The 57,671-nt window shown below is 73.6% G+C and carries 40 protein-coding genes, 1 tRNA gene and 2 pseudogenes (2 of these 43 only partly in view); 28 read left to right on the forward strand and 15 right to left on the reverse strand.

Features of this window, described 5'->3' with window-relative positions:
* From ABT092_RS00590 to ABT092_RS00610, 5 genes are all read right to left on the reverse strand, one after another.
* Nucleotides 1–865 carry the 5' portion of an alpha/beta fold hydrolase gene (locus tag ABT092_RS00590; RefSeq protein WP_351238174.1) on the reverse strand. Its footprint begins 80 nt before the window's first position, so the window shows 865 of its 945 coding nt (coding positions 1–865); its start codon is at nt 863–865; its stop codon lies off the left edge, out of view.
* A complete protein-coding gene (locus ABT092_RS00595; RefSeq protein ID WP_351238176.1) occupies nt 862–1,344 on the reverse strand; it encodes a phage holin family protein in 483 nt (160 codons plus the stop codon). Before ABT092_RS00595 ends, ABT092_RS00590 begins: the two co-directional genes overlap by 4 nt.
* Before the next feature lie 120 nt (nt 1,345–1,464).
* The gene (gene nhaA, locus ABT092_RS00600) at nt 1,465–2,859 is read right to left on the reverse strand and encodes a Na+/H+ antiporter NhaA (protein WP_351238178.1); all 1,395 of its coding nucleotides are present in this window, start codon (nt 2,857–2,859) and stop codon (nt 1,465–1,467) included.
* A 298-nt stretch (nt 2,860–3,157) separates the two neighbouring features.
* On the reverse strand, nt 3,158–5,116 hold the full coding sequence (gene acs, locus ABT092_RS00605) for an acetate--CoA ligase (protein WP_351238180.1): 1,959 nt from the start codon (nt 5,114–5,116) through the stop codon (nt 3,158–3,160).
* 199 nt (nt 5,117–5,315) lie between these two features.
* A complete protein-coding gene (locus ABT092_RS00610) occupies nt 5,316–6,113 on the reverse strand; it encodes a carbonic anhydrase (protein ID WP_502968359.1) in 798 nt (265 codons plus the stop codon).
* A gap of 298 nt (nt 6,114–6,411) precedes the next feature.
* Between ABT092_RS00610 and ABT092_RS00615 the strand changes: the two genes are divergently transcribed.
* The gene (locus ABT092_RS00615) at nt 6,412–7,683 is read left to right on the forward strand and encodes a polysaccharide deacetylase family protein (protein WP_351238182.1); all 1,272 of its coding nucleotides are present in this window, start codon (nt 6,412–6,414) and stop codon (nt 7,681–7,683) included.
* Between the two features lie 49 nt (nt 7,684–7,732).
* On the opposite strand, the gene ABT092_RS00620 is transcribed toward ABT092_RS00615, so the two are convergent.
* Nucleotides 7,733–8,710, reverse strand: coding sequence for an ATP-binding protein (locus tag ABT092_RS00620; protein ID WP_351238184.1), 978 nt, complete (start codon nt 8,708–8,710; stop codon nt 7,733–7,735).
* A 101-nt stretch (nt 8,711–8,811) separates the two neighbouring features.
* Between ABT092_RS00620 and ABT092_RS00625 the strand changes: the two genes are divergently transcribed.
* Nucleotides 8,812–9,636 (forward strand): Fic family protein, encoded by an 825-nt coding sequence (locus ABT092_RS00625; protein ID WP_351238186.1) that lies wholly within the window; start codon nt 8,812–8,814, stop codon nt 9,634–9,636.
* Between the two features lie 366 nt (nt 9,637–10,002).
* Here ABT092_RS00625 and ABT092_RS00630 read toward each other — a convergent pair whose 3' ends face one another.
* On the reverse strand, nt 10,003–10,845 hold the full coding sequence (locus ABT092_RS00630; RefSeq protein WP_351238188.1) for an HAD family hydrolase: 843 nt from the start codon (nt 10,843–10,845) through the stop codon (nt 10,003–10,005).
* A 678-nt stretch (nt 10,846–11,523) separates the two neighbouring features.
* Here ABT092_RS00630 and ssd point away from each other — a divergent pair.
* The 7 genes and pseudogenes from ssd to ABT092_RS30985 form a co-directional block, all read left to right on the forward strand.
* Complete coding sequence (gene ssd / locus ABT092_RS00635; RefSeq protein WP_351238190.1) at nt 11,524–12,690, forward strand: septum site-determining protein Ssd; 1,167 nt, start codon at nt 11,524–11,526, stop codon at nt 12,688–12,690.
* Nucleotides 12,687–13,847 (forward strand): TadA family conjugal transfer-associated ATPase, encoded by a 1,161-nt coding sequence (locus tag ABT092_RS00640; RefSeq protein WP_351238192.1) that lies wholly within the window; start codon nt 12,687–12,689, stop codon nt 13,845–13,847. The genes ssd and ABT092_RS00640 overlap by 4 nt, the downstream gene beginning before the upstream one ends.
* A complete protein-coding gene (locus ABT092_RS00645) occupies nt 13,844–14,734 on the forward strand; it encodes a type II secretion system F family protein (RefSeq protein ID WP_351238194.1) in 891 nt (296 codons plus the stop codon). Before ABT092_RS00640 ends, ABT092_RS00645 begins: the two co-directional genes overlap by 4 nt.
* 53 nt (nt 14,735–14,787) lie before the next feature.
* A complete protein-coding gene (locus ABT092_RS00650) occupies nt 14,788–15,585 on the forward strand; it encodes a type II secretion system F family protein (protein WP_351238196.1) in 798 nt (265 codons plus the stop codon).
* 243 nt (nt 15,586–15,828) lie between these two features.
* Nucleotides 15,829–15,963 (forward strand): DUF4244 domain-containing protein, encoded by a 135-nt coding sequence (locus tag ABT092_RS00655; protein WP_351238198.1) that lies wholly within the window; start codon nt 15,829–15,831, stop codon nt 15,961–15,963.
* Complete coding sequence (locus ABT092_RS00660) at nt 15,950–16,366, forward strand: TadE family type IV pilus minor pilin (RefSeq protein WP_351238200.1); 417 nt, start codon at nt 15,950–15,952, stop codon at nt 16,364–16,366. Before ABT092_RS00655 ends, ABT092_RS00660 begins: the two co-directional genes overlap by 14 nt.
* A gap of 77 nt (nt 16,367–16,443) precedes the next feature.
* Nucleotides 16,444–16,647, forward strand: a pseudogene (locus tag ABT092_RS30985) (Rv3654c family TadE-like protein); the annotation flags it as partial.
* A gap of 135 nt (nt 16,648–16,782) precedes the next feature.
* Here ABT092_RS30985 and ABT092_RS00670 read toward each other — a convergent pair.
* Entirely contained in the window at nt 16,783–19,233 is a 2,451-nt protein-coding gene (locus ABT092_RS00670; RefSeq protein WP_351238202.1) for a DEAD/DEAH box helicase, read from the reverse strand.
* Between the two features lie 194 nt (nt 19,234–19,427).
* On the opposite strand from ABT092_RS00670, the gene bldG reads away from it, so the two are divergent.
* From bldG to ABT092_RS00725, 11 genes are all read left to right on the forward strand, one after another.
* Nucleotides 19,428–19,769, forward strand: a complete 342-nt coding sequence (gene bldG, locus ABT092_RS00675; RefSeq protein ID WP_351238204.1) for an anti-sigma factor antagonist BldG — start codon at nt 19,428–19,430, stop codon at nt 19,767–19,769.
* 104 nt (nt 19,770–19,873) lie between these two features.
* Nucleotides 19,874–20,278 (forward strand): ATP-binding protein, encoded by a 405-nt coding sequence (locus ABT092_RS00680; RefSeq protein WP_351238206.1) that lies wholly within the window; start codon nt 19,874–19,876, stop codon nt 20,276–20,278.
* A gap of 476 nt (nt 20,279–20,754) precedes the next feature.
* Nucleotides 20,755–23,067: a sodium/proton-translocating pyrophosphatase gene (locus tag ABT092_RS00685; RefSeq protein ID WP_351238208.1), complete on the forward strand. Its 2,313-nt coding sequence runs from the start codon at nt 20,755–20,757 to the stop codon at nt 23,065–23,067.
* Nucleotides 23,068–23,252: 185 nt separating this feature from the next.
* The gene (locus ABT092_RS00690) at nt 23,253–23,822 is read left to right on the forward strand and encodes a small secreted protein (RefSeq protein ID WP_351238210.1); all 570 of its coding nucleotides are present in this window, start codon (nt 23,253–23,255) and stop codon (nt 23,820–23,822) included.
* A 281-nt stretch (nt 23,823–24,103) separates the two neighbouring features.
* Nucleotides 24,104–25,582, forward strand: coding sequence for a DUF7059 domain-containing protein (locus ABT092_RS00695; RefSeq protein WP_351238409.1), 1,479 nt, complete (start codon nt 24,104–24,106; stop codon nt 25,580–25,582).
* Between the two features lie 178 nt (nt 25,583–25,760).
* Nucleotides 25,761–25,958 carry a hypothetical protein gene (locus ABT092_RS00700; protein WP_351238211.1) on the forward strand — a complete coding sequence of 66 codons (198 nt, stop codon included), beginning with the start codon at nt 25,761–25,763 and terminating at the stop codon, nt 25,956–25,958.
* A gap of 315 nt (nt 25,959–26,273) precedes the next feature.
* The gene (gene topA / locus ABT092_RS00705; protein ID WP_351238213.1) at nt 26,274–29,108 is read left to right on the forward strand and encodes a type I DNA topoisomerase; all 2,835 of its coding nucleotides are present in this window, start codon (nt 26,274–26,276) and stop codon (nt 29,106–29,108) included.
* A gap of 146 nt (nt 29,109–29,254) precedes the next feature.
* On the forward strand, nt 29,255–32,569 hold the full coding sequence (tmk, locus tag ABT092_RS00710) for a dTMP kinase (RefSeq protein ID WP_351238215.1): 3,315 nt from the start codon (nt 29,255–29,257) through the stop codon (nt 32,567–32,569).
* Nucleotides 32,570–32,686: 117 nt separating this feature from the next.
* Nucleotides 32,687–33,904, forward strand: a complete 1,218-nt coding sequence (locus ABT092_RS00715) for a DNA polymerase III subunit delta' (protein WP_351238217.1) — start codon at nt 32,687–32,689, stop codon at nt 33,902–33,904.
* 219 nt (nt 33,905–34,123) lie between these two features.
* Entirely contained in the window at nt 34,124–35,815 is a 1,692-nt protein-coding gene (locus tag ABT092_RS00720) for an alpha/beta hydrolase (protein WP_351238219.1), read from the forward strand.
* Between the two features lie 73 nt (nt 35,816–35,888).
* Nucleotides 35,889–35,962, forward strand: a tRNA-Thr gene (locus tag ABT092_RS00725).
* A gap of 128 nt (nt 35,963–36,090) precedes the next feature.
* On the opposite strand, the pseudogene ABT092_RS00730 reads toward ABT092_RS00725, so the two are convergent.
* Nucleotides 36,091–36,984, reverse strand: a pseudogene (locus ABT092_RS00730) (site-specific integrase); the annotation flags it as partial.
* 197 nt (nt 36,985–37,181) lie between these two features.
* Between ABT092_RS00730 and ABT092_RS00735 the strand changes: the two are divergent.
* Nucleotides 37,182–38,204: an NAD-dependent epimerase/dehydratase family protein gene (locus ABT092_RS00735; protein ID WP_351238221.1), complete on the forward strand. Its 1,023-nt coding sequence runs from the start codon at nt 37,182–37,184 to the stop codon at nt 38,202–38,204.
* Nucleotides 38,205–38,219: 15 nt separating this feature from the next.
* On the opposite strand, the gene ABT092_RS00740 is transcribed toward ABT092_RS00735, so the two are convergent.
* The gene (locus ABT092_RS00740; RefSeq protein WP_502968360.1) at nt 38,220–39,542 is read right to left on the reverse strand and encodes an NsdA family TPR-like regulatory protein; all 1,323 of its coding nucleotides are present in this window, start codon (nt 39,540–39,542) and stop codon (nt 38,220–38,222) included.
* 448 nt (nt 39,543–39,990) lie between these two features.
* Between ABT092_RS00740 and ABT092_RS00745 the strand changes: the two genes are divergently transcribed.
* From ABT092_RS00745 to ABT092_RS00765, 5 genes are all read left to right on the forward strand, one after another.
* Nucleotides 39,991–40,188, forward strand: a complete 198-nt coding sequence (locus ABT092_RS00745; protein WP_351238225.1) for a hypothetical protein — start codon at nt 39,991–39,993, stop codon at nt 40,186–40,188.
* A gap of 284 nt (nt 40,189–40,472) precedes the next feature.
* Nucleotides 40,473–40,832, forward strand: coding sequence for a hypothetical protein (locus ABT092_RS00750; RefSeq protein ID WP_351238227.1), 360 nt, complete (start codon nt 40,473–40,475; stop codon nt 40,830–40,832).
* Between the two features lie 4 nt (nt 40,833–40,836).
* Nucleotides 40,837–42,138 carry a radical SAM protein gene (locus ABT092_RS00755; protein WP_351238229.1) on the forward strand — a complete coding sequence of 434 codons (1,302 nt, stop codon included), beginning with the start codon at nt 40,837–40,839 and terminating at the stop codon, nt 42,136–42,138.
* Entirely contained in the window at nt 42,135–43,013 is an 879-nt protein-coding gene (locus tag ABT092_RS00760; RefSeq protein WP_351238231.1) for a radical SAM protein, read from the forward strand. The genes ABT092_RS00755 and ABT092_RS00760 overlap by 4 nt, the downstream gene beginning before the upstream one ends.
* 113 nt (nt 43,014–43,126) lie before the next feature.
* Nucleotides 43,127–43,810 carry a hypothetical protein gene (locus ABT092_RS00765; protein WP_351238233.1) on the forward strand — a complete coding sequence of 228 codons (684 nt, stop codon included), beginning with the start codon at nt 43,127–43,129 and terminating at the stop codon, nt 43,808–43,810.
* Between the two features lie 63 nt (nt 43,811–43,873).
* Here the strand turns inward: ABT092_RS00765 and aspS are convergent, their stop codons facing one another.
* The 3 genes from aspS to ABT092_RS00780 all read right to left on the reverse strand — a co-directional run bounded on the left by aspS (nt 43,874) and on the right by ABT092_RS00780 (nt 46,027).
* Entirely contained in the window at nt 43,874–45,190 is a 1,317-nt protein-coding gene (aspS, locus tag ABT092_RS00770) for an aspartate--tRNA(Asn) ligase (protein ID WP_351238235.1), read from the reverse strand.
* Between the two features lie 241 nt (nt 45,191–45,431).
* A complete protein-coding gene (locus tag ABT092_RS00775) occupies nt 45,432–45,896 on the reverse strand; it encodes a hypothetical protein (protein ID WP_351238237.1) in 465 nt (154 codons plus the stop codon).
* Complete coding sequence (locus ABT092_RS00780) at nt 45,893–46,027, reverse strand: hypothetical protein (protein ID WP_351238239.1); 135 nt, start codon at nt 46,025–46,027, stop codon at nt 45,893–45,895. The genes ABT092_RS00775 and ABT092_RS00780 overlap by 4 nt, the downstream gene beginning before the upstream one ends.
* Before the next feature lie 788 nt (nt 46,028–46,815).
* Between ABT092_RS00780 and ABT092_RS00785 the strand changes: the two genes are divergently transcribed.
* Both ABT092_RS00785 and ABT092_RS00790 read left to right on the forward strand, forming a co-directional pair.
* The gene (locus tag ABT092_RS00785) at nt 46,816–49,398 is read left to right on the forward strand and encodes a GmrSD restriction endonuclease domain-containing protein (RefSeq protein WP_351238241.1); all 2,583 of its coding nucleotides are present in this window, start codon (nt 46,816–46,818) and stop codon (nt 49,396–49,398) included.
* A gap of 379 nt (nt 49,399–49,777) precedes the next feature.
* Nucleotides 49,778–54,823: a DUF3320 domain-containing protein gene (locus tag ABT092_RS00790; RefSeq protein WP_351238243.1), complete on the forward strand. Its 5,046-nt coding sequence runs from the start codon at nt 49,778–49,780 to the stop codon at nt 54,821–54,823.
* A 22-nt stretch (nt 54,824–54,845) separates the two neighbouring features.
* Here the strand turns inward: ABT092_RS00790 and ABT092_RS00795 are convergent, their stop codons facing one another.
* A complete protein-coding gene (locus ABT092_RS00795; protein ID WP_351238245.1) occupies nt 54,846–56,165 on the reverse strand; it encodes a cation:proton antiporter in 1,320 nt (439 codons plus the stop codon).
* 366 nt (nt 56,166–56,531) lie between these two features.
* On the reverse strand, nt 56,532–57,671 hold the 3' portion of the coding sequence (locus ABT092_RS00800) for an AMP-binding protein (protein ID WP_351238247.1). It continues 588 nt past the right edge of the window; only the last 1,140 of its 1,728 coding nucleotides appear in the window; its start codon lies beyond the right edge, outside the window; its stop codon occupies nt 56,532–56,534.

Consider the following 57,671-nt stretch of genomic DNA (forward strand, 5'->3'; position numbering starts at 1 on the left):
GCCCCACCCCGTCGAAGAGTCGCCAGCGGTAGGGCGCTTCCACGTACTGCCCGGAGCCGGCCGCGCTGCGGGTGCGCATCACCGGGTCGAGGGAACCGTGCAGGTGCAGGGTCGGCACCCGCACCGGGCGCTTCATCCGGCGGTTGAACTGGAAGCCGTCCGGCCGGGCCAGGGAGCGCACCAGCCACCGGTACGGCTCGATCGAGCAGTGCGCGGTGGACGGGATGCACATCGCCCGCCGGTACGCCTCCAGCACCGGGTCGGGGAAGGCGTCGATCCGGGGCCCGGACCAGTCCTGGATCAGCTCGCCGACCAGGGCGCCCTCGTCGGCGACGAGCTGACGCTCCGGCAGCCAGGGCCGCTGGAACCCCCAGACGTGCCGGCCGGCCGCGGTCTGCCGGACGTCCGACAGCATCGCCGACCGCCAACGCCGGGGGTGCGGCATCGAGGAGACGGCGAGCCGCCGCACCAGCTTGGGCCGCATCACGGCCGCCGTCCACGCCAGGTAGCCGCCGAGCCCGTGCCCCACCAGCGCGGCGTCGGGCTCGCCGAGGGAGCGGACCACCCCGGTGATGTCCAGGGCGAGGTTCGCCGGGTCGTAGCCGCGGGGGGTGCGGTCGCTGCCGCCCACCCCGCGCAGGTCCATCGCCACCGCCCGGAACCCGGCGTCGGCGAGGTCCACCAGCTGGTGGCGCCAGGCCCACCAGAACTGGGGGAAGCCGTGCAGCAGCAGGACCAGGGGCCCCTCGCCGAGTTCCGCGATGTGGAAGCGCGCCCCGTTGGCGGCGACGTCGCGGTGCGTCCAGGGGCCCTCGATCCGTACGAGCGGGGGCTGCTGCGACGAGGGGGTGGCCGGGTCGGTCATGAGGACGAGCGTGCCACAAGCTCGGGTGCGTCGAAGAACTCGTCCTCCGCGGCCGGCCTCGGGTGCGGCCTGGCGTGCTGGAGCACCGCCGCGGTCTGCTTGGCGGAGGCGGCGACCTTCTGCGGCCCCTTGCCCTTCTTGGCCTTCTTGGCGAAGGCCAGGCCGACCAGGCCGAGCACCACCGCGACCAGGACGTTGGCGGCGAACGACAGCAGGAAGCAGACGGACAGGTGCCAGCCGCTCCACGCCTGGATGCCGTGGGCGAGCGCGAAGCTCAGCATCGGCAGCGAGAACAGCAGCACGGTGCCGGCGGCGATGAAGGCGCCGCCGCTGACCACGCCGCGCTTGACGTCCTGCCGCAGTTGGGCCTTGGCCAGGGCGATCTCGTCGTGCACCAGCGCCGACATCTCGCTGGTGGCGTTGGCCACCAGCGTGCCGAGGCTGCGTTCGGCGCCCACGGGGGCCTCCGGTGCGCTCATCGCGTACTCCCTCTGTCCGGTGTTCCGGTACGTGCGGTCAGGGCGGCGGCAGCTCCGGGGTGGGGCGCGCCGACCGGGCGCCCTCGTCGCACCGTGCGGCGATGACGCTGTGATGTCCGATCATGCCGGACTGTCGTCCCGGTCGCCCGCCCCGGCCGTCACCCGCGCGAGCCTGCGGTGCTCCGCGGCCTTGCGCTCGTGGATCTCCGCCATGCGCAGGTGGTACTCGGGCTTGTCCTGCTCGTACACGTCGGGGATGCCGTCGAGGTCCTCGTCCCGGTTCTCGTCGTCCCACAGGGCACGGTACTTGGCGTTGCGGACCTTCAGCAGGACGCCGGCGAGGAGCGCCGCGATCAGGGAGCCGGTCAGCACCGCGGCCTTCACCTCGGCGGTGAGCGCCGGATCGTCGGCGAAGGCCAACTCCCCGATCAGCAGCGAGACGGTGAAGCCGATGCCAGCCAGGGTGGCCACCGCGAACACGTCGGGCCAGCTGAGGTCCTCGCTCAGGGAGGCGCGGGTGAAGCGGGCGGTGAGCCAGGTCCCGCCGAAGATGCCGAGGGCCTTGCCGACCACCAGGCCGAGGACCACCCCCAGCGTCTCGGGCTGGGTGAACACCTCGGCGAGCGCCCCGCCGGACACCGGGACCCCGGCGCTGAAGAGCGCGAACAGCGGCACGGCCAGCCCCGCCGAGACGGGCCGCACCAGGTGCTCGACGTGCTCGCCGGGGGAGACCGTCTCGCCCTCGCGGCGGGTGCAGCGCAGCATCAGGCCCATGGCGACTCCGGCGATGGTGGCGTGCACGCCGCTGTTGTACATCAGCCCCCAGACGACCAGGGCCAACGGCACGTACACGTACCACCCGCGGACGCCCTTGCGCAGCAGCAGCCAGAACACGACGAGCCCCAACAGGGCGCCGCCGAGGGCGGCGAAGTCCAGGTCGCTGGTGAAGAACACCGCGATGATGAGGATGGCGAACAGGTCGTCGACGACGGCGAGCGTCAGCAGGAAGGCGCGCAGCGCGGACGGCAGCGAGGTGCCGATGACGGCCAGCACGGCGAGTGCGAAGGCGATGTCCGTGGCGGTGGGCACCGCCCACCCGCCGGTGTCGCCGCCGCCGGCGAGGTTGGTGACCAGGTACACCAGCGCCGGTACGGCCATGCCGCACAGCGCGGCGACCACCGGGAGGACGGCGGCCCGGGGGTCGCGCAGGTCGCCGGCGACGAGTTCGCGCTTGAGTTCGATGCCGGCGACGAAGAAGAAGACGGCGAGGAGGCCGTCGGCCGCCCAGTGCTGCACGGAGAGGTCCAGGCCGAGTGCGGCGGGCCCGAGGTGGAAGTCCCGCACCGACTGGTAGCTGTCGCTCAGCGGGCTGTTCACCCAGACCAGGGCGGTGACCGCGGCGACCAGCAGGAGGACCCCGCCGACCGTTTCGGTGCGCAGGGCTTCCGCGACGAAGTTCCGCTCGGGCAGCGAGAGTCGTCCGAGGATCTTGCGGGGGGTGCGGGGCGCGGCCACGGGGTGCAGACCTCCAGGTCGTGTTCGACGGCCCAGTCAGCGGTCGCCGACTGCGCTGCCGACCAGACTTCCCGGCGCACCCGTACTGCCGCGTCGAGGAGGTCGGACGGTCCGGTGGCACCCCGATGGGGCGTCCACCGCGATCTTTACGCGACCTTGACGCGACGTACAGCCTACCTGGTGGTCCGACGGGCGTACTGGATGATCTGCACCTTACGCGCGGAAGGGGCGTCCGGCGCGCGCGAGCGGGGTGCGCTCACGGGCCGGTACGCCCCTTCCGACGGGTCGTGCCGGAGGCTCAGTCCTCGCTGGGGGTGGCCGGCAGCTCGGTCTGGATGAGGTCCATGACCGAGGAGTCGGTGAGCGTGGTGACGTCGCCCAGCTCGCGGTTCTCCGCCACGTCGCGCAGCAGTCGCCGCATGATCTTGCCGGAACGGGTCTTGGGCAGTTCCGCCACCGGCAGGATGCGCTTGGGCTTGGCGATCGGGCCGAGGGTGGCGCCCACGTGGTTGCGCAGGGCGGCGACGAGGCCCTCGTCCTCGGGGTCGGCGTTGCCGCGCAGGATCACGAAGGCCACGATGGCCTGGCCGGTGGTCTCGTCCGCCGCGCCGACGACCGCGGCCTCGGCGACCGAGGGGTGGGAGACCAGCGCGGACTCGACCTCGGTGGTGGAGATGTTGTGCCCGGAGACCAACATCACGTCGTCCACCCGGCCCAGCAGCCAGATGTCGCCGTCCTCGTCCTTCTTGGCGCCGTCACCGGCGAAGTAGGTGCCCTCGAAGCGGGACCAGTAGGTGTCGAGGAAGCGCTGGTCGTCGCCCCAGATGGTGCGGAGCATGGACGGCCACGGCTCGGTGAGCACCAGGTAGCCGCCGCCCCCGTCGGGGACCTCGTTCGCCTCGTCGTCCACCACGGTCGCGGAGATGCCGGGCAGCGGGCGCTGTGCCGAGCCGGGCTTGGTCTCGGTGACCCCCGGCAGCGGCGAGATCATCATGGCGCCGGTCTCGGTCTGCCACCAGGTGTCGACGATCGGACAGCGGTCGCCGCCGATGTGCTTGCGGTACCAGACCCACGCCTCGGGGTTGATCGGCTCGCCGACCGAACCGAGCACCCGCAGGCTGCTCAGGTCGAACTTGGCCGGGATGTCGTCGCCCCACTTCATGAAGGTGCGGATGGCGGTGGGCGCCGTGTAGAGGATCGTCACGCCGTACTTCTGGACGATCTCCCAGAACCGGCCCTGGTGCGGGGTGTCCGGGGTGCCCTCGTACATGACCTGGGTGGCGCCGTTGGCGAGCGGGCCGTAGGTGATGTAGGAGTGGCCGGTGACCCAGCCGATGTCGGCGGTGCACCAGTAGACGTCGGTCTCCGGCTTGAGGTCGAAGACGGCGTGGTGGGTGTAGGCGGCCTGGGTGAGGTAGCCGCCGGAGGTGTGCAGGATGCCCTTGGGCTTCCCGGTGGTCCCCGAGGTGTAGAGGATGAACAGCGGGTGCTCGGCGTCGAACGCCTCGGGGGCGTGCTCGGTGGACTGGCGGCCGGTGATCTCGTGCCACCACACGTCGCGGCCCTCGGTCCAGGCGACGTCCTCGCCGGTGCGGCGGACGACCAGGACCTTCTCGACGCCCTCCACCCGGGTGAGCGCCTCGTCCACGGCGGGCTTGAGGGCGGACGGCTTGCCGCGGCGGTAGCCGCCGTCCGCGGTGATGACGACCTTGGCGTCGGCGTCCCGGATGCGGGTGGCGATGGCGTCGGCGGAGAAGCCGCCGAAGACCACCGAGTGGGTGGCGCCGATGCGGGCGCACGCGAGCATCGCGACGACCGCCTCCGGGATCATCGGCAGGTAGACCGCGACCCGGTCGCCCGCGCGCACGCCCAGCTCGGTGAGGGCGTGGGCGGCCTGCGAGACCTCGTCCTTCAGCTGGGCGTAGGTCACGGCACGGCCGTCGCCCGGCTCGCCCTCGAAGTGGATGGCGACCCGGTCGCCGTTGCCGGCCTCGACGTGCCGGTCGACGCAGTTGTAGGCGACGTTCAGCTTGCCGTCCTGGAACCACTTGGCGAACGGCGGGTTCGACCAGTCCAGGGTCTCGGTGGGCTCGGTCGCCCAGGTCAGGCGGCGGGCCTGCTCGGCCCAGAAGCCGAGCCGGTCAGCCTTGGCCTGCGCGTACGCCTCCGCCGTGACGTTGGCGTGCGCGGCCAGCTCCGCGGGAGGCGAGAACCTGCGCTCTTCTCGCAGCAGGTTGGCCAGGCTTTCGTTGCTCACGACTTCTCCCTTTCCCAGGAGGTCCGATCCGCTGTGTCCCGCGCCACAGCTCACCAGAACCAGGGGTGCGCTGACAAGGGCTGGCAGGAAATTGGTTTAGACCTATGTGACGTTCCTCTCGGCTGGGTGACGGGGGTGACGCGGGTGGTCCGGGGGGTGTCCCCGCCCGTGGTGGGGCCGGGCGGGGGCGGACTTCCGGTCAGCCGCGGGGGACGGTCGCGAGGGGGTCGGTGCCGTGCCCGACGGGGGTTCCGTCGGATGGTTCCTCCGGTGCGTCCACTCGGGTGAAGGTGGTTCCGCACGGGTCGAGCAGATAGGACTGGGCCTCGCCCACGTGGAAGTACATCCCGTACAGGGCGAGGGAGCGGTCGGCGAGCCGACGGGCCACCGACTCGTGTGCGCGCAGATGGGCGAGTTGCTGCACCACATGGGTGAGGCAGAGCCGTTCGAGCGGGTCGCTCGGGGCGGTGCGGCGCCCGCGGAGTCGGGGCGCGGGGTCGGCGGAGCGCATCCGGTGCAGGCTGGGCAGGCCGTGGCGCAGCCAGCGGCGCAGCGGGGTGCGGCCGTCCTCCTGGGGGGTGTCGGTCGCGAGCAGCGCCTGCATGGCGCCGCAGCCGGAGTGCCCGCAGACGGTGACGGAGCGGACCTCCAGGACGTCCACGGCGTACTCGATGGCGGCGGCCACCGAGTCGTCGGCGCCGGTGGCGCCGGGCGGAGGCACCAGGTTGCCGACGTTGCGCACCACGAACAGCTCGCCGGGCCGGCTGGAAGTGATCATCGAGGTGAGCAGGCGGGAGTCTGCGCAGGCGAGGAAGAGCTGGGAGGGGCGCTGCCCCTCGCGGGCGAGCCGGGCCAGTTCGCCGCGGACCAGGGGGGCGGTGTGGCGTTGGAAGGCGCCGATCCCGCTGGCGAGCGGGTGGGCGTCGGGGGGCGGGTCGGCGGTGGGGTGCGGGGGCGGACCGTGGGGTCCGGTGCAAGGGGTGGGGGTGGTCGGCATGTCCCGTCTCCTCCGGGCGGCGCGGTCGCGGACAGGGGCCCGACCGGGCCCGTGGGGGCGCGGTGCGGGCGGCTCGCGGCCGTGGGGTCACGGCGTTGCAGCGGCGGGATGGATCAACGTTGGGTAAACGGATCGTCATCCAGAGTAAAGAACGGGACCGAACACCTGCATCAAAAGGGGGAGTCGTTCACCTGGAGGGGTGAATGAGTAATTTAGTCGGCTTGTCATACAAAAGGATCGGTATTCCCGTGCGACTTTGGCCGCGCCCAGATTTGTCGTACAGGAAGAAGGTGGGCGGATGGCCGCCACCCAGAGGTTCGCCGCGGGCATCGCCGTGACCGCGGCCTGCGCCGTGGCCCTGTCCGGCTGCGGCGACGCCGAGCACACCGGTGCCGAGCGGGTCGCAGCCCCGGAGAAGAAACCGGCCGCAGCGCCCAAGACCGCGGTCCGGCTGATCGGCGACGGCTCCACCGCCTTCACCGGCGCCCAACCGAAACTGCCGCGCCCCGAACGGCTGGCGCCCGGTCAACGCCCGCCCCAGTTCGTGGTCTTCTCCTGGGACGGCGCGGGCGAGGACGGTCAGCGGCTGTTCTCGCACTTCCGCAAGGTGGCGAAGGCCAACAACGCCACCATGACCTACTTCCTCAGCGGGGTCTACATGCTCCCGGAGGAGAAGCGGAAGCTCTACGACCCGCCCCAACACAACGCCGGCAGCTCCGACATCGGCTTCAACGACGTCGAGGGGATCAGGGACACCGTCGAGCAGTTGCGCGGTGCCTGGCTGGAGGGCAACGAGGTCGGCACCCACTTCAACGGCCACTTCTGCGGGAGCAGCGGCGGGGTCGGCGAGTGGTCGGTCCAGGAGTGGAAGAGCGAGATCGCCCAGGCCAAGTCCTTCGTGACCTCCTGGAAGACCAACGCCGGCCTGAAGGACGTCGAGCCCCTGCCGTTCGACTACGAGAAGGAACTCATCGGCGCCCGCACCCCCTGTCTGGAGGGGCAGAAGAACTTCATGGCCGCCGCGCGTGAGTTGGGCTTCCGCTACGACACCAGCGGGGTCAACGACCAGGTGTGGCCGAAGAAGAAGGACGGGTTGTGGGACCTGTCCATGCAGTTGGTCCCGGTCCCCGGGCGGTCCTTCGAGACCCTGACGATGGACTACAACTTCATGGTCAACCAGTCCGGTACGACCTCGCAGGGCGATCCGTCGATGCACGAGTACTGGGGCGACCAGATGCGTGACGGGCTCCTCCAGGGCTTCGACCGCGCCTACGCGGGCAACCGCGCGCCCCTGATCATCGGCAACCACTTCCAGTCCTGGAACGGCGGCACCTACATGCGTGCCATCGAGGAGACCATCGAGACGGTGTGCAACAAGAAGGAGGTGCGTTGCGTGTCCTTCCGCCAACTCGCCGACTGGCTCGACGCCCAGGACCCCGCGACGCTCGACCGGCTGCGCACCCTGAAGGTCGGTCAGGCGCCGCCGGGCGGCTGGGCGGCCTACCTCTCGGCCCGGCCGGCGCCCGCCCCGAAGGGCGTGCCCGGCGCGCCCGCCGACGGGGAGCGCTGAGCCGGCGCGGCGCCGGGCGGGGCGGGGCGCGTGCCGCCCCGCCCGGGCCTCATCCCACCGGCTGCTGCTCGCGCAGCACGAACGCCGGGTCGACCTGGGAGGCGAGGTCGATCCCGGTCCGCCCGTTGCCCCAGGACCGCGCGTTGCGCAGGTGGAACTGCACCATCTGGCTGGTGTAGCGGTCCCAGTCGCGGGCGGCGTACGTCGCGTCGACGGCGTCCTTGAGGGTGCGCAGGGCGGTGCGGTCGGCGGGCTCCAGCAGCTCGAAGCGGCGCGGGCGCCCCTTCTCCATGGAGCGCACCCAGTCCGAGTGGCCCACGGTCACCAGCAGGTCGTCGCCGACCTCCTGGCGCAGGAAGTCGACGTCGTCCGGGCCCTGGACCTTGTTGCCGACGACCCGGAGGGTCACCCCGAAGTCCCGTGCGTACTCCTTGTACTGGCGGTAGACCGAGACCCCCTTGCGGGTCGGTTCGGCCACCAGGAAGGTCATGTCGAAGCGGGTGAACATGCCCGAGGCGAAGGAGTCCGAACCGGCCGTCATGTCGACCACCACGTACTCGTCGCGCCCGTCGACCAGGTGGTTCAGGCACAGTTCCACCGCGCCCGTCTTGGAGTGGTAGCAGGACACCCCCAGGTCCGCTTCGGTGAACGGCCCGGTGACCATCAGGCGCACGGCGGAGCCGTCGAGTTCGACGGGACGGGCGCAGGCGTCGTACACCGGGTTGTTCTCGCGGACGCGCAGCAGGCGCGAACCCTCACCGGGCGGCGTGGTCTTGATCATCGTGTCGGCGGAGGCGATCCGCGGGTTGGAGCCCCGCAGGTAGTCCTTGATCAGCGGGAGCCGGGCGCCCATCGCGGGCAGCCGGGCCGCGGTGTCGTCGTCGAGGCCGAGGGCGGCGCCCAGGTGCTGATTGATGTCGGCGTCGACCGCGATGACCGGCGCCCCGGTCGCGGCGAGGTGCCGCACGAAGAGCGAGGACAGGGTGGTCTTGCCGCTGCCGCCCTTCCCAACGAAAGCAGTTTTCATGTTCAGTAAGCCTACTGGTCGACCGGCGCCCGACCGTGAACACGCGTGAAGAAGACCACTCCATCGTGGGGTGCGGCCGGTGGGTGCGTAGGGTCGTACTCATGAGTACGACAGGTGCCCGCCCCGATCCGCTGGCCGCCCTCGGGGAACTGCCCCGGGTGACCGAATCCGTGGCGGCGGTCCGTCGCGCGGTGGACCGCGCCTACGGCCACCGCGTCATGCGGCGGCGCAGCAACGAGGTCGCCTCGGAGGCGGCACTGCGGGGCGCGCGCGGTTCGGCCGCGCTCTCGGGGGCGGACTGGGCGCTGGAGGAGGTGCGCCGGCGCAGCGACTTCGGGGTGGACGAGCAGGCGCGCACGGTCGGCGCCGCCCTGCGGGTCTCCGCCGAGGCGGGCCAACTCCTGTCCGTCTGGCGCCAGTCCCCCCTGCGGGTGCTGGCGCGACTGCACCTGGTGGCCGCCCCGGACCGGGGCGCCGCGGCGGGGCGCCCCCGCCTGCCGGGCGAGCCGGTGGACGAGCCCCTCGTCGAACTCCCGTTGCCCGAGGCGGACGAGGTCGCCGCGCGGCTGGACGGGCTGGCGGAGCTGGTCGTCGCGGGCGGTTCGGCGCCCGCGCTGGTGACGGCCGCGGTGGTGCACGGGGAACTGCTGGCGCTGCGCCCCTTCGGCTCCCGCAACGGGCTGGTCGCACGGGCGGCGGAACGGATCGTGCTGATCGGCAGCGGCTTGGACCCCAGGGCGATCTGCCCGGCGGAGGTGGGCCATGCCGAACAGGGGCGCGCCTCCTACGCGGCGGCGCTGGCCGGCTACGCCTCGGGCACGGCGGAGGGCGTGGCGGGGTGGATCGCGCACTGCGGCCGGTCGGTGGAGCTCGGCGTGCGGGAGTCGACCGCGGTCTGCGAGGCCCTGCAACGGGGCGCCGCCTGAGGCGGCTTCCCCGGGCGTGGAGGGCCCGGAAAGGGTTGCGGCGACACGAGTGCTCGTGTCGCCGCTGGCACGTCCACCGGGTTACCAGGCGTCCTCGATGTGTTGCCCATCAGGGCGGGGACTTCGCCCGTCACCTGGTGCGGCTGGCCCGTATTCGACGGGTCGACGTCGCGTGGGTGCCCGGTCTCCGTGCTCGGTCCGTGGGGCCTCGGTTGCTGTCCGGGGTGATCCTCTCGGATGCCCCTGGTCTCGCGGGCCGTTGACTCCTTTGTACTCCTGCGGCGAAGGAAGCGGAACCCTTTGCCTCACTTCTTTACCCTCACCCTCAAAAGGTGCGGAAACGGACGGTCCGTGCACGCGGCCCGGTCAGGCCGCCGTCGGTCGCCGCCTGCTGGCGTACCAGACCAGCCCGGCCGCCGCCGCCGCGCCCACCGCCGCGGCGGCGATCAGGGCCGGGCGGCGCGGCACCCGCAGGGCGGGGATGCGCTGCTTCAGCCGCACGGGTCGGTGGAAGTCGAGGATCGGCCACTCGCGGGCCAGCGCCTCCCGGCGCAGCGCCCGGTCGGGGTTCACCGCGTGCGGGTGGCCGACCGCCTCCAGCATCGGCAGGTCGGTGACCGAGTCGCTGTACGCGTAGCAGCGGGCGAGGTCGTACCCCTCGGCCCGGGCCAACTCCCGGATCGCCTCGGCCTTGGTGGGGCCGTAGGCGTAGTACTCGATCTCCCCGGTGAAGCAGCCGTCCTCGCCCACGACCATCCGGGTGGCCACCACCCGGTCGGCGCCGAGCAACTCCCCGATGGGCTCCACGACCTCGGCGCCCGAGGTCGAGACGATCACCACGTCGCGGCCGGCGGTGTGGTGCTCCTCGATCAGGGAGGCGGCCTCGTCGTAGATGATCGGGTCGATGAGGTCGTGCAGCGCCTCGGCGACGATCTCCTTGACCTGTTGGACGTTCCACCCCCGGCAGAGCGCGGAGAGGTACTCGCGCATGCGCTCCATCTGTTCGTGGTCGGCCTCCCCGGCGAGGAACACGAACTGGGTGTAGGCGGTGCGCAGCACGGCCCGTCGGTTGATCAGGCCGCCGTGATAGAAGGACTTGCCGAAGGTGAGCGTGCTCGACTTCGCAATGACCGTCTTGTCCAGGTCGAAGAAGGCGGCTGTGCGGGGCAACGAGTGGTTTTCCACGGCTTGAGCATAGGCGCCCACCATTCGGCGTAAGCCCCGGCGCGTGGGTTTGCCTGAGAGGGCCTTCGGGTACACCATGGAAGTCACGGATCGTTCGCGACCGTGCTAACCCGGCCCGACTCCTCCCCCCCCGAGTCGGCCGTGGGGACGACCCCCGCTCTCCCCCCCGGCGGGGGTCGTCGCATGTCCCGACCGATTTCGTCCCATTTTTCCGACACGTGTGTGCGAGCGTTGCTGCTCGACGACGGGCGGGCACTCCGGTGCCCGCCCGTTCGCACGTCCGGTCGGGCCCGTCCGCGGTCACGCTGGGTCATGGCTCCGGCCGGTGTCGAGGGGTTAACCGCGGGGTCCGGTCGTCACCGGTTCGAGTGATGAAGTTATTCACAGGTCGGCCTCCGTCCACGGTTTTTGACCAAGATCCACACGATTTCCGGGATCGGCGCATCGTGATTCCGGCGCGGTCGACCGTGGAGTTCCACGGTGCGCCGGGTGGTGGTTCGCGCGGCCGGATTCCGGTGCTCGCGAGCGACGAACGGAACGGAACTCGGAACTCCGCGCCACGGGCGCGGGGATTGCCGGGCCCGGAACGCCCCGGCCCCGCGGTCGCGCCGCAGTGAGGACGCGCGCCGTGCCCGCCCGGCGGGCACCGCGTCCGACGACGGCGACGGGCCCTGCGCGGGCCCGGACGGAACGGGGGACGAGATGGGCAGGGACACGACCACGGGACGGGGCGGCGGACGGGGCCGGAGCACGGCGCCGGCACGGGGCGCCCCCGGTGCCGACCGGACCGAACCCGGAGCACCGCTGGTGCTCACCGAGGACCCGGACCTCCTCGACGACCTGCTGCGGCTCTGCGCGGCGGCGGGCACCCGGGCCGCGGTCCGGCCCGGGCCACCGGACACCGCAGGGTGGGAGAGCGCCCCGTTGGTCATCGTCGGGGACGACGCCGTGCCCCGGGTCCGGGGCGCCGCGCGCCGCCCGGACGTGCTGTTGGTGAGCCGTGCCCCGGACGACCCCGGGCGCTGGCGGCGCGCGGTCGAGGTCGGCGCCCACCACGCCCTCCTGCTGCCGCAGGACGAACCGTGGCTGGTCGACCGGATCGCCGATGTCGCCGAGGGCGCCGGACGCCCCGCCCTGACGGTCGGGGTGCTCGGCGGCACCGGCGGAGCCGGGGCCTCCACCCTCGCCTGCGCCCTCGCCCTCGCCTCGGCCCGCAGGGGCCGCCGCACCCTGCTGGTGGACGCCGACCCGCTCGGCGGCGGCCTCGACGTCCTGCTGGGCGGCGAAGCCGCCGAAGGACTGCGCTGGCCCGCCTTCGCCGGCTCCCGGGGCCGGGTCGGCGGCGGCGCGCTGGAGGAGGCCCTGCCCGCCCTGCACGGCCTGCGGGTCCTCAGCTGGGGCCGGGACGGGGACGCGGCCCCGGTGCCCCCGGACGCGGTGCGCGCCGTCCTGGCCGCCGCCCGCCGGCGCGACGGCACGGTCGTCGTGGACCTCCCGCGGCGGGTCGACGCCGGAGCGGCCCAGGTGCTCGCCCAACTGGACCTCGGGCTCCTGTTGGTGCCCCGCGGGCTGCGCCCGGTCGCGGCCGCCGGGCGGATGGCGACCGCGGTCCGCCCCGTGCTGCGGGACCTGCGGGCGGTCGTGCCGGCCGGACGGCGGCCCCCGGGCGGCCCGGACGGCGCCGGCACCGCCCGGCTGCTCGACCTGCCCTACGCGGGAGAACTCCCCCGGGAACCGGGGCTTCGGACGGCCCGGGAGGCCGGCCGGCCGCCCGGCCACGACCCGCGGGGACCGCTCGCCCGGTTCTGCGCGGCCTTCTGGGACCGGGTCGCGCCCGTCGCCCCCGGCCCGGACGGAGCGGGCGCATGAGCGCGACAGCCGGCGGGCACCTCCTCGACGGCGTGCGCCAGTGGCTCGCCCGCAGCGGGCTGGACGCCACCCCGGCCCATGTCGCCGAAGCGCTGCGGGCCCAGTCCGTCGTCCTCGGTGACGCCGAACTCCTCGGCACCACGGAGCGGTTGCGCTCCGAACTGGTGGGCACCGGACCGCTGGACCCCCTGCTCGCCGACCCGGAGGTCACCGACGTCCTGGTCTCCGCGCCCGACCGGGTGTGGGCCGACCGGGGGCGCGGACTGCACCTGACCGGGATCGCGTTCCCCGACGCCGCAGCGGTCCGCCGGCTCGCCCAACGCCTCGCCGCCGCGGCCGGCCGCCGACTCGACGACGCCCGCCCCTGGGTCGACGCCCGACTGCCCGACGGCACCCGGCTGCACGCCGTGCTGCCGCCCGTCGCGGTCGGCTCGACCTGCCTGTCCCTGCGGGTGGCCCGACCCCGCGCCTTCACCCTCGACGAACTGGTGGCCGCCCGCACGGTGCCCCCGGGCGGCGACCGCCTCCTGCGGGCCCTGCTGGACGCCCGGTTGTCCTACCTGGTCAGCGGGGGCACCGGCACCGGGAAGACGACGCTGCTGAGCACCCTGCTCGGGCTCGTCGCCCCCGGCGAACGCATCGTCCTCGCCGAGGACTCCGCGGAGCTGCGCCCCGAGCACCCCCATGTGGTCAGGCTGGAGGCCCGGCCCGCCAACCAGGAGGGCGCGGGCCTGGTGAGCCTGCGGGACCTGGTGCGCCAGGCACTGCGGATGCGCCCCGACCGCCTCGTGGTCGGCGAGGTGCGCGGCGGCGAGGTCCTGGACCTGCTCGCCGCGCTCAACACCGGTCACGAGGGCGGCTCGGGCACCCTGCACGCGAACGCCGCCGCCGCGGTACCGGCCCGGCTGGAGGCGCTCGCCATGGCCGCCGGGCTGGGCCGGGCCGCCCTGCACAGCCAACTCGCCGCCGCGGTGTCGGTGGTGCTCCACCTGGTGCGGGACCGCCGGGGAGGGCGCCGGGTCGCCGAGGTGCGGGTACTGGAACGCGACCCCTCGGGCCTGGTGGTGACGGCCCCCGCGCTGCGGTGGGCGCCCGGTGGGTTCACCCGCGAGCGGGGCTGGCCCCGGCTGCGGGAACTGCTCGGGGAGGCCCTGTGACCGCCCCGACCCCCGGCGCACCCGGATGGACGGCCCTGTTCTGGGCGCTCGCGCTCTGCGCCGCCGCCCTGGCGACGGCGGCCCGGGCCCGTCGGGCGGGGCGTGCCCGGCACAGGCGGGTGCTCCTCGCCCCGCCGGGGGCGGCCGAGGCACCGAACCCGTACGGAGCCGCTGTCGCGCGTCTGCTCGGACGGGCGCGGGGACGGGTCGGAGGCGAGGCGTGGCTCCTGGCCGGCGGCGCGGTGCTGGCCCTCGCGGGAGGCTCGCCCGTCCCGCTGGTCCTGGCCGTGCTGGCGGTGCCGCCGGCCCGGCGGGCGCTTCGCGGACGGGCCCGGCGGATCGCCCGGGAGCAGCGGGCGGACGAGGTGATCGCGCTGTGCGCCGCGCTGGTGGGCGAGGTGCGGGCCGGACGCCAGCCGGGCGAGGCCCTGGTGGCACTGACCGGGGCGTCCGGCAGCGGACTCGGCGGCCACCGCGAACGGGTCCTGGCCGCCGCCCGGTTCGGCGGGGACGTGCCCCGCACCCTGGCCGGCGCGGCCCTCGAACCGGGGGCCGAGGGGTTGCGCGGGCTCGCCGCCTGCTGGCGGGTGGCGGTCGACCGGGGCGCGGGGCTCGCCGCCGGACTGGAACGGGTGGAGAACGCGCTGCGGGCGGAGCGGGAGCGGCGCGGTGAACTGCGCGCCGGGTGCGCGGCGGCCCGGGCGACCGCGGTGCTGCTCGCCGGACTGCCGGCGGTGGGGCTGCTGTTCGGCTGGGCGCTCGGCGCGCAGCCCCTCCGGGTGCTGCTGCACACCGGCGCCGGGCTGCTGTGCCTGGGCGCGGGGGCGGCCTTGGAGACGGCGGGGCTGTGGTGGGCGTCGCGGATCGTACGGGGCGCCGAGCGGTGAGGGCCCGCCTCCGGCGGACGGGCCGGGCGGGAGCGGTCGACGAGGAGGACCTGATGGGCACGGGACGGGGCGAGCGGGCCGTGCGGTGGGCCCGCGTGGCGGAGCAACTGGCCCGGGCGGGACGCCCGGTGGACCCGGGCCGGGTGCTGGACACCGGCGGAGGCCGGCCGGACCGTCCGGCGAGCCGCTCTCCGGGGCCGGGGCGGCCGGGGGGCCGGCCCGCACCCGGCCGGCACCAGCGCTGGATGGTGCCCGCGGGGGCCTGGTGCGTCGGGTTCCTCTGGGCCGAGGGGATCGTCGGGGTCCTGGTCGGGGCGGTGGCCGCGGTCGCCGCCGGCTGGTTCGACCGCAGTAGGCCACCGGGGCCGGCCGCACCCGAACCGGACCCCGAACTCCCCCTGGCGGCCGACCTGCTGGCCGCGTGCGTGGCGGCCGGCGCGGACCCGGTGACGGCCGCCCGAGCGGTGGGGGAGTCGCTGGTGGGACCGCCGGACGGTTCGACGGACGGCTCGGTGGGGGCGGCCCTGGTGCGGGGCGCGGCGGAGGTGCGGCTCGGCGCCGCACCGGGCGAAGCCTGGCGCGCGTTGGCGGCACTGCCGGAGGCGGGCGGGTTGGCCCGGTTGCTGGCGCAGGCGACCGAATCGGGGGCCCCGGCCGCGGCTCCCGTGGCCCGGTACGCCGCGGAGGTCCGGGCCGCACGCGGACGGCGACGGGCCGCCCGGGCCCGGCGGGCCGGAGTCCTGATCACGGCGCCCGTGGGGCTGTGCTTCCTGCCCGCGTTCCTCGTCATCGGGGTGCTGCCGGTGGTGATCGGACTGGCCGAACGGATGTGGGGGCCCGGCGCGGGCTGAGCGAGGACCACGACACGCGTCGACGTGACGCCCGTCGAGGAACGGGCCGAACGAACGGAACGACGCGCTCCGGAACCGGAGCGCGGGAACGGGGAGACGGACATGGACGAGGAAGGCACGACGAGCACCGGACGGAGCCCGGCGCGGCCGGCGGCGAGGGCGCGGGCCCGGACCCGGAGCGGGACCCCGACCGGTCCCCGGAGCGGCGCGGCCCGGTCCCGGGCGAACACCGATCGCGGGGTCGTGACCTCCGAGTACGCGGTCGGGCTGATCGCGGCGGTGGGGTTCGCCGGGGTGCTGTACAAGGTGGTCACCAGCGACCGGGTGAGTGCGGCGCTGTACGGCCTGGTGGAACGGGCCCTCGATGCCGCGCCGTGAGGCCGGGCGGGAGCCGGGGGCGCCGGTGGGCACGGGCCCGCCGCCGGCCCCCCGGTCGCCCGATCGCGGCTTCGTGACGGCGGAGTCGGCGGTGGTCCTCCCGGTCCTGACGGTGTTCGCCCTCGCCCTCGTGTGGGCGCTGCTGGCGGCCGCCGCCCAGATCCAGTGCGTGGACGCGGCCCGGGCCGGAGCCCGGGCCGCCGCCCGGCAGGACCCGGACGCGGTGGTGGTGGACCGGGCCCGTCGGGCGGCCCCCGAGGGCGCACGGGTCACGGTGCGCCGGGCGGACGGACTGGTGCGGGTGGAGGTCGTCGCGCCCCCGCCCGGGCCGGACGCGGTGCCCCTGCGGCTGCGGCACACGGCGGTCGCCGCGGCCGAGGAGGACGCGGAGGTGCTGCCGTGAGGGCCCCGCACCACCGCCCCCGCCCGGGCGACCGCGGTGCGGCGACGGTGTGGGCCGTGACGGGGATCGCCGTGCTGATGGTGGTGTTCACGGCGGTGCTCGCCCTGGGCCAGGCGGCGACCGTGCGGCACCGGGCCGCCGCGGCGGCCGACCTCGCCGCGCTCGCGGCGGCGGACCGCTGGGCGGACGGCCCGGCGGCCGCCTGCGCCCGGGCGCGCACCGTCGCCGGCGCCAACGGGGCCCGGGTCCTGCGGTGCGCGCTGGCCGGAGAGGTCGCCGAGGTGCGGGTGGCGGCGGGCCGGGCCCCGCTGGTCGCCGAGGACCGGGCCCGCGCGGGCCCGCCCGGAGCGCTGCCCCTCCCGGCCGTGCCCGTCCCCGGGGCCCGGACCGCGCCGGGCCGGGGCGGGGCCGGCTGCTCAGCCGGTGGAGGGCGTCCCGGCGGCCCGTCCTGGGTCCGGGGCCCCGGACAGGAGTGCCGTCAGCAGCCGCACCGCACCCCGCTTGTGCAGGGGGTCGTTGCCGTTGCCGCATTTGGGGGACTGCACGCAGGAGGGGCACCCGGCCGTGCACTCGCAGACGGCGATGGCCTCCCGGGTGGCGGTCAGCCACTCCCGGGCGGTGTGGAAGGCGCGTTCCGCGAACCCCGCCCCACCGGGGTGGCCGTCGTACACGAACACGGTGGGCAGCAGCGTGTCCGCGTGCAGCGGGACCGACACCCCGCCGATGTCCCAGCGGTCGCAGGTGGCGAAGAGCGGCAGCATGCCGATCGAGGCGTGCTCGGCGGCGTGCAGGGCGCCGGCCAACTGCTCCGGGCCGATCCGGGCGGCGTCCAACTGGTCCTCGGTGACCGTCCACCACACCGCGCGGGTGCGCAGGGTGCGCGGCGGCAGGTCCAACTTGGTCTCGCCGAGCACCTCGCCCGTCACCAACCGGCGGCGCAGGAACGACACCACCCGGTGGGTGACCTCCACCGACCCGTAGCAGAGCCGGCCGGCCCCCCAGGGGACCACGAGGTCGGTCTCCAACACGGACACCGAGGTCACGTCCCGCGCGACCGTGGAGTAGGTGGGGGCGGCCGGTTCCACCAGGGCGACGGAGTCGTCGAGGTCCAGGCGCCGCACCAGATAGCTGCGCCCCTGGTGCAGGTGGACGGCGCCCTCGTGGACGGAGGAGTGCGCGGCCGAAGCGTCCACCGTGCCGAGCAGCCGCCCGCTGTCCGCCTCCACGATCTGCACGGGCGTCCCGCCGCCGCCCCGGATGTCGGTGAGGTCGGCGGCGCGCTCCCGCCGCGTCCAGTGCCAGGCGGCGGTGCGCCGGCGCAGCAGCTTCGCCGCCTCCAACTGGGGCAGCAGCCCGGGCGCCGCCGGGCCGAAGAGCGCCAGGTCCCCGTCGGTGAGCGGAAGCTCCGCCGCGGCGGCGCACAGATGGGGGGCGAGCACGTACGGGTTGTCCGGGTCGAGCACCGTCGACTCGACCGGTTGGTCGAACAGGGCCTCGGGGTGGTGGACGAGGTAGGTGTCCAGGGGGTCGTCTCGGGCGACCAGGACGGCCAGCGCGCCCTGCCCGGCGCGTCCGGCCCGGCCCGCCTGCTGCCACAGGGAGGCCCGGGTTCCCGGGTAGCCGCAGATCAGGACGGCGTCCAGCCCGGACACGTCCACGCCGAGTTCGAGCGCGGTCGTGGCGGCGAGCCCGAGCAGTTCACCGGAGTGCAGGGCGCGCTCCAGCGCCCGGCGCTCCTCGGGGAGGTAGCCGCCCCGGTAGGCGGCGACCCGGTGGGCCAGGGCGCGGTCCGTCTCGGCGAGCCGGTCCTGTGCGATCACGGAGATCAGCTCGGAGCCGCGGCGGGACCGGACGAAGGCGACGGTGCGCACCTCGTCGCGCACCAGGTCGGTGAGGAGGTCGGCGGTCTCCGCGGTGGCGGTGCGGCGCACCGGTGCGCCCTTCTCGCCCTGCAACTCGGTCAGCGGCGGCTCCCACAGGGCGAACACCAGTTCACCACGCGGCGAGGCGTCGTCGGCCACCTCCACGACCGGCACGCCCGTGAGCCGCCCGGCGGCGACGGCCGGGTCCGCGGCGGTCGCCGACGCCAGCAGGAACACCGGCTCGGAGCCGTACCGGGCGCACAGCCTGCGCAGCCGGCGCACCACCTGGGCGACGTGCGAGCCGAAGACGCCGCGGTAGGTGTGGCACTCGTCGATCACCACGTACCGCAGCGCCCGCAGGAAGGAGGACCAGCGGGGGTGCGAGGGGAGGATGCCGCGGTGCAGCATGTCCGGATTGGTCAGGACGTACGTGCCGTACTGGCGGATCCACTCGCGTTCCTCGAACGGGGTGTCGCCGTCGTACACCGCCGGGCGCACCGCACTGCCCAGCGGGGCCGCCAGTTCCCGCACCAACCGGAGCTGGTCGGCGGCGAGCGCCTTCGTCGGCGCCAGGTACAGGGCCGTGGCCCCCCGGCCGTTCGGCGCCTCGGAGCCGTCCAGCACCGCCGACAACAGGGGCACCAGGTACGCCAGCGACTTGCCGGAAGCGGTGCCGGTGGCGACGACGACCGACTCCCCGTCCAGGGCGTGCCGCGCCGCCGTCGCCTGGTGGGCCCAGGGGCGCTCGATCCCGGCCTCCCGGAGCGCGGCGGTCACCTCGGGGCGAATCCCCGGCGGCCACTCGGCATGGCGCCCCGCACGCGGGGGCAAGTGCTCCGTATGAGTGATGCGGGTGGCCCTCCCTTGCCGTGCCGTCAACCGGCGCAGGACGGCGTCGGGAGCGTCGTCGGCATCCGTTCCGGGGCCGGACACGCCAGTACCACCCGGAGGTCCGGGGCGACCCGGACGCCCGGGCAGGCGAGGAAGATGAGTCAAATCGGCCATTGGCACCGAGTGTGTCACTGGTCTGGTGGACAATCACTGTCAGGCGCCGCAGAGGCTCCTGCGGCTTTGGTCGTCCCCGCCGCCATGGGGGGTGCTCCATGATTGAATGCCCACGCGGCTGGCGATCCGTCCCGGGGGTTCATGCCGAGGTGTCCCGAGGGGCGACCGCTCGATAGCAAGGTGCTGGAGGATCTGTGGACCTGTCCCTGTCGACCCGTACCGTCGGCGATCGTACGGTCGTCGAGGTCGGTGGCGAAATCGATGTGTATACCGCGCCCAAGCTGCGGGAGCAGCTGGTCGAGCTGGTGAACGACGGCAGCTTCCACCTCGTCGTCGACATGGAGGGCGTCGATTTCCTCGACTCCACCGGGCTCGGCGTACTGGTGGGCGGGCTGAAGAGGGTGCGCGCCCACGAGGGTTCGCTGCGTCTGGTGTGCAACCAGGAGCGCATCCTGAAGATCTTCCGCATCACCGGTCTGACCAAGGTGTTCCCGATCCACACCTCGGTCGAGGACGCCGTCGCCGCCACCGACTGACGACCGACCCTCCCCGGGCCAGGCCCGGGGAGGTCGTACGACCCTGGGGGCCGGGCCCCTGGCCCGGCCCCCGAACAGCACGTCGGCCCGTCCGAGGGGGACGCATGGCAACCGTGGAACTCCGTTTCAGCGCACTCCCCGAACACGTGCGGACCGCCAGACTGGTCGCGGCCGCCGTGGCCCGCCGAGCAGGTGTCGACGAGGCCGTCCTGGACGAGGTCCGCCTCGCGGTCGGCGAGGCGTGCACCCGCGCGGTCGGCCTGCACCAGGACGCCGGCATCGACGCGCCGGTGCAGGTGCAGTTGATCGAGGAGGAGAAGCAGTTCTCCATCGTGGTCGGCGACGAGGCCCCCCGCTCCGCCCCGGACGCGGTCGGCTCCGGGGAGGACGCCGAGAGCGAGGACGACATGGGCCTCGCGGTGATCAGCGGCCTGGTGGACGACGTCGAGGTCACCTCCGACCCGTCCGGCGGCGCCATCCGCATGACCTGGCCCACCCCGGCCCCGTAACCCCCCGCACCCCCAGGGGCGGCCCGCGGGCGTTCACGCCCCCGCCGCCCGCCCCCGGGTGCGGCCCCGCACCGCCCCCGCGCCCCGCCGCCGGGCCGAGGCGCCCCCGGGGCCCCAGCGGCCCGGGCCCGCCCGGTGCGCCACCCGTTCGGGCGTCCTCGCACGGAGAAATCCCGACACGCAGCCGCGCCCTTCCGGTGACCGCACCGCCGCCCACTACCGTGCTCCTGCGGACGGGCCGCCCACCCCGGCGCCCCCGAACCACCCCACCCCCGGGCCAGGCCCACACCCCCGCCCCCGGCCGGGCCCGTCAGGGCCCCTTGCGCCGGGACCGGGGCTCCCGCCCGGGCCTCCCGCGGCGGCCCGGCACCACCCGCACCCCCTACGAGCCACGAGCCACGAGCACGTTCACGGCCCGGGCCCGTCCGGCCGCGGGGACGGGGCGCGGGCCGCGCCCCCGGCACGGAGAAGGACGAATGGCGCAACCCCACCCCCGGCCGGACACCAGCCACGCCGCCGCGGTCCTGACGACGGACCTCCGCCTGACCGTCATGGCCGCCGCGACCGTCGCCGTGGCCGCCCTCCTGGTGGCCGCGGTCCTGGCGCACCGGGTCCGCGCGGCCGACGAAGGCACCGACCGCACGAAGCGGATCGCCGCCGCCGTGCGGGAAGGCGCGCGCACCCACCTGACCCGCCACCTGCGCACCCTCGCCCTCCTCGTGGCGATCGGCTGCGCCCTGCTGCTCCTGCTTCCCGCCGCCGACGGGAACCAGCGCGCCGGCCGATCGGTGTCCTTCCTGCTCGGCGCCGGGCTCGCGGCGCTCTCCGGCCACCTCGGCACGCGCCTCGCGGTCCTCGGCGGCGCACGGGTCGCGGCGGCCTCCCGGGCCGCCGTCCTCGGCGAGCCGCGCCGGCCCGGACCCGTCACCACCGGGACCGCGCCCGGGGCCGCGGTCCTCCGCCGGACCGCACGGCTCGCGTTCCGCACCGGCGGCGCGGTCGGCGTCCTCACGGCCGGCCTCGCGCTGCTGGGGGTCTGCGGCACGGTGCTGGTGCACGCGGCGGACGCCCCCGAGGTGCTGACCGGCTTCGGGCTGGGCGCCGCCCTCGTCGCCGTGTTCCTCCGGCTCGGCGGGGGCCTCTTCGCCCGTGCCGCCGACCCGGGGGCCGGGCTGGTCACCGCCGGCGGCCGGGACGTGGCCAAGGACGACCCGCGCCATGCCGCGGCCCTCGCCGACCTGGTGGGCAACGGCGTCGGAGACGGCGCGGGCACCGCCGCCGACCTCTTCGCGGCCCATGCGGTGAGCCTCGTCGTCACGCTGCTCCTCGGCCGGGCCGCCCTCGGCGACGTCGGGCTGGCCTTCCCGCTCCTGGTGTCCGCCATCGGCGTGGTCGCCACGGCGATCGGGATCTTCGCGGTGGGGCCGCGGCGGACCGACCCGAGCGGGACGGCGGCGATCGGCCGCGGCTTCCCCGTCGCCGCGGCAACCGCCCTGGCCCTGGTCGGGGTGGCGGCGTTCCTCGGACTGCCGTCCTCCTTCGCCGCCCTGGCCGGGGTGACCGACCCCGCCGTACGGGCCGCGGCCGGCGACCCCCGGGTCCTGGTGTGCACCGCCGTCGCCGTCGGCATCGCCGCGGCGGCCCTCGCCCGACGGTTCGCGGGGGCCGCTCGCCGCCCCGGGCCCGGCACCGGGGGGCCGGCCGCCGTGGTCGGTACCGGGGCCGGGCTGCGGGCCGCCGCCGGCACCGCCCTGCTCGTCGGGCTCACCGCGGCCGGGGCGTTCCTGCTCGGCGGCGCGTCGACCGCCCTGGCCCTGTTCGCGGTGGCGCTCGCCGGCTCGGGGCTGCTGACCACGGTCGGCGTGCTCGTCGCGGTGAACGCGCTGGGCCCCGTCACCGACACCGCGCGGGGCGTCCTCGGGATCTCCGCCGAGGAGCACGGGGCGGGCTCCCGGGCGCTCGCCGGACCGGGCGCGCTCGGGGACGCCGCCGGGGCGGTCGCCCGGATGGTCACCGTCGCCGCGTCCGCCCTCGCGGCCACCGCCCTGCTCGGCGCCTCCCGGTCCGCCGCCGGTGCGCCGCACCTCGCGGCGGACCCCGCCCGCCCCGCCCATCTGCTCGGGCTGCTCGCGGGCGCGGCGGTGGTGTGCCTGTTCGCGGGGGCGGCGATCGGCGCGGCGACCCGGTCGGCGGACGCCGTGGTGCGGGAGGCGCGGCGGCAGCTCCGGGAGCGCCCCGGGATCACCGAGCGCACCGAGCGGCCCGGGTACGGGCGGGTGGTCGACCTGTGCACCCGGGACGCGCTGCGGGAGTCGTCGGCCCCCGGGCTGCTCGCGGTCCTCGCCCCCGTGGCGGTCGGCTTCGCCCTCGGCCCCGGCCCGCTCGGCGCGTTCCTCGCCGGCGCGATCGCCACCGGCGTCCTGTTGGCGGCGTTCCTCGCCCACTGCGGCGACGGGGTCCCGGACGGCCCCGGGGACCGGTGCGGCGCGGGGCCCGGCGCGGCCGGCGGCCCGTTCCGGGACACCGTGGGACCGGCGGTCGACCCGCTGCTGACCGCGATGGGAACGGCGGCCCTGCTGATCGTGCCCGCGGTTCACGCCCTCGGCCCCGGCCCCGGTGCCGATCCCCTGGTCCGCGCCCTGATCGCGGTCACCGCCTGCACGGTGCTCGTCCTCGTCGCCGTCCGCGCCGCCGTCGCCCGCCGGGATCACGGACCGCACGGCGCGGCGGAGGTCGACGGAGCGCGCCGGGAGCCGCAACACGCCGGTGGGCCCGATCCGTTGGGGTGACCCGGACTCCGTCGTCCGCGTCTCCCGGGGCTGCCCGGCCCCGTCGTGAGTCTTCTCTCCCCCGGGCGCCACGGCTCTTGGTGCAAATGGCTTCAAAAGGGGGCGGAGCGGATGCCCCCGCGGCGGTGCTCCACCGGCCGCCGTGTATGTTCCGGGGCCGAGAGGCCACGGAAGGGACCGATCCGGTGAACAAGAAGCTCGCTGTCGCACTGTCCGGCGGTGCGGTACTCGTACTGGCCCTGTCGGGATGCGGCGACGACGGCAACGAGAAGCTCGACAAGTGGGCCAAGACGGTCTGCGACGCCGTCCAGCCCCAGGCGAAGAAGATCGAGGGCGCCAACAAGGCGATCCAGGCGCAGACCGCCGACAACAGCAAGCCGGAGGACGTCAAGACGACGGACTCCAAGGCGTTCCAGGACATGTCCGATGCCTACAAGGCGATCGGCACGGCCGTGCACGGGGCCGGCGCCCCGCCCGTCGACGACGGCGAGACCAAGCAGCAGAACGCGGTCAAGGAACTGAACGCCATCTCCGCCGCCTACGCCGGGCTGAAGAAGCAGGTCGACGGCCTCGACACCGAGGACCAGGGCCAGTTCGCCAGCGGCCTCGACGACGTCGCCGGCGAGCTGATCAAGCTCGGCCGGAGCGGGACCGACGCCCTCAAGAAGCTGGAGGAGGGCGACGTGGGCAAGGCCATGCAGAAGCAGGAGAGCTGCAAGGTCGCCGGCACCGCCCCGGCCGCGGCCACCGGCTGACGCTCGGGCCGGGCGCGGTCCCCGCGCCGGGCCGGGCGCGGTCCCCGCGAAGCGTCCCGGACGGCCGTGCGCCCGCCGGCGGCCCCGGCCGTCCGGCGGACACGCGGCCGTCCTCCGCCCACCCGGCGGGTGACAATGGCGGCGTGACTCTCTCCCGGCTGCCCGCGCTCGACGGTCCTCCCGCATCCTCCACGGCCCCCGGGGACGGGGCCCCCGGAGCACCGACGCCCCCCGGCCCACCGGCCGGGGCCGACGCGCCGGCCGGCCCCGGCACCGCCGCCCTGCTGCGAGAGGCCCTGCTCGCCGCCGACTTCACCGCGGACGGCCTCTTGGAACTGCTCGGCGCCCCCGCCTACGCGGCGCTCGCCCGCGGCGAGACCGTGCCCGCGCTGCGCGCCAGCCGCGGCGAAGGGCCCCTGGACGCCCTCGTCCGGCTGTTCCTGCTCCAGCAGCCGGTGCCCCGCGCCCGGCTCGCCGCGGTGCTCCCGGTCGCCGCCTGCGAGGCCGCCGGATGGCTGACCGCGGTGGGCGGGGACGAACTCGCGGCGAGCGTCGACGTCCGGCCCTACGGCGGGCCCGACGGCGAGGACTGGTTCATCGTCTCCGACCTCGGGTGCGCGGTCGGGGGCGCCGGCGGGGCCGCCGGGGCGGACGGCGCGCCCGCCGAGGAGGGCGTCGTCCTCGGCGTGGGCGGCGCCTCCACCACCCTCGCCGGCATCACCGTGCGCACCCCGGTCGGCGCCGCGCTGGACCTCGGCACCGGCTCCGGCATCCAGGCCCTGCACGCCTCCCGCCACGCCACCCGGGTCACCGCGACCGACCTCAATCCGCGCGCCCTGCACATCACCCGGCTCACCCTCGCCCTCTCCGGGGCGCCCGCGGCCGAGGTGCTGGAGGGGTCGCTGTTCGAACCGGTCGGCGACCGCACCTTCGACCTGATCGTCTCCAACCCGCCGTTCGTGATCTCGCCCGGGGCCCGGCTCGCCTACCGCGACGGCGGCATGAGCGGCGACGCGCTGTGCCGGGCGCTCGTCCAGCAGGCGGGGGAGCGGCTCAACCCGGGCGGGTACGCGCAGTTCCTCGCCAACTGGCAGCACGTGGACGGCGAGGACTGGACGGAGCGGCTGCGGTCCTGGGTGCCGCGCGGCTGCGACGCCTGGATCGTGCAGCGCGAGGTCCAGGACGTCACCCAGTACGCGGAACTGTGGCTGCGGGACGCCGGCGACCACCGTGCCGACCCGGCCGCGTACGCCGCCCGCTACGACGCCTGGCTCGACGAGTTCGCCGCGCTCGACACCCGCGCCGTGGGCTTCGGCTGGATCACCCTGCGCCGCACCGGCGCGCCCCGCACCTCCATCACCGTCGAGGAGTGGCCGCACCCGGTGGAGCAGCCCCTCGGGGACGCCGTCCGCGCCCACTTCGCCCGCCAGGACTACCTGCGCGACCACGACGACGCCGCCCTGCTGGCCGACCGCTTCCGGCTCGCGGCCGAGGTGGTGCAGGAACAGGTCGGGCTGCCGGGTGCGGAGGACCCCGAGCACGTGGTGCTGCGTCAGAACCGGGGCATGCGCCGGGCCGCCCGGGTCGACACGGTGGGCGCCGGGTTCGCCGGGGTGTGCGACGGCTCGATGACCGCCGGCCGCATCCTGGACGCCATCGCCCAACTCCTGGGCGAGGACCCGGTGGTGCTGAGGTCGAACACCCCCGCACAGATCCGGTCATTGGTCGAACAGGGCTTCCTGGAGCCGGTCACCGGCTGATCCGGGCCCGGCCCGCCGGCCCCGCACGGCCCGACCGGCCGTCGCCGAGGGCACCGGTCCGTCCGCGGCACGGGTTCACCCGGCCGGCGGGGCGGCGTTCACCCGCGGTTCGCCACGCCGACGTCCGCACCTGCCAGCCTCCCACCGCTGGGGTCCGGGGAACGGAAGGCTGAGGGCCATGGAGAGTGCGCCGGCGATCTTCGCGGGATTGGTGTTCGCCCTGTTCGGGGCCGCGTTGTTGGTGTGGACGGGCGCCCGGCTGTGGCAGGGGCTGCCGGTCGCGGAGGGGGTGGCCCGGACCAGGTCCGCGACGGTGGCGGCCACCGTGGGAGCGCTCGCCCTGCTGCTCGCCCTCTGGTGCTTCGCCCAGCTCTGACCGTCCCGGCGTCGTCCGTCCCGGCCGGGCGCCGGTCGCGGCGGGATCCCGCCACCCGGTCGGCCCCGGCCGGCCGGGGCGCGTCCGCTGTTCGCCGCCGGCGCAGCACGTGCTTCGGCCCCGTCGGCACTCCGGGCGGCAGGAAAGGTGGTAGTCGGGTTACCGTTCGAGTGGCCGTTGCGGGCTTTTCCCGTTTGACACGGGGGCGGGATGTACCGTCACACTCCGCAGCGACAGCGTGCGGGCGCCGTTCCGCACCCGCCGACGAGACGCATCGCAGCGTCAACGAGCGCCGACCGGAGAGAAGAGCAGAAGTTGTCCCCGACCAGCGAGACCCGCCGACTCGTGATCGTCGAGTCGCCTGCCAAGGCGAAGACGATCAAGGGCTACCTCGGCCCCGGCTACGTCGTCGAGGCGAGCGTCGGGCACATCCGCGACCTCCCCAGCGGGGCCGCCGAGGTCCCGGAGAAGTACACGGGCGAGGTGCGCCGCCTCGGGGTGGACGTCGAGCACGACTTCCAACCCATCTACGTCGTCAACGCCGACAAGCGGGCCCAGGTCAAGAAGCTCAAGGACCTGCTCAGCGAATCCGACGAACTCTTCCTCGCCACCGACGAGGACCGCGAGGGCGAGGCCATCGCCTGGCACCTCCAGGAGGTGCTGAAGCCCAAGATCCCCGTCCACCGGATGGTCTTCCACGAGATCACCAAGGACGCGATCCGCGAGGCCGTCGCCAACCCGCGCCAACTGAACAAGAAGCTGGTCGACGCCCAGGAGACCCGCCGCATCCTCGACCGCCTGTACGGCTACGAGGTGTCGCCCGTCCTGTGGAAGAAGGTCATGCCGCGGCTGTCGGCGGGCCGCGTCCAGTCCGTCGCCACCCGGCTCGTCGTCGAGCGGGAGCGCGAGCGCATCGCCTTCCGCTCCGCCGAGTACTGGGACCTCACCGGCACCTTCGGCACCGGCCGCACCGGGGACGCCTCCGACCCGGCCTCGCTGGTCGCCCGGCTCACCTCCGTCGACGGCAAGCGGGTCGCCCAGGGCCGCGACTTCGACTCGCTCGGCCGCCTCAAGGGCGCCAACACCCTCCACCTCGACGAGGCGGCCGCCCGCGCGCTGGCCGCCGCCCTGGAGCAGGCCCGGTTCGCGGTCCGCTCGGTGGAGTCCAAGCCGTACCGCCGCTCCCCGTACGCGCCGTTCCGCACCACCACCCTCCAGCAGGAGGCGAGCCGCAAGCTCGGCTTCGGCGCGAAGGCCACGATGCAGGTCGCGCAGAAGCTGTACGAGAACGGCTTCATCACCTACATGCGGACGGACTCCACGACCCTCAGCGACACGGCCGTGGCCGCCGCCCGCGCCCAGGTCACCCAGCTGTACGGGGCGGACTACCTGCCCGACAAGCCGCGCACCTACGCCGGCAAGGTCAAGAACGCCCAGGAGGCGCACGAGGCGATCCGCCCCTCGGGTGATCGTTTCCGCACCCCCGCCGCCACCGGACTCACCGGCGACCAGTTCCGGCTCTACGAGCTGATCTGGAAGCGCACCGTCGCCTCCCAGATGAAGGACGCCGTCGGCAACTCCGTCACCGTCAAGATCGCCGGCACCGCCGCGGACGGCCGGGACGCCGAGTTCTCCGCCTCCGGCAAGACGATCACCTTCCACGGCTTCCTCAAGGCGTACGTCGAGGGCGCCGACGACCCCAACGCCGAACTGGACGACCGCGAGCGCCGGCTGCCGCAGGTGAGCGAGGGCGACCCGCTCTCCGCCGACGCCCTGTCCGTCGACGGACACGCCACCAAGCCGCCCGCCCGCTACACCGAGGCCAGCCTGGTCAAGGAGCTCGAAGAGCGCGAGATCGGCCGCCCGTCCACCTACGCGTCGATCATCGGCACCATCCTGGACCGCGGCTACGTCTTCAAGAAGGGCACCGCGCTCGTCCCCTCCTTCCTGTCGTTCGCCGTGGTCAACCTGCTGGAGAAGCACTTCGGCCGGCTGGTCGACTACGACTTCACCGCCAAGATGGAGGACGACCTCGACCGCATCGCCAGCGGCGAGGCCCAGGCCGTGCCGTGGCTCAAGCGGTTCTACTTCGGCGAGGGCGAGGCCCGGGACGCCGGCGGCGCCGCCGAAGCCGGCAACGGCGACGGCGACCACCTCGGCGGCCTCAAGGAACTCGTCACCGACCTCGGCGCCATCGACGCCCGCGAGGTGTCCTCGTTCCCCGTCGGGGACGGCATCGTGCTGCGCGTCGGCCGCTACGGCCCCTACGTCGAGCGCGGCGAGCGCGGCGCCGAGGGGTACCAGCACGCCGACGTCCCCGAGGACCTCGCCCCCGACGAACTGACCGTCGCCCACGCGGAGGAACTGCTGGCCAAGCCCAGCGGCGACTTCGAACTCGGCACCGACCCGGTCAGCGGCCACCCGATCGTCGCCAAGAACGGCCGCTACGGCCCGTACGTCACCGAGGTGCTGCCCGAGGGCACCCCGAAGACCGGCAAGAACGCCGTCAAGCCGCGGACCGCCTCGCTCTTCAAGACGATGTCCCCGGACACCGTCACCCTGGACGAGGCCCTCAAGCTGATGTCCCTGCCGCGGGTGGTGGGCGCCGACGCCGAGGGCGTGGAGATCACCGCGCAGAACGGCCGCTACGGGCCCTACCTCAAGAAGGGCACCGACTCCCGCTCGCTCACCTCCGAGGACCAGCTCTTCACCATCACCCTGGACGAGGCGCTGGCCATCTACGCCCAGCCCAAGCAGCGCGGCCGGGCCGCGGCCAAGCCGCCCCTGAAGGAACTGGGCGAGGACCCGGTCAGCGGGAAGCCGGTGGTGGTGAAGGACGGCCGCTTCGGGCCGTACGTCACCGACGGGGAGACCAACGCGACGCTGCGGGCCGCCGACAGCGTCGAGGAGATCACCCCCGAACGCGGTTACGAACTGCTCGCCGAGAAGCGGGCCAAGGGCCCCGCCAAGAAGACGGCGAAGAAGGCCGCCAAGAAGGCCCCGGCCAAGAAGGCGCCCGCGAAGAAGGCGACCACCGCCAAGAAGACGGCCGCCAAGACCCCGGCGAAGAAGACCGCCGCGAAGAAGACCGCCGCGAAGAAGACGGCCGCCAAGAAGACGACGGCCAAGGCCACCGCCGCCGAGGACTGACCGGAGAGCCCCGCCGCCCCCCGTCTCCGGGCGCGCGGCGGGGCCTCGGGCGGTCCCGGGCCTGCGCAGCCCGCACGCACGAGCGATCCACCCCGGTCCGTGCCGGTGCGCCGTCCGGTGTCCGCACGGGCGGATAGGCTGTCAGGATGACGCGAGCCGAGCAGCCAACGGCCGGGAAACCGGCCCCCGACACCGCCCTGGTCGCCGATTCCCGAGAGCGTGCGATCCGCGGCCTGCTGCGCAACGGCCCGCTCAAACGCCTCTGGGGGGCCCAACTGGTCTCCGGGGTCGCGGACGCCCTCGCCCTGCTGGTCCTGGTGCTGCTGACCCTGCGGGCGGCCCTCTCCGAAGCCGCCTTCGGCGGGGAGTACCGGGGCGCCGCGCTCGCCGTCGCCGCCGTCCTCGGCGCCCGCGCCCTCGCCACCCTGCTGACCGGCGCGGTTCTGCTCGGCCCGCTCACCTCGCTCACCTCGCCCGGTGGCTACCTCGACCGCCGCTGGACCATGATCACCGCCGATGGCCTGCGCGCGGTCCTGCTGATCCTGGCTCCGCTGTGGCTGGACTGGACCCCCGGCAGCGCCCTGACGCTGCTGCTGGTCACCGCCTTCGTCCTCGGCGTCGCCGAACGCTTCTGGACGGTCTGCCGGGAGAGCGCCGCCCCCGCACTGCTGCCCGCGCCCCCGGCCGAGGGGACGGCGGTCCGCCCGCTCCCCGACCACCTGGGAACGCTGCGCGCCCTGTTCCTGCGCACCGGCTTCGTCTCCCTCCCGCTGGCCGCCGCGCTGCTCGTCGCCGTCACCCTGCTCGGCAACCTGCTCGGCACCGGCATCGACTGGTTCGGCGCCCACCAGGCGGCGCTCGCCGGCTACGCCGCCGCCGGGCTCTTCGCGGCCTCGCTGTCCGTCCTGTGGTTCCTCGCCCTGCCCGCGACGCCGACCCCCCGGGCCCGCTCCCCGCTGGAGGGCCTGCGGCCCCCGCGCACCGGCACCGGTCCCGACAAGGGCCGCACCGGCGCCCTCACCCTGCTCGTCCTCGCCTGCGCCGCGGTCGCCGCCGCGATCTCCGTCGCCGTCGCGGTCGCCGCCCTGCTCGCCGCCGACCTCGGCGGCGGGCCCGTCCTCTACGGGCTCCAGGTGCTCGCCCTGACCGGCGGCACCGTCCTCGGCATCCGCCTCGGCCCCGCCGTGCTGCCCCTGCTCTCCCGGCGCCGGCTCTTCGCCCTGGCCATCGCCACCACCGGCATCGCCCTGCTCGCGGCCGGACTCGTCCCGGACGTCACCACGGTCCTGCTGATCCTGACCCTCGCCGGCACCGGCGCGGGCGTCGCCGCGCACACCGGGCACGCCCTCCTCGACCTGGAGACCGAGGAGTACCGCCGCGCCCGCACCACCGAGCACCTGCACGCCGTGGTGCGCGTGTTCACCGCCCTGGGCGCGGTGCTCGCCCCGGTGCTCGCCGGGCTGATCGGGCCGCACCGCCTGGCCAACGGCAAGTTCGTCTTCGACCACGGCGGCGCCGCCTTCACGCTGATGCTGGTCGGCGCGCTGCTGCTGCCCGTCGCCGCCCTCGTCCTCGCCCGCGCCGACGACCGCTCCGGCGTCCCGCTCCGCCAGGACCTGCGGGACGCGCTGCGCGGCTCCGACCCGGCCCAGGCCCCGGCGGACACCGGCTTCTTCATCGCCCTGGAGGGCGGCGACGGCGCCGGCAAGTCCACCCAGGCCGAGGCGCTCGCCGAGTGGATCCGCGGCAAGGGCCACGAGGTCGTCGTCACCCGCGAACCGGGCGCCACCCCGGTCGGCAAGCGGCTGCGCTCGATCCTGCTGGACGTCTCCGACGCCGGCCTCTCGCACCGCGCCGAGGCCCTGCTGTACGCGGCCGACCGCGCCGAGCACGTCGACACCGTGGTCCGCCCCGCCCTGTCCCGCGGCGCCGTGGTGATCTCCGACCGGTACATCGACTCCTCCGTCGCCTACCAGGGCGCCGGCCGTGACCTGTCGCCCACCGAGGTCGCCCGGATCTCCCGCTGGGCCACCGACGGGCTGGTCCCGCACCTCACGGTCCTCCTCGACGTCGACCCGCGGGCCGCCCGCGAACGGTTCACCGAGGCCCCCGACCGGCTGGAGTCGGAACCCGTCGAGTTCCACGAGCGGGTCCGCTCCGGCTTCCTCGCCCTCGCCGCCGCCGCGCCCGGCCGCTACCTGGTCGTCGACGCCGGCCAGGAGCCCGAGGCCGTCACCACCGTCGTCCGCAACCGCCTCGACGTCCTGCTGCCGCTCTCCGAAGCCGAGGTCAAGGCGCAGGAGGAGGCCCGCCGGGCCGCCGAGGAGGCCGAGCGCAAGCGCCTCGAAGAGGAGGCCGCCCGCAAGGCCGAGGAGGAGCGGCTGGAACGCGAGCGCCAGGAACAACTCGCCAAGCTGCGCGCCGAGGAGGAGGAGCGCAAGCGGCGCGAGCTGGAGGAGGCCCAGCGCCGCGAGGCCGAACGCCAGGCCGAGGAGGCCCGCCGGCGGGCCGAGGAGGCCCGCCGCCGCGAGGAGGAGGCCCGCCGGGCCGCGGAGGAGGCCGAGCGCAAGCGCCTGGCGGAGGAGGCCGCCCGCAAGGCGGAGGAGGAGCGGCTGAAGCGCGAGGCCGAGGAGGAGGCCCGCCTCAAGGCCGAGGCCGAGGCACGCCGCCGGGAACGCCAGCGCAAGGCCGAGGAGGCCCTGTTGAAGGCCGAGGAAGCCCGGCGGGCCGCGGAGGCCGCGGAGGAGGCGCGCCGCGCCGAGGAGGCCCGCGAGGCCGAAGAGGCCAGGCAGGCCGAGGAGGCCCGCCGGGCGGAAGAGGCCCGCGAGGCCGAAGAGGCGCGCCGGGCGGAGGAGGCCCGGCAGGCGAAGGCCGCCCGGGCCCGCGCCGCAGCCAAGGCCAAGGCGGAAGCCGAGGCCGAGGCGTTGGCCGAAGCGGCCCGGAACCGCTCCAAGGCCGACCTGAAGAAGAAGGAAGCGGCACCGAACCGCACACAACCGACCAAGGGCGCCCGGTCGACCAGCCTGCCGGACGACGAGACCGTGCAGACCCCGGTCGTCGCCGACCCGCCCCGCCGCACCCCCGCCGGAGCCGAGGACGACACGGCCACCCTGCCCCGCTTCCGCCCCACCGGGCCGGAGGACGAGACCGCAGTGCTGCCCCAGGTGCCCGGGGACCGCGCCGCCGACGCCCCGACCGACCGGGTGCCGCCCGGCTACTTCCGCGACGAGCCCGCCGCCGGCGGCTCCCGCCGCCCGCGCAGCGGAGTGCTCGGGCCCAACGACCGCACCGCGGAACTGCCCCAGCTCGACGAACGGGGCGTGCCCCGGCGTCCCCCGTCCGACTGGGCGGAGGAGACCCCGCTGGACGACCTGCCCAGCCTCGCGGACGAACTCCTCGGTCCGCACCACGACGACTCCGACCCCCGGGACGGCTGGGGCGGGCCGAAGCGTCGCCGCTGACCCGCGCCCCGGTCCGGACTGTCGGCGGCGTCGTCCAGAATGGACGGTGGGACGGCCCGGCCACGCGTGCGCCGCGGTCCGCGGCGCACGGACGGAACGAAGGTAAGGCGGCAGCCCATGACCGTATGGGACGACTTGGTGGGCCAGGAACGGGTGAGCGGGCAACTCGCCGCCGCCGCCCGGGACGCCGACGCGCTCGTCACCGCGGCCCGGACGGGGGAGGGCACCGAACCGGCCGCCCCCGAGGGCTCCCGGATGACCCACGCCTGGCTGTTCACCGGCCCCCCCGGCTCCGGCCGGGCCACCGCCGCCCGGGCCTTCGCCGCCGCCCTCCAGTGCGTCAGCCCGGACCGCGCGCTCGGCGGCGCCCCCGGCTGCGGCTTCTGCGACGGCTGCCACACCAGCCTGATCGGCACCCACGCCGACGTCGAGGTGGTCCGCACCGACCTGCTGTCGATCGGCGTGAAGGAGACCCGCGACCTGGTCCGCCGCGCCCAGCTCTCCCCGGCGGTCGGACGCTGGCAGGTGATCGTCCTGGAGGACGCCGACCGGCTCACCGAAGGCGCCGCGAACGTCCTGCTGAAGGCCGTGGAGGAGCCCGCTCCCCGCACGGTCTGGCTGCTGTGCGCACCCTCCCTGGAGGACGTGCTCCCGACCATCCGCTCCCGCTGCCGCCACCTCACCCTGCGCACCCCCTCGGTGGACGCCGTCGCCGACGTCCTGGTGCGCCGCGACGGCATCGAACCGGACGCCGCCCGGACCGCAGCCCGGGCCACCCAGGGCCACATCGGCCGCGCCCGCCGCCTCGCCACCGACCCGCGCGCCCGCGAACGGCGGGCCGCCGTCCTGAAGCTGCCGCTGCGGGTGGCGGACGTCGGCGGCTGCCTGCGCGCCGCCCAGGAACTGATCGACGCGGCGGCCGAGGACGCCAAGGAGATGTCCGAGGAACTCGACGCCAAGGAGACCGAGGAGCTGAAGACAGCTCTCGGCGCGGCCCAGGGCGGCCGGATGCCCCGCGGCACGGCGGGCGTGATGAAGGAGCTGGAGGACCGGCAGAAGCGCCGCCGGACCCGCACCCAGCGGGACAGCCTCGACCTCGCCCTCACCGAACTGACCGGCTTCTACCGCGATGTGCTCGCCCTCCAACTCGGCACCCGACTCGCCCTCGCCAACGCCGGGGCGGAGGACACCCTGGAACGGCTGGCCCGGGAGGGCGGCCCGGAATCCACGCTCCGCCGGATCGACGCCATCGCCGCCTGCCGGGACGCCCTGGACCGCAACGTCGCCCCCCTGCTCGCCGTCGAGGCGATGACGATGGCCCTGCGGGCCGGCTGAGCACCCACGGCCCCCCCCCGCGGCCCCCTTGGCCGCCGCCTGCTGACGCCCCGTGGTTGACGCCCCGTGGTTGACGCCGTGTGGTTGACGTCGCCCCGCCCAGCACGCCCGCCCCGCAAGGGTCCGCACCACGGGCCCGGACCTCGACATTCACTCGTACGAGCCGATCACCCCGAGATCTTCGAGTGACCGCACGGTGGCACACAGTAATGTCGATGGATGCGCGCCACCCTCCGCAGCGGTCCGAGCCACCCCGTCGGGAACCGACCCCCGTCCCCCGCCGGGCGGGCCTGCGGTTCCCCGCCCCGCCGCCCGTCCCCCGGACGTCCGCCCGTCCGCGGCCGACGCCCCCGCGGCCGCCGCGCGGCGGGCACCCTGCTGCCCGTGCTCGCCGCGCTGGCCCTGCTGCTCCCCGGCTGCGCGGTGCACGGCTCCGGCACCGAGGCGTCCCTCACGGACGCCCGCCCGGCCGGTGCCCCCGGCACCCTGACCGCGTACTACGACCAGGAACTCGACTGGCGCGACTGCGCCCCCGCCGGCTTCCAGTGCGCCATCCTGCTCGCCCCCCTGGACTACGCCCGCCCCGGCGCCGGTGAGATCAAGCTCGCGGTGGCCCGCAAGGAGGCCACCGGCCCCGGCGGGCGCCTGGGCTCCCTGCTGGTCAACCCGGGCGGCCCCGGCGGCTCGGCGGTCGGCTACCTCAAGGCCCACGCGGGCGAGGGCTACCCCGACGAGGTCCGGGCGCGCTACGACATGGTGGCCGTCGACCCCCGCGGGGTGGCCGGCAGCGAACCCGTCCGCTGCCTCGACGGGGCCCGCATGGACGCCCATGTGCAGGTCGACGTGACCCCCGACGACCAGCGGGAACGCCAGGCCCTCGTCACCGCGCTCCGCGAGTTCGGCCAGGGCTGCCAGGACCGCTCCGCCCGGGTGCTGCCGCACGTCTCGACGGTGGAGGCGGCCCGCGACATGGACCTCCTGCGGGCCGCCCTCGGCGATCGGAAGCTCAGCTACGTGGGCGCCTCGTACGGCACCTTCCTCGGCGCCACGTACGCCGGGCTCTTCCCCCGCCGCGCGGGCCGACTGGTGCTGGACGGCGCACTCGACCCGTCCCTCCCCTCGCAACGCGTCAACGAGGACCAGACGGCCGGCTTCGAGACCGCCTTCGCCGCCTTCGCCCGCGACTGCACCGCCCGCTCCACCTGCCCCCTGGGCCACGAGCCGCAACAGGCCGGCCCCCGGCTCCAGGACTTCTTCCGGCAACTCGACCGCACCCCCCTCACCACCTCCGACCAGGACCGCGACCTCGGCGAGTCCCTGGCCACCACGGCGGTGATCGCGGCCATGTACGACGAGGGCGCCTGGCCCCGGCTGCGCACCGCCCTGACCGCCGCGATGACCGAGCGCGACGGCAGCGCACTGCTCGCCCTCGCGGACGCCTACTACGAGCGCGCCCCCGACGGCGGCTACGGCAACCTCATGTTCGCCAACGCCGCGGTCAACTGCCTCGACCTCCCCGCCGCCTTCACCTCGCCGGACGAGGTCGTCGAGGCCCTGCCCGCCTTCGAACGCGCCTCCCCCGTCTTCGGCCGCGGCCTGGCCTGGTCCTCGCTGAACTGCGCCCACTGGCCCGTCCCCGCGACCGGCTCCCCCCACCGCATCGAGGCCCGGGGCGCCGCCCCGATCCTCGTCATCGGCACCACCCGTGACCCGGCCACCCCCTACCGCTGGGCCCGCTCCCTCGCCGACCAACTCGACTCCGGCACCCTCCTGACCTACGACGGCGACGGCCACACCGCCTACGGCCGCGGCTCCGCCTGCATCGACCGGGCGGTCAACCGCTACCTGCTCACCGGCACCCCGCCCGAGGCCGGCAAGCGCTGTTCCCAGCCCCCTACCGCCCGCCCCTGACGGTGGTCGGAGCCCCTCCCGAAACTGTGTAGACTTGCCCCCGTCGCGCACCCCATGCTGGGTGCACACACCAGCCGCCTTAGCTCAGATGGCCAGAGCAACGCACTCGTAATGCGTAGGTCTCGGGTTCGAATCCCGAAGGCGGCTCTGAAGCACCCCAGGACTCACTCGCCGTGACCTGGGGTTTTTCGTTTTTTGGGGCATGACGCGTCACACGGCCGGGCTGCCGCGAGATGGCTTGCGTGAGCGGTGCGTGAGCGGAGCGGTCCGGCGCCCTACTTCTTAGACTTCTTCCGCTTGCCCTTCTTCTTGGCCCTGTCCTCGGCTTTCGCCTTGGACGACGCCCTCTTGGCAGCCTTGCGGGCCTCCGCCGCCGCGGCCTTCCGCTGAAGCGGGACCAGCTTGGCGGTGGCCTCGGCGGCGCTGCCGACGTGGGGGAGCACGCTCTGGTTAGATGTCGCGCGTGATCCGGGTGTCACTGTGGCCGAGCATGTCCGACACGATCTTGACGTCGATGCCGGCGGCGAGCATGGGCATCGCCGCCCCGTGCCGGAGGTCGTGCAGCCGGATCGGCGGGAGGCCGGAGGTGGCGACGAGGCGCTCGAAGAGGTCGGTGACCTTGCCGGGGTGGAGCCAGGGGCCGTCCTGAAGACGAGTCCGGTGTTCACCCAGACCGAGCCCCACTCCACGCGGTCGGCCTCCTGCTGCTCGCGGTGCCGCTTCAGGACGTGGGCCGTGTCGTCGTCCAGGGCCACGACGCGGAAGCCGCTGTCCGTCTTCGCTCGGACGCCTCGACCTCCCAGCCGTCCTGAACGAGCTGGCCGGTGACCGTGAGGGAGTGCCGGTCGAGGTTGGTCTCCGACCACGGCTGTCCGCACGCCTCACCTCGCCGCAGACCACGGGAAGGCGATCAGGTGCCACTTCGCGTACAAACGATCTTCGGCGATGAAGTCGAGGAAGGCGCCGGTCTGTTCCGGGGGCCAGACCATCACGGGGGACGGCTTCTCGCCGGTCCGCTCCTACTTGGCGATCCGCTCGTCCGTCCACACGAACGCCTTCGGCTTGCACGCCGGGTCGATCTCGACGTGGGCCGCCGGGTTGAACGTGATGATCTGCCGCCCGATCGCGTCGTTGAGGGACGCGCGGAGCGTGGCCTTCACATGCTGGCGAGGGGATCCTTCTTATCCAGCGAGTGGGATGGGGATTCCAGAGCGACGGTAGCAACAGCGATCCCTCGCGGATCCGGAATATCGCCGTGTGATCTATACGGCGCAGCGCTACTGGGCTCGCGTACTGTCCAGATCCCGCCAGCCTCGACCAGGGCCGGGATGGTGCCCGCCCAGTGCTTCGTGCCAGGGTCGACCCCATGCGGATTTTGGTGATGGGCGGCACCTGGTTCCTCGGCCGCGCGATTGTCGACGAAGCTCTGCGACGGGGCTGGGAGGTGACAGCCTTCAACCGCGGCCGGTCCGGGGCGGTAGAGGGCGCCGACACGGTCCGCGGGGACCGGACTGACCCCGACGATGTGAAGTGGCTGGCCAGCCAAGGGCCGTGGGATGCCGTCATCGACACCTCCAGCAGCGAGTTCTCGCCTCGTGATGTACTCCTCGCCACCGAGGCCCTGCGCCCGGTTGCCGCCCGGTGGGTGCACGTCTCCACGGTGTCCGTGTACCAGGGCTGGCCCCACCACCCGCTCACTGAGGATTCCCCGCTGCTGGAGTGCCCACCGGACGCCGATGAGTCGTTCGGTCACACCGGCCCCGACGGCAGCCCGACGAAGTACGGATTCCAGAAGGCCGGCGGAGAGGCTGCGGTGCGGACCGTGTTCGGGGACGACTCGGTGTTCGTACGGCCGGGGGTGATCCTGGGCCCCGGCGAGTACGTCGGCCGACTCCCGTGGTGGCTCACCAGGGCCCATCGCGGCGGCCCGATCGTTGTGCCGGCTCCGGGCGAGCAGCGCATCCAGCCCGTCGACGTGCGCGACGTCGCCGCCTTCGCCGTCGATCAGGCTGTGGCTGGTACCCCAGGGCGGGCCTTCAACATCGCCCACCCCGAGGGCATCAGCTGGGCGGACTTCATCAGCGCATGCCTCGCGATCACGGGCGGCGTCGGCCGTCCGGTGTGGACTGACGCGGCGACCCTCACAGCGCACGCCGTCAAGCAGTGGACGGAGCTTCCGCTGTGGCGTACCCATGCCGGCGTGTGGTCCGTCGACGCCTCCCGTGCCGCAGCGGCCGGGCTTCGATGCCGTCCGCTCGCGGACACCATCGCCGACACCTGGGCGTGGATGCAGGCGGACGGACGACCGGTCGAACACCCCAGGTGGGCCGAACACGGCGTGGACCCGGACAAGGAAGCCCGGATCCTCGCTGGCCTCGGCCACGCGTAAGACGGGGCGAGCGGATCAGGAATCGATGGCGAGCAGTCCTCGCCCAGTACCCAACTGCCTCGGCGCTGAGCGGCGGCCGAACTCCTCGATCCGCTCGCCCAGCGTGATCGCCGCGCCCGCCCCCCTGAACGCGGGGGCGGTCAGCGCCCGCCTCAAGGTCCCGGTGCGTTCCAGCAGTCCCGCCACGCGTTGGTCCTCGGGAATCGCCCAGACCGTCTCCAACGTCACGGTCGCCGCGTCCAGGTCGCCCCGCAGGAGCTGCGCGGCGGCGAGGTCGGCCGCGGCTTTCCCGCGCACCGACACCGACTGCCGGGCCGGCGGCCGGGACGAGACAAGATCCAGCGCCCGCTGCGCGGTGGCCTCGGCACCTGCCCCGTCACCGACGAGCAGGGCCGTCGTGCCGTTGGACATCAACAGCCGCTCCTCGCTGAACGCGAACTCGCCGCCCACGCCGTCGTGCAGCTCGTCGCGCTCCCCGCGATCCTGGCGGGTCGATGCGACGAGCGCCCGGGTCGCCCGCTCGTGGTCTCCGAGGTGTCCGTGGGCGCGGGCCTCGATGGACAGCAGCCGACGGCGAGCCGTGTCCCCCAAGCCTGCGTAGGTCAGTGCCGTCCGGGCCTGCCGTACCGCCTCCGACGGGCGCCCCGTGAAGTAGCCGCAGATCGCCAAGGACCCGGTCGCGTAGGCGCGCAGCGGATCGAACCGGGCCATCTCTCCGTACAGGGCCGCCGACCGGGCAAGGCGAGCCGAGTCGTCCAGGGAGCCGAGGTCGAATGCGGCGGTCGACAGCAGCGCGCACGCCTGCCCGGCCACGATCAGCAGGTCCTGCTGTTGGGCGGGCACCTGTGTCAGCCCCCGCTGGTGCTCCGCCTCCGTGCGAAGCACCCTGGCCCGCCGGAAGATGTCGAACGCGCTCACCGCCCCATAGGAGCGGGCGAGGGCAAGGGCATCGTCACGAAGTTGGTCGATGGTGGTGTCTGATACGCACTGCGCGGCGGCAGCACCCGCCTCATCTGCGGCGTCACGTGCGGTCATGGCAATGTCACTTTCGAGGTCGTACACAGCAGGAGTCCCCGACGTCGTCGGGGACGGAGCAGACGGAGGACCGAAGAGCGCCACGATCTCCACCTCGAACAGGCGCTCAAGCACCCGGCACGTGTCCGGTCCCGGCAGGGTTTTGATCCGGCCCGATGTCCACCGCCGGAACTGCGCCTCCGATACCGACAGACTCGGTAGGCCGGTCTGCGAGGCGGCTCGCGCGAAGGCGGTAGCGAAGTCGCGGTACCGCCAGCGTCGTTGCTGGACTAATACCCGTAACAGTGTGGCCGGATCGTGCATCGATCGCTCCCTCACCAGTCAGGCGACGGGCCGCATCGCCCCGTCCCTCTCCGTTGAGTACCGGCCAACAGGCCTGATCTGCAACGGAATCCGCACACATGACATGTCGATGCCACCTCCATGACATCCCACACGCCCAAGTGGGCACCAGATGACGTCCGCCGCGTCATGGCCGTGACACCCGCACCGGAGCGACGCTTACGCCACCCCAAAGAGCCCAGCGAAGGGAACGGACCGTGAGCAGCCCCCGGCTTCCCCGACGAACCCCCGGCGCGACCAACCTGCAGTACGAGGCAGCCGTAGCCCCGTACGCGGAGTCGGACGCGGCCCCGTCGTTGGAGAGGCGCCGCTCGCCGCGGGCGGCGGAGGCATTCCGGACCGAGCACGGTGATCCCGCCACCTGGAGCTCCGCCCAGTTCGACGCCTTCCTTGGCCTCGGGGGTGCCCAGTGACTACGACCGCCGACACGAGCATCTGGGTGGCGGACGACCCTGGTCACCAGCTCCTCGGTCGGGAGGTCGCACAGCCGTCCAGCGGACGGCGAGGAACCGTCGGCGCCGTCCGGATCTACACCTCGAAGATCACCGGCAAGGTGGTCAAGAAGGTGGCACGCATGCGCCCGATGGGCGACTCGGGCCGTGAATGAACGGCGGACCCCGGCTCACTCCACAGCCCCTGCGCCCGCTCGCCTCGAACGCGACCGCGGACACTCGGTGACCATTGCCCAGCCGGCGCGGGCCAGCGACACCCGGAGCTGAGCAGACTTCCTGCCCGTTGCCGGCCAACCGGTCGACGACGCACGGGAATCGGCGCCCTTGGGCGCCGTGGACCAAACCGGTCGGAGTGCCATACGGCAATCCGACCGGCGGCCAGCAGAGCGGATCAGAGCTGCCCAACCCGGGCAGTCACCCTCCCATCAAGGAGATCGGCATGCCGACACTCAGGAAAGAGAAGCAGAACCACCTGATCTATGCGGACGTCGTGGACTCCAAGTCCAAGGCGGGTGTGTGGATGGGCGAGCGCGCATCCTTCCGCGAGAAGCAGGGGCGCATCCTCGACGCGCTCAAGGACCGCACCGACTGGGTCGAGCTGAACGACGCGATCATGGTCATCAGCACCGAGCCCGCCGGCCTCACGGTCATCGTGCCGAACCCGACGCTGCCCGGCGTCATCGTCCTCTCCGACGGCGGCAGCCCCGCGGCCTCTGCCCAGCTCCAGGCCGGCGCCGAGGAGCAGGTCCGCGCCGTGATGGCCGAGCTGGGCATTGCCGAAGAGGAAGCGGCGGCCTGATCCAGTGGCCGCTCCCCTGCTGCTGTGGGGGAAGTACTTCCAGTACGACCGGGCCGGGGAGGCTGTCCTCCTCGACCCGGTCACCCTGGAAAGTGTGCTTCTCGACTGCGACGAGGTCGCTGACCTCGCCGGAGTCTCCCCGACCGCGACCCATGAAGCCCTCGCCGGGCTCGGCTTCACCCAGGACGGCCCCACCGCCGACCGCCGTGAAGCACTCCACAACCGCCTCAACGCCCTCGGATTCAACTCGACACCGCAACGGATCAGCGGGCTCCGGGTGGTCCTCACCGACCGCTGCAACATGGCCTGTACGTACTGCTTCGTCGACACCAACACCGGCAAGGCCGACATGACCGAGGAGGAGCTCGCCACCGGCCTGGAGTTCCTGTTCGAGCAGAATGCCGGCCAGGAGGAGGTGTCCATCCAGTGGTTCGGCGGCGAACCGACCATCCGCTTCGACCTCATGAAGTACGGCGACGAGCTCGCAGACACCCTCGCCGCCCGCTACGACGTCGACCGGGTCCGCCGGACGGTTGTCACCAACGGTGCCCGCCTGACGGACGAGACCATCGACCGCTTCGTGCAGCGCGAGTACGGGGTAGGGATCTCCGTCGACGGCCCGCCCGGAATCAACTCTGCCAACCGGCTGCTCCTCGGAGGCCAGCCCGCCGATGACCGGATCCGTCGCAACGTCGGCCGCCTGGTCGAAGTCAAGGGCCTGCACGTCGGATGCAACCTCACCCCCACGGCATCGAACATCGGGCGTCTGGCCGAGACCGTGCGGTGGATCATCGAAGACCTCGGCCTGAAGTTCATCTACGTCAACACCCCCATCCCCACGGGGGGTGAGTGGCGCGTCAACGGCGCGGACCTGGCCCGCGAGCTGTACGAGGCCCGCCTGACCGCGCTCGGCAAGGGCGGGATGCTCTTCTCCGTCCTCGACCGCGCCTTCCAGGCCCTCGACACCCGCCGGCCGATGCTGTTCGACCACATGCAGGGCGACCGCAGCCTGAACGCCGCCCTCCTGCCCGGCAACCGGGTCAGCGTCTGCGACATCAACTTCACCGAGCCCTCGTTCCTCCACACCGTCGACGAGCTCCGACAAAACCCCGGCCTGCTGGCCGCCGCCGCCAAGAAGGTCGCCCCGATCCCCGCCTGCGGCGACTGCCCGGCCCTGGCCATCTGCGGCGGACCGTCCCGAAACGAACAGGCCCTCATCGGCGGCGACACCCCGGACCCGCAGATGTGCGCCTTCTACACCAGCACCGTGGCCATCGCGGTCTGGGACAACACGGGGGTGCAATGAGCCCGCCCGCCCGCACCGCGCTGGTCTCGACGGCCGGCCACTGCAAGGTCGCCTGCGGCTTCTGCTTCCGCGCCGACCGCGCCCACGGCTTTCTCACCATCGGCACGTACAGCCGCGCCCTGTCACGGTTGAAGGAGGCCGGAGTGGAGGGCGTGTGCCTGACCGGAGGCGAGCCGACGCACCATCCGGACCTCCGGCGGCTCGTCCGGCTGGCCCACCAGTTCGGCATGGCGGTGTCCATGGTGACCTCGGCCCGCACCGAGGCCGAGGTCACCGCCCTCGCGGAGGTCGAGCACCTTCTTACCAACGTCACAGTCTCAGCCGATTCCGAAGGCGCGATGGCCCTTGGCCGGACGACCCGGACCGTGGCCTCCGCCGTTGCGACGCTGCTGGCCGTGGACGTTCCCGCGAAGGTCCTCCACTTGACCTATTCGGACGTGGCGGAGGAAGAGGCGGCGCAGATCGCCGGCCTCGTCGCCGGGACAGGCATTGAGGTCCAGCTCAGCCCCGTACTCCTGAACGAGCAGGGCTTGGTCAGGGCCGGCGCATCGCTCCAGGACTCTGTGAAGCTCAGAGAGGCTGACACGGCGACCCTTGCCGGGCGCTTCCGTCTGTCCAACGCGTACCGGTCCTACCTCGATGATCTGCGTCGGATGCAGCTGTCCGACGACGAGCGCCATCCCTGCCGGTCAGCGACCCTCTACATGTCCGCCGAGGGCGAGATACGGCGTTGCCCCCACGGCGCGGACGGGGTCAGCGTCCAGGCCCCGCGTGCCGAGATCAAGGGCTTCCTCGAAGCGCCGACGAAGGACCGTGTCGGACCTGAATGCGCCGCCATCTGCCGTCCCGCGTCGCGTGCCTGCGCGGCGGCCTGAGCCAGGGAGTCATCGTGCACGCACCGGTCTCTGTTACCGACCCGCGCAACTTCACTGCCTGCTGGAGGCAACCGCCGAACTTCCGCCTGCAGGTCCCGTTGGACTACCTCTTCATGCCTGCCATCGACATCCTCGATCACATCCGCCGGGACGAGGAGGTCCGCTTCACGATCCTCGGGGAGCAGGGCTGGCAGGTCCGCATGGACCGCACGGCAGCCTTCCGGACGGCCCCGGTCGAGGAGATCACCACCTGGCCCTTCCGCCTGGTGCACTTCAACCTCTCCCGGTTCTACGGCGAACTCCTGGACGGCTTCCAGGACCAGGTCATGATCCCCTGGCGCACGTACCTCGCCTCCCAGGGATTCACCTGGCAGCGGTGCGCGCCCGTCCTCTTCCTGTCCTCTCAGGGGGCCACGTCGACGTACCACAACGACAATTCTCACGGCCTCGTGTGGCAGGTCCACGGTGTCAAGACCTTCCACAGCTACCACAACCCCGACAAGCACCTGTCGGCCGAAGCCGCCGTCATCGGTGAGACCACAGCCGAGGAACCGCCGACCCACGACGAGACGGACCGGCAGTCCGTGACCATGCACCCCGGTGACCAGCTGTGGAGCCACGCCCTGACCCCGCACTGGGTCACCACGGAGTCCCTGCTCGCCCTCAGCGTCACCTTGTCCCATGGCGGCCTGTGCCACCAGGGCCGCTACGCCGAGCGTGAGCTGGCGCTCCGGTCCCACTGGGACAAGAACCCCGCCGAGGCGTGGAGCCTCGACCTGGGCCACACCCGCTACTGAGCGCCCCTGCCGCTGCCCCCACCGCCAGAGCGGCGGCGGGGGCAGCGGAACGTCCGGCCGTGCTCAGGGGGTGAGGCGGTTCGGTCCGCGGAAGAGGAAGGCCGCCTCGCGGATGGAGTCCAGTCCGAGCATCACCATCAGGATCCGGCCCAGGCCGGCGCCGAGGCCGCCGTGCGGCGGGCATCCGAAGCGGAAGATGTTCAGGTAGTCCTGCATCGGCTCGGTGCTCATGCCCTTGTCCTCGGCCTGCTCCAGCAGGATGTCGGAGCGGTGCTCGCGCTGGGCCCCGGTGGTGACCTCCAGTCCCTTCCAGAGCAGGTCGAAGCTGAGCGTCAGGTCCGGCCGGTCCGCCGGGCGCATGTGGTAGAAGGGCCGGATACTCGCCGGGTAGTGCGTGATGAACACGAACTCGTGACCCGTCTGCTCCTTCATGTGCGCGGCAATCCTGCGCTCACCGTCCGGGTCCAGGTCCTCCTTCAGCCCCTCCGGGTCCCACCCGCCGGCCCGCAGCACCTCCTGCACCTCGGCCATCGTGATCCGCGGGAACGGAGTCTGCGGCACGGTGACCTCGACCCCGAAGACCTCCCGGATCCGCTCCCCGTGGACCTCTGCCACCTTGGCGATGGCGTGGGCGAGCATCCGCTCCTCGAAGGCCATCACGTCCTCGACGCCGTCGATCCACGACAGCTCCACGTCCACGCCGGTGAACTCGGTCGCGTGCCGGGAGGTGAACGACGGCTCCGCCCGGAAGACCGGTCCGATCTCGAAGACCCGGTCGATGCCGGCTGCCACCGCCATCTGCTTGTAGAACTGCGGAGACTGTGCGAGGTAGGCGGACCGGTCGAAGTACCCGAGCTTGAACACCTCCGCCCCCGACTCCGAGGCCGTACCCATCAGCTTCGGGGTGTGCATCTCGGTGCAGCCGTGCTTCATGGCGTACTCGCGCAGCCCCTGTTCCAGGGTCGTCTGCACGGTAAACACCAGCTGCGCGGTCTCGCGCTTGCGGACGTCGAGGAAGCGCCAGTCCAGCCGGTGCTCGGGCCCGGTGTGCCCGTCGATCGGCAGCGGAGTCTCGGCCCGGTTCAGCACCTCGACCGCCTCGGGGACGAGCTCCAGGCCACCGAGCTTGGCCTGCGAGGCGTCCACGACGCGGCCGGTGATCCGCACGGCGGACTCCGGGGTCAGGGACTCGAGCACGGCCTCCAGCGGGCCGCTGTCCCGCTTGTGGGTTACCTGGACCATGCCGGAGTGGTCGCGCAGGATCACGAACTGCATCGTGCGCTGTAGCCGGAGTGCGTTCACCCAGCCGGAGACAGAGACGGTCTGGTCGATGTGGCCGCGTAGGTCAGAGGTCAGAACGCGGCTCGTAGTGTGGATCATCGCAGCCCTCCAGGGGCGTCGTCATGATCCCTTGGGAGTGCGGGCGAGAAGGGAACTCGCGGTACCACCGCACTTTTGCCGCCACCCGAGGGTAGCGGCCTCATTCAGCCCTGTGACGGGGGCGAACCGGCGGGGCATTGGGCCGGGGGCCGTTCCTCCCCGCGCTCAGGAGGGTCTTCACCTCGGGCGCAAGTCCGCCTTCCCAGCTACCGGCGGCTCTCTCGGCTCGCGTGATCCTTGGCTACTCGTCTCCGTCTACGCGTTGCCCACGAGGATAGGTATCGGGCAGGGCCGCTGCAACGCAATCACGGTGATGGCGAAGACTTGGCCGGACGACGATCGCAGGTGGACCCGCCAAGCAGTACTGGGCCCATAGGTCGAGGTGCTCAGGGACGAGGCTGTGGCGCTTCGCGTAGTCGATCACGCCTCGCCACTCCGACACAGTGGCGTCGTCGGGCTCGGTGAAGGTGACCCGCCTGCCCGTAACGAGTCGCCCGATGAGCTCCTTCGCCTTGGTCCGACGGGCGAGTGCCACTGGCCTGTCGGCGTAGGACGCGGAGCGGGTGCTGCCTGCCGCCTTCCCCTTGGCGGTCTCCTTTTCCCCAGCGTGTGCGGGGTCGTCCGGGTGTTGGCCGTGCTGGATGTAGAAGGTGCCTGCCTCGGTGACCTTGGCATCCACCTCACTCCCACTGCGCTTGATCGTCACCAGTCCTCGGTCGCGCAGCGCGTGGGCGGTGCGGAACTCGCCGGGTCCCAGGGCTTCTCGGACTCCTTGCCGTTCGCGAGCCGGCCGAGCAGGGCGAGCTGTCGTTCATTCAGGGGAGACCAGCGATGCATGGCGACAGCTCACCCCGGGGCCGGGCCTGGTGCAATGACTCGTACGGGTGGTCGCTTCTGGAAGCATCAGAGACCTGCGGTCTATGCCGCCGGACCGCTCTTCCTGCGTGAGCGCTGCGTGAGCGGACTGGGTGGCACCAGGGTGGACCCAGTGTCATGGTGATCAAGGTCAGGCGTCTCCGACCTGGGGAAACGGGATTCTGTGGCATCGGTCGACACCAGCCGGGATGATCTTGCGGGCCCTCGTAATGCGTAGGTCTCGGGTTCGAATCCCGAAGGCGGCTCTGAAGAACCCCGGGACTCACTCGCCGTGACCCGGGGTTTTTCGCGTTCTGAGCCCTCTTCGCGGGGGAGTGTCACGAAAGTGGTGTGCACTACGTCGGTTGGCGTAGAGGTTTTCTCGTTGGTCCGGCTCACGCTCGTTCGGCCGAGAGTCGGCCGCCGAAGGCGATGTCGAACGCGTCCACGGCCTCCTTCCAGCGGCTGGTCCACCGCCTGCGGCCCTTGTCGGTCGGGTCGAGGGCGAGGGCGAGGGCGAGGGCGGCGAGGTGGAGCCGACCGGGCGCGGTAGCGGGCGTTCAGGGACTCGATCGCGTCCGTCGAGACGAGCCTTCGGCGACCAGGCCGGTCTCGGGGTCGTGGTGCCTCGGGCGACCCGTTGGAGCCAGCTCCGTCTGGCTGGCGCGGGGTCGGTCGGAGCCACCGGACCGGCCCCGAGGGGAGCAACACGGCGGCTTGGGCGGGGGAACAATGGGGTGTTCGGGAGTCGATAGTGGGGAAAGACGCGCGTGCACGCTCAGGAGACCACGTTCAAGGAACTCGTTCAGGGCGAGAAGCAGTACCAGGTGCCGCTCTACCAACGCACCTACAGTTGGCAGAGGGACGAGCTACGGCAACTCTGGGACGACGTCCTGGAACTGGTCGAGGACCAGTTGGAAGGCCAGCCCCCCACCGGGCACTTCCTCGGCTCCGTAGTGCTGGCCCCCGGTCGGATCACGGCCGGCGGCATGCAGCGCTGGCTCGTCGTCGACGGACAGCAGCGGCTCACCACCCTCATGCTCGCCTTCACCGCGCTGCGGGACCGCCACCGGGAACGCGGCGCGGAGCAGAAGGCCGAGCGCATCCACGACCTGGTCCTCGTCAACAAGTACCGGAGCGGCGACGACCACTACCGCCTGCTGCCGACGCAGGCGGACCGCGATGCCTACACCGCCTGCGTCGAGAACTCGCCGCGGGCGGGCGGCCCGGGCAACGTGGGCGCCGCCTACCGGTTCTTCCTGGGGGCCCTGGCCGAGGGGGAGGAAGGCGGCGGCGAGGCGTGGACGGACACGGTGGAGACCGTACTGAGCGGTCTGCTGACGATCGTGGAGATCACCGCGTCGGAGGGCGACAACGTCTACCGGATCTTCGAGTCGATCAACAACACCGGTGTCGGACTCAGTCAGAGCGACCTGCTGCGCAACTACCTCTTCATGTGCCTTCCGACGCGTGGGGAGGCCGTCTACCACAGCCTCTGGTTGCCCATGCAGGAGCGGCTGGGCCCCGCCAACCTCGAACTCCTGGTCTGGCTCGACCTGGTGGTGGCGGGCAACAGCCGGGCCAAGCAGAGCGAGATCTACCGTGACCAGAAGAAGCGCCTGGAACCCCTGAGCGGCGACGAGACGGCCCTGGAGGCCGAGATCGCGTCCCTGGCCCGGCGGGCGGAGCGGCTGATGCGGGTCCTGGAGCCCCGGCGGGAGCCCGACGGGGAGCTGCGCGAGGTGTTGGAGAGGCTGTCCCGCTGGGGCGGTCAGACCCACTACCCGCTGGCGCTCCACCTGCTGGACCGCGTGGACGACGGGCAGGCCACCCCCCACCAGGCGGCCCGGGCGCTGACGTACGCGGAGAGCTACATGGTGCGGCGCCTGTTCACCGGTCACTCCACCACGGGCAGCAACCGGGTGTTCATGGAGATGGCCAGGGAGATGGAGAAGGACGACGACCCGGCCGAGGCCGTGCACCGCTTCCTCTCGAAGAGCAGGACGGGTGCCCGGGTCTGGCCCGGCGACGACGCCGTGCGCGAGGCGATCCGTACCCGGCCGTTCTACAAGGCGGGCCGCAGCAACCAGCGGTTCCAGGTGCTGCGCCGCTTGGAGGAGAGCTTCGGGGCCAGCGAACCGGTCGACTACGCCAAGGCGAACCTGACCGTCGAGCACGTGCTGCCGCAACGCCCCGCGCACCAGTGGTTGGACCTGCTCGCCGAGGAGACCGAGGACGGGCAGGGCACGGAGGAACTGCACGCACTCCTGGTGCACACGCTGGGCAACCTGACCCTCTCGGCGGACAACGCGAAGCTGTCGAACCACCCGTTCCGCCGCAAGCAGGAGATCCTGGACTTCAGTTCCCTGCGCATGAACCAGGAGATCGCCGGGCGGGAGCGGTGGGGGAGGGCGGAGATCCTGGAGCGCGCCGCACTCCTCGCCGACCGGGCGGTACGACTGTGGCCCGGGCCCGTCGAGGGTACGGTCCCCGTGTACGACGAGTGGTCCGGCTGGCAGGAGTTGAGGGCCGCGCTCCTGGCCATGCCGGCCGGGACGTGGACGACGTACGGTGATGTCGCGGCGCTCGTCGGCACCCATGCCGTCCCGGTCGGCCAGCACCTGGCGGCCAGGGCCGGCCTGCACGGCGCCTACCGGGTGTTGACCGCGGACGGACGGGTCTCGTCGGGCTTCAGGTGGCCGGGGAACCAGGACTTCGAGGACGTGCGGACCCGTCTGGAGGCCGAGGGGGTCCCCTTCGACGACGCGGGCCGGGCCCGCCGCTCCCACCGGTTGACCACTGCCGACCTGGCCGCGCTGTTGGGCAAGGACGTCGCCGAGGAGGCCGACCCGTCCCCGCGGGACGAACAGCAGAGGTCGGCGGCCGGGCGGTTCGACGCACAACTGCGGGACAACCAGACCGGGGAGATCGTTCACGGCGTCCTGGGAGCCCTGCGCTTCTGGGAGCAGCAGGGGGGACATCTCGCGTACGGCCGGGCGAGCGAGACCAGTTGCTTCCCCACCATGCGCTTCGGCAACGCGCCCGGGGGCCGGGCGCTCTGGCCGCTGGCGCTCTACCCGGTCTCCGGCACGGTCGAGGTGGTGTTCCAGTATCTGAAGCGGCGTCCCCCGTTCGACGACGAGGCGCTGCGGCGCGAGTTGATGAGCCGGCTCAACGCGATCGAGGGCATCGAGCTGGCCGAGGCGAAACTGGATCTGCGTCCGTCCTTCGCGCTGGAGGTCTTCGCCGCCGGTGGTGAGGACATCTGCGCGGTGCTCGAATGGTTCGCCCACACGGTGGCCCTGGCGGCGGCCCGCCGCACGCCGGAGGGCGGGGACTCCGGCGTCTTCTGACGTCCCGGGGGCCGACCGGGTGGCGGTGGCGTGCGGGCCCGCGGTCGCGCGCCTCAGGACGGCTCCCCAGCTCGTGCGTGGGGAGCCGTCAGCGTTACGGGCGGGAGGTCGTGACCGGTGCCGGGAGGGGGGCTCGGGGGTCGTGCCACGACCCCCGCAGTGCCTCGCGGGCCCGGGTGCGCGCCACCGGCGGCAGGCCCCCGACGGACCCGCGGTCGACCCTGCTGATCGCCTGCGGTGCGCAGGTGGAAACCGGGGAGGACGTCGGTCGTGGGGGCCGAGACTGGTGTACGGACGGGTCCGCCCTGGATAATTGGGGCACTCGGGGGGTTCCGAGGTGCGTTCCCTCCCGCGCGTTCCCTGCCGGAGGTACGTCTGCATGCCCAGTTCACGAACGACCAGCGACGTGCCGTGGCGGGCCGCAGGGGACACCGCGAGCGGCGGTGACCCGGGACTCGACCGGTTGAAGGCGGTGCTGGGCGACTGGCGAAGCTCCCTGCTCGACCTCGGCGGGCGCAATCGGCTGCTGAACTTCCGGCACACGCGGACCGCCACCCTGGAGATCACGGCGCCCGACGCGGCCGCCCTGCTGGCCGGTCTCGGCCGGGGGTGGTCCTTCGCTCCCGTCGGGGGCGACCAGGACACGGAGGGCACCGGTGAGGAGGGCGGGGCGGAGGCCACGGGCGTACCGGTGGCGCGCGACGCCTCCGCCGCCGGCCGGCCCGACGGTGTGCCCGGCCTCGTGACGCAGAAGAACACCCAGGCGGGACTGGACGCGTCGCTCTACCAGCTGCGTCAGAAGTCGGGGCAGACGTACAACGACTACGGCCTGTGGGTGCTCTGGCTCGGGGTCGGCATGCTGGAGTGGCGGGAGCAGGGCGCCGAGGAGTCGAGTTCCGCTCCGTTGCTGCTGGTCCCCGTGGAGCTCCGACGGGACGGCCACCGGCAGACGCGCCTGCATCCGGTGGAGGACCAGGACCGCATCCACAACCCGGCGCTCGCGGTGAAGCTGGAGCGGATGGGCGTCGACTGGAGTCCGGTCGCCGGCTGCGACCCGGCCGATCCGGCCGCGGTCCTGGCCGCGGCCCGGGAGCTGGCACGGGCGCAGGACCGCTGGTCGGTCGAGGAGCGCGTGGTGCTCGGCCTCTTCACCTCGCACAAGGAGGCCATGTACCAGGACCTCCAGCAGAACGAGGAGCGCATCCTCGCCCATCCGCTGGTCCGTGCCGTCGGCCTCGGGCCGGACGCGGGGCTGCCCGACGACTTGATCGGATTCGAGCCGCCCGCCCTCGACCGGATCGACGAGGTCCAGCTGCCCGAGCGGACGCCCCTGGTCCTGGACGCGGACTCCTCGCAGCGGCAGTGCATCGCAGCCGCGTTGGACGGCCGCTCCTTCGTCATGAGTGGTCCGCCCGGTACGGGCAAGAGCCAGACGATCACCAACATGATCGCCGCGCTGATGCACGCGGGCCGTTCCGTCCTCTTCGTCAGTGAGAAGGCCGCAGCGCTCGACGTGGTCCGCAACCGGCTCGGTGGCGCCGGCCTCGGGGACTTCGTGATGGCCCTGCACAGCGGCGACACCAGCAAGAAGGCGGTGGCGACGGAGCTCGAACGGGTGCTGACCACCGAGGTGCGGGCCACCGGTGCGGCCGAACACGAACTGGACCGGGCCCGTCGGCTGCGCGAGGAACTGTCGGCCTACGCGGCGGCGATGAACCAGACCCGTGAACCGCTGGGCCGCTCCCTCCACGACGCCCTGGGCCGTCTGGTCCTCCTGGAGCAGGCCGACACCCCGCAGCTCACCCTCGGGGTGCGCAGCACGGACCGGGTCCGGGGGCTCGCTGCCGGGGAGTGGCAGGCGCTGGTGGCAGCGGCCGGGGCCGTCGGTCGGGCCTGGCGGCCGGCGGCGGAGGGCGAAGCCTTCGTCTGGCGGGGGTTGAAGCGGACGGGGACCGCCGTCGCCGCCCCGGTCCTCGCGGAGGCCGCCGACGCGCTCGCGGACCTGCGGACGGCGGCCGAGCGCCGTCCGTTCGCCTCGACGACTCCCGAGCCGGACACCGTGCACGAGATGCGCCGGGCCGTACGGGTCCTGGCGGAAGGCGTGTCCGGCCCCCCGCCCGCCACGGCCGACCCGGTCGGCGGTCCCCTGCCGGACGACCCCTCCACGAGCCTCGCCCAACTGGCCGACCTGTTCGGGCTGCCCGAGCCCGAAACCCCCCGGTCCGCTTTCGACCTCCTGGAACTCGCCGATCTGACTTCCGTGGAGGGACGGCCGCCGGCCCGCTGGTTCGACGAGGACGGGTTGCGGGAGGCGCATCGAGCGGCTCGGGAACTGAGGGACGCGCTCGCCGCCCGCGAGGCCGCCCGTGCGGCGGCCGAGGACGTCTTCGGGGAACAGGTCCTGACGGCCGCGGAGCTGCCCGCCCTGACCGAGAGGTTCGCCGACCAGCACCGGGGCGTGTTCGCGCGGCTGTCCGGCTCGTACCGGGAGGACCGCGCGGCGGTGGCCGCGCTCACCCACGAGGGCGTCTGGCGCAAGACCCTGCCCCAGCGTCTCGATTCGGCCCTGGCCTGGCAGCGCGCCGCGGCTGATGCCGCGCGGCTGGCGGCGGACCACGGGGCGGCGCTGGGCGGCCACGCCCCCGCCGACGAGGCGGGGCTGGCCGCCCTGGAGGCAGTGCTGGCCGTGGCGGACCGCATCGCGGAACTCACCCGCGGGACCGCCCACCGGGACCTGCTCACCGACCGTCTGGCCGACGGCGCCGGGCCCGACCCGCTGCCGGGCGCGTTGGCCTGTGGGGTGCGGAGCGCGCTGGCCGCCTGGTGCGCGGCGGCGACGGGTCGTGCCGATCGCTGGGCGGCGTCCTCGGCGGCCCTGCGGGACCTCTTCACGGAGTCCCGCCAGGTCCAGCTGTCCACCGACCTGTCCGGCTCCTTCGACCGGGCCCGGCAGGCCGTCGACGCACTCCGGGCCGATCCGCTCGGCCCGGAGGAATGGCAGGCGCACCACGCCGGATTGGACGTCCTGGCGCGTTACGGCGTCGACGAGCTGGTTGCGCGCGCCGTCGAGCGGGGAGTCCCGCCGCGGTCGTTGCCCGGCGCCGTGGAGTACGCGGTGCTGAAGTGCTGGGCCGACGACCTCCTCGCCACGGACGTCCGGCTCACCACGACCCGCTCCACGGATCTGGACGTCCGGGTGGCCGACTTCCAGGCGGCCGACCGGCGGTTGGTGGCCGCCGCGAGCGGTGCCGTGATCGAGGCGTGCAACCAGCGACGTCCGCGGCGGTTCAGCGGCGGGGCCGCTCAGGTGATCAAGAGGCAGGCCGAGCTGAAGCGCCGCCACATGCCGGTGCGGGAGCTGCTGGGGCGCACCCGTGACGTCGTCCGGCTGATCAAGCCGTGCTTCATGATGAGCCCGTTGACGGTCAGCCAGTTCCTGCCCGCGGACTACCACTTCGACGTGGTGATCTTCGACGAGGCGTCCCAGGTCCGTCCGGCCGACGCGATCAACAGCGTGTACCGGGCGGACGCCCTGATAGTGGCCGGCGACGAGAAGCAGCTGCCGCCCACCTCCTTCTTCGACTCGGCGGTCGAGGACGACTCCGACCAGTACGACGAGGACGTTCCGGACAGCTTCGAATCGCTGCTGCACGCCTGCAAGGCGGGCGCCCTGCGCGAACTGGCGCTGCGCTGGCACTACCGCAGTCGTCACGAGGCGCTGATCACGTTCAGCAACCGGTCCTTCTACGGCAACTCCATGGTGACCTTTCCGGGGGCGTTGGACCACGGCGACGACATCGGCGTCGCGTTCTTCCAGGCCCAGGGCGTGTACGACCGCGGCGGCAGGCGGGACAACCGTGTGGAGGCGGAGTTCGTCGCCCGGCGGGTCATCCACCACTTCGACACCCGCCCCGACCGCACGCTGGGCGTCGTGGCCCTCTCCCAGGCCCAGGCGGCGGCGATCGACCAGGCGGTCCAGCAGGCCCGACTGCGCCGCCCCGACCTGGACCACTGCTTCACGGAGGACCGGCTCGACGGGTTCTTCGTCAAGAACCTCGAATCCGTCCAGGGCGACGAGCGCGACGCCATGATCATGTCGATCGGGTACGGTCCCGACGAACACGGCAGGCTCAGCACGAACTTCGGGCCCATCAACAAGGACGGCGGCTGGCGACGCCTGAACGTCGCCGTGACGCGGGCGCGCGTGCGGATGGAGGTCGTCGCCTCGTTCCGGGCCGGTGTCCTGACCGACAGCGCTAACGAGAGCGTCCAGCATCTGAAGCGGTACCTGGAGTACGCCGAGAACGGCCCCTCGGTCCTCTCGCACGATGTCGTCCAGGCCGACGCCGAGCCGGACAGTCCGTTCGAGGAATCGGTCCTTCAGGTGCTGCGTGACTGGGGCTACCAGGTGCAGCCGCAGGTCGGCGTCGCCGGATACCGCATCGACATCGGTGTGCGCCATCCGCAGTTCCCCGGCGCCTACGCGCTCGGCATCGAGTGCGACGGCGCGATGTACCACTCGTCGAGGACGGCCCGGGACCGGGACCGGCTGCGGGAGGAGGTGCTCGCCGGGCTGGGGTGGCGGCTGCACCGGATCTGGGGAACCGACTGGTACCGCGGTCGGGCGGGCGCCGAACGGAGACTGCGCGAGGCGGTCCGGGCGGCAGTGGAACGGGGGCCGATGACGGACTCCGACTCGACCGCGAGCCACTCCGCGGCGCCCGTCGAGGAACGGGCGCAGGACGCCCCGCCCGCCTGGCCGCTCCCTCCCGCCGACACGACGGCCCGCCCCGGTGCCGCCCCCGCGACGGGGGACGGAACGCCCGCGACGCCCCTGGAACACGAGCGCGTCCCCGTGGACACCGAGCCCGACCGGGCGTGGAGTTCCCCGTACGAGATCTGCCGGCCGACCGCCTCCTCGCCGTACGAACTGCACACCCCGCAGGCACGGCCCGCGCTGCGGGTCCTGCTGATGGGGGTCATCGAGACCGAGGGGCCCGTCCACGAGGATCTGCTGGTGCAGCGCGCACGGGAGGCGTGGGGCGTTGCCCGGGCGGGCAGCAGGATACGTGACAACGTGCGGGAAGTGGTGCACGGTCTCGTCCGTTCGAAGAAGGTCACCGCGGACGGGTCCTTCTGGGACGTCGCGGGTCGGGAGGAGCCGGGTGCCCGCGCACCGGGAGCGGGGGACGCCCCTCGCCGGGCCGCTCACATCGCCCCGGCCGAACGGCAGGTGGCGCTGTACGAACTCGCCGCGGAGTGTCCGGGCATGTCCCGGGACGAACTGGTCCGGCACGCGGCCGAGTTCTTCGGCTGGCGTCGCATGGGCCGGGACATCCGCGGCTTCCTGGACTCCGACATCGACGAGTTGTGCCGGCGGGGCAGGCTGAGGGAGTCCGCGGGCCACGTCAAGGCGGTCGGGTAGGGCAACCGCGGCGGCCCTCCGGTCACTCCCCGCCCTGCGTGGGAGCGAGCGGCGTACGCGCACCCGGTGCCGGGACGTCGTGGGGGGACGGCGTCCCGGTCGTCGGGTGGAAGCGTTGCAGCAGGGGGCCGGTCATGAGGGTGGTCAGCACCGCCATCATGACCATGGCGGTGAACAGTCGGCCGTCGAGGACGCCGAGGGCGAGCCCGACGTTGAGGATGACCAGTTCGGTGAGGCCGCGGGCGTTCATGAGCACGCCGAGGGTGGCGGCCTCGCGCCGGTCCGCGCCGGTGAGGCGGGCGGCGCTGGCGGCGCCGACGAACTTGCCGGAGCAGGCCACCAGGAGCACGGCCAGCAGGATCAGGACGCCCTGGCCGCCCAGCCCGCCCAGGTCCACCGACAACCCCGTCACGATGAAGAACACGGGCAGGAGCAGCAGGCTCATCTGCTCCAGGCGTTCGGGGACTTCGGGGTGGGCGGCGGCCAACTGCGCGCGGGGGACGGCCGCGCCGAAGGCGAAGGCGCCGAAGACGGCGTGCAGGCCGAGGGCTTCGGTGGCCCAGGCGCTGAGCAGGAGGCCCACCACCAGGACGGTGTGCGCCAGGGCCGGGCCGGAGCGGCCCGGGGCGAACAGTCGGGCCAGGGCCGGGCGGACGAGGTGGCGCAGGGCCAACAGCAGGACCAGCGAGGCGAGCGTCATGCGGACCAGCGGCCAGGCGCCGGTGCTGTTCGCGAGCGCGACGACCACGGCCAGGACCGTCCAGGCGAGGAAGTCCTGGATCGCCGCGCAGGCCACGGCCAGGGCGCCGATGCGGTCCCGTTGCAGGCCCCGTTCGCTGATGATCCGGGCCAGCACCGGGAAGGCGGTGATGGACATCGCCGCGCCCAGGAACAGGGCGGGGACCAGCAATCCGTCCACGGCCATCTCGGAGCGGTCGAACCACGGCTCGATCGCCCAGGCCAGTCCGGCGCCGAGGGCGAAGGGGAGGGCGACCGAAGCGAGGGACACCGCCGAGACGGTGCGGCCGTGCCCCTTCAGTTGCGCGGCGTCGAAGTGGTAGCCCACTCCGAACATGAAGAGGATCAGCCCGAGCTGTGAGAGGAGGTGCAGGTGGGGCCGGACGTCCGGCGGGAACGCCAGGTCGACGAGGTCTCCCGGGAGGAGGCCCAGCAGGCTGGGGCCGAGGGCGATGCCGGCGAGGATCTCGCCCATGACGACGGGTTGCCGCACCCGCTGGGCGAGCCGGGCGAAGACGTGGGCGGCGGTGAGGATCAGGGCGAGCGCACCCAACAGGGAACCGAGGGGCGCCGAGGCCGCGGCGGCGAGGACGGACGGTTCCACGGGGGTGGCCCTCCTCCGGGTGAAGCGGCTGGCGGGAGTGGACGGTCGGCAGCCGGCGGCCCCTCCCGGACGGGAGCCGCGATCCGCACGCACCCCCGCCCGGGCGACGGGGATCGGACGCGTTCCCGTCGGCGTCCGGCACCGGCATCGGCATCGGCACCAGCACCGAGCACGGGGTACGGGTACGGGCCGCGGCGGTCTGTGGGGCTGCTTCCCGGTCGGTGGCCCGCCCATGCGGCGGAGGTCACGGCGCACGGACTTGCCTCGCCTGGTGGTGGCGCACGCCCGCGTGGGGCCGTGGCGCCGGTGGCACGGGGTGCGCCCCGAAGCTCCGGCCCCGCCGCAGGGGCGGGGCCGGAGGGGGGCTCAGACGGGTGCCGGGACGGGCGGGCTGCCGCAGGCCACCGTCCACCGGGGCCCGGTGCCGGGGCGCAGCAGGAGTTCCCACATGGTGCGCCGCCGCGGCTTGCCGCTGGACGTGCGGCTGATCGAGCCGCGGGAGCCCTGGAGGAAGGTCATGCGCAGGGTGTCCGGGGTGCGGGCGGAGACCCGGGCCCGGGCGGCGGCCAGCCAGTCGGGGGTGACCCGGCCCTCGACGAAGACCACGACGTGGTCGGCGCCCTGTGCGCTGCCGAATGCCACCGCGCAGCCCACCGGGGCGCCCGGTTCCCGCAGGTCCTTCAGGTCGGCCTCGACGTCCTCCGCGTACAGGCTTGTGCCTTGGACCGTCACCGACTCGCCGATCCGGCCCACCACGTACAGTTCGCCGTCTTCGACGAACCCGGCGTCGCCGGTGCGCAGTCCGTCCGGGGCGAACGGGACCCGTGCGCCGGTGGCGCCCTGGTAGCCGTCGGCCAGTGAGCGGCCGCGCAGCCGGATCTCGCCGAAGCTCCCCGCCGGCAGTTCGGCGCCCGAGGCGTCGACGACCGTCAGTTCGCTGCCGTGGACCGTCACTCCGCAGCCGGTGAGCCACCCCTCGCCGCCGACCCGGTGCTCGCCCAGGACCGCCCGTTCCCGGACCGCGACCGGTTCGCCGACCCGCAGGGCCGTCGCGTCGATCCGCACCAGCCGGGACCCCCTGCCGGCCGGCACCCCGCTGGCGGCCACCGTGGTCTCGGCCAGGCCGTACGCGCCGACCAGGGCGCGCGGCGCGAAGCCGTGCGGGCCCAGCAGGGCGGTGAAGTCGGCCACCCCGATCGAGTCGATCCGTTCCGCGCCGAGGACGGCGCCCCGCCACCGCGAGAAGTCCATGCCGGTGAGCTGTTCGGGGCGGACCCGGCGGGCGGCGTAGGCGTAGCCGAAGCCGGGGGCGGTGGTGAGGGTGGCGCCCCGCCGACCGAGGCATTCCAGCCAGCGCAGCGGGGAGCGCAGGAACTGGTGCGGTCGCATCAGCCACACGTCGGTGCCGGTCGCCACCGGCATCACCATGCCGCCGATCAACCCCATGTCGTGGTGGAGCGGCAGCCAGCTCGCGAAGGAGTCCTCGTCCGTCCAGCCCAGCCAGCG

The sequence above is a fragment of the Streptomyces sp. NPDC002490 genome (assembly GCF_040296045.1).
Taxonomy (GTDB): Bacteria; Actinomycetota; Actinomycetes; order Streptomycetales; family Streptomycetaceae; genus Streptomyces.

Excerpts from the sequence above, each read along its gene's own strand:
- ssd (WP_351238190.1), top strand. The coding sequence starts at position 11,524 with ATGGGCAGGGACACGACCACGGGACGGGGCGGCGGACGGGGCCGGAGC.
- ABT092_RS00780 (WP_351238239.1), bottom strand. The coding sequence starts at position 46,027 with ATGCATCGCTGGTCTCCCCTGAATGAACGACAGCTCGCCCTGCTCGGC.
- ABT092_RS00750 (WP_351238227.1), top strand. The coding sequence starts at position 40,473 with ATGCCGACACTCAGGAAAGAGAAGCAGAACCACCTGATCTATGCGGAC.
- ABT092_RS00640 (WP_351238192.1), top strand. The coding sequence starts at position 12,687 with ATGAGCGCGACAGCCGGCGGGCACCTCCTCGACGGCGTGCGCCAGTGG.
- ABT092_RS00650 (WP_351238196.1), top strand. The coding sequence starts at position 14,788 with ATGGGCACGGGACGGGGCGAGCGGGCCGTGCGGTGGGCCCGCGTGGCG.
- ABT092_RS00740 (WP_502968360.1), bottom strand. The coding sequence starts at position 39,542 with ATGCACGATCCGGCCACACTGTTACGGGTATTAGTCCAGCAACGACGC.
- ABT092_RS00595 (WP_351238176.1), bottom strand. The coding sequence starts at position 1,344 with ATGAGCGCACCGGAGGCCCCCGTGGGCGCCGAACGCAGCCTCGGCACG.
- ABT092_RS00615 (WP_351238182.1), top strand. The coding sequence starts at position 6,412 with ATGGCCGCCACCCAGAGGTTCGCCGCGGGCATCGCCGTGACCGCGGCC.
- ABT092_RS00700 (WP_351238211.1), top strand. The coding sequence starts at position 25,761 with ATGGAGAGTGCGCCGGCGATCTTCGCGGGATTGGTGTTCGCCCTGTTC.
- ABT092_RS00760 (WP_351238231.1), top strand. The coding sequence starts at position 42,135 with ATGAGCCCGCCCGCCCGCACCGCGCTGGTCTCGACGGCCGGCCACTGC.
- ABT092_RS00720 (WP_351238219.1), top strand. The coding sequence starts at position 34,124 with ATGCGCGCCACCCTCCGCAGCGGTCCGAGCCACCCCGTCGGGAACCGA.
- ABT092_RS00625 (WP_351238186.1), top strand. The coding sequence starts at position 8,812 with ATGAGTACGACAGGTGCCCGCCCCGATCCGCTGGCCGCCCTCGGGGAA.
- aspS (WP_351238235.1), bottom strand. The coding sequence starts at position 45,190 with ATGATCCACACTACGAGCCGCGTTCTGACCTCTGACCTACGCGGCCAC.
- ABT092_RS00765 (WP_351238233.1), top strand. The coding sequence starts at position 43,127 with ATGCCTGCCATCGACATCCTCGATCACATCCGCCGGGACGAGGAGGTC.
- ABT092_RS00680 (WP_351238206.1), top strand. The coding sequence starts at position 19,874 with ATGGCAACCGTGGAACTCCGTTTCAGCGCACTCCCCGAACACGTGCGG.
- ABT092_RS00630 (WP_351238188.1), bottom strand. The coding sequence starts at position 10,845 with ATGGTGGGCGCCTATGCTCAAGCCGTGGAAAACCACTCGTTGCCCCGC.
- ABT092_RS00610 (WP_502968359.1), bottom strand. The coding sequence starts at position 6,113 with ATGCCGACCACCCCCACCCCTTGCACCGGACCCCACGGTCCGCCCCCG.
- ABT092_RS00735 (WP_351238221.1), top strand. The coding sequence starts at position 37,182 with ATGCGGATTTTGGTGATGGGCGGCACCTGGTTCCTCGGCCGCGCGATT.
- ABT092_RS00715 (WP_351238217.1), top strand. The coding sequence starts at position 32,687 with ATGACCGTATGGGACGACTTGGTGGGCCAGGAACGGGTGAGCGGGCAA.
- ABT092_RS00790 (WP_351238243.1), top strand. The coding sequence starts at position 49,778 with ATGCCCAGTTCACGAACGACCAGCGACGTGCCGTGGCGGGCCGCAGGG.
- ABT092_RS00685 (WP_351238208.1), top strand. The coding sequence starts at position 20,755 with ATGGCGCAACCCCACCCCCGGCCGGACACCAGCCACGCCGCCGCGGTC.
- ABT092_RS00660 (WP_351238200.1), top strand. The coding sequence starts at position 15,950 with ATGCCGCGCCGTGAGGCCGGGCGGGAGCCGGGGGCGCCGGTGGGCACG.
- tmk (WP_351238215.1), top strand. The coding sequence starts at position 29,255 with ATGACGCGAGCCGAGCAGCCAACGGCCGGGAAACCGGCCCCCGACACC.
- ABT092_RS00670 (WP_351238202.1), bottom strand. The coding sequence starts at position 19,233 with ATGGCCGATTTGACTCATCTTCCTCGCCTGCCCGGGCGTCCGGGTCGC.
- ABT092_RS00620 (WP_351238184.1), bottom strand. The coding sequence starts at position 8,710 with ATGAAAACTGCTTTCGTTGGGAAGGGCGGCAGCGGCAAGACCACCCTG.